Source organism: Liberiplasma polymorphum, from assembly GCF_043951795.1.
Taxonomy (GTDB): Bacteria; Bacillota_I; Bacilli_A; order Izemoplasmatales; family Izemoplasmataceae; genus Liberiplasma; species Liberiplasma polymorphum.
Map to the genome: position 1 here is coordinate 1 of NZ_JBIOAG010000004.1, position 57,671 is coordinate 57,671.

The following is a 57,671-nucleotide window of genomic DNA, read 5'->3' on the forward strand; positions in this document are numbered from 1 at the left end:
TATATTTATTTTAACACTTAACAGGCTATATATTAAGTGTTTACTGATTATTAAGTTCATTAATCTTTTCTCTCATTAAGCGCATTTTTTCTGGTAACTTGATTGTATCTTTAACGGTCAAATAGTCTAAGAATGCTTTCTTTAAGCCATCTTCCATCGGTGTTTCATTAGGTGAAAATTGCTTAATTTTTTCAACAGATAATACATTGTCATAGTCAAAAAATGGAAAGTAGTAGCGTAGTTCAAACCGAGTATCTTTAGGATCAACAAACACAATATTTGGAGATTTATCCATTACCTTTGCACATAACTCTACCCAGTGTTTAAAAGAGTGTGGATGTTTATTTCCAACATTATATAAGCCTACTGGAATAATATTTTCAATCAACCGTTTAATATCTTGAGCTAAATCTTTAACATAGACAAAAGAAACCAAGTTGTTTGAACTAGGAATATAAATCGGTAAATCATTATCTAATAGGTAAAAAATTAATCGTTCTCTTAAAATGTAGTTATCTTCACCATAAACAAGTGGCGGTCTTAAAATAATGAGTTTATCATTATCTATCGTATTTAATAAGTAAGCTTCTGCTTCAAGTTTATTTTTTGCATAATCTTTAAATGGAGAATCACCCCCTGTTAAGTCGCCTTCTTTAAAAGGCGGTGTGAGCACTTGAATGTTATAAGCAGCACTTGTGCTAATGTAAATGAATTTTTCAAGTTGACATAAATCAAGTGCATTAAGTAAAAGTGCAGATTGGTGTTTAGTAAAACCAGATATATCAATGACATAATTAAACATGTAAGGGGATAAGACCTCTTTTAATAACCCTTCATCGTTTCTATCACACACAAGTTCATGGACTAAGGAATCATTAAAAGGTTTATTACCACGGTTAAGTACTGTGACTTCATAATCCTTTTTTAAGCTATTTACAATATGTTTACCAATAAAGTATGACCCACCCATAACAAGGACTTTTTTCATTAAATCACCTTCTAAATTTTATAGTCTTATATAATTCAATTATAGTGAATCGTTTATTATTTTCCAGTTAATATACAATTAAAGTCTAAATTCCAGCCATATTCCCTTAAATAGTGATTAAATTGAAAGCCTAAACATACATATATATGTAAATTTATGCTAATATGATAGTAACAGATTCAATCAATTGTATTCAATAGAATTAGTGGAGGTTAATATGTTAAAAGAAAAATCAGATATTGCTTTAATTGGAATTGCCGTAATGGGTGAGAATTTAGCATTAAATATGGAGAGCAAGGGATTTCAAGTTACGGTTTCATCACGTAAACAAGAAGTCGTTGATCAATTTCTATCCACACGTGCTAAGGGGAAAAATATCAGAGGAACAACTGATTTAAAAACCTTAGTTAATGATGTCAGTAAACCTCGTAAAATTATGTTGATGATTAAAGCAGGTGACCCTGTTGATCAAGTAATTGAGCAACTCATCCCGTTATTAGATAAAGGTGATGTGATTATTGATGGTGGGAATTCTAATTATCAAGATACAACACGTCGCCAAAAATATTTAGAGGAAAAAGGTCTTCTTTTTGTCGGAACTGGCGTTTCAGGTGGAGAAGAAGGTGCATTAATTGGCCCTTCAATTATGCCAGGTGGTAGTCCTGAGGCATGGCCATTAATCAAAGTGATTTTCCAATCGATTGCAGCTAAAGTCGAAAACGGTGAAGTATGTTGTGATTGGGTTGGTAAAGAAGGGGCTGGTCATTACGTAAAAATGGTTCATAACGGAATCGAATATGGAGATATGCAGTTAATTAGCGAAAGCTATCATGTGCTTAAAACATTACTTGATATGAACGCAGATGAACTCGGTGATATTTATGAGGCATGGAATAAAACTGAACTAGATAGTTATTTAATTGAAATTACCGCAGATATTTTAAAATTTAAAGATGAATCAGGCGAAGTTGTTGTTGATAAAATATTAGATGCTGCAGGACAAAAAGGAACTGGGAAATGGACTGTGAACTCATCACTAGATTTAGGGGTCCCATTGACCTTGATTGCTGAATCTGTTTATGCTAGAATCATCTCTTCTTTAAAGGAAGAACGTGTTCAAGCAAGTAAGTTATTTAAAGCAACTAACGTGACACTTGAAAAAGATAAAAAGACCTTTATAGAAGATGTTAGAAAAGCCCTATATGCAGCTAAAATACTTTCTTATACACAAGGATTTGTGTTAATGCAAGAAGCGTCAAAAGAATATAATTGGAACTTGAATTATGGGAACATTGCTTTAATGTGGCGCGGAGGATGTATTATCAGATCTAGATTTTTAAGTGACATAAAAGCTGCGTTTGAAGCAAATGCTAACCTTAAAAATTTATTGCTTGATCCACACTTTACAAAAACCATGGAAGCGTGTGTTCAAAGTTTAAGAAATGTCGTAGCTAAAGCAGTGTTAAACGGTGTTCCAACCCCAGGAATGAGTGCAGCGATAAATTATTTTGATTCTTATAAAGCGAACCGATTACCAGCGAATTTATTACAAGCGCAACGTGATTATTTTGGTGCGCATACATATGAACGCACCGATAAAGCAAGAGGTGAGTTCTTCCATACAAACTGGACAGGTCGTGGGGGAAAAACCGCTTCAACAACTTATAACGTATAACTAATAAAAAAGCTTTATAGATGTTCTATAAGGCTTTTATCTTTTTAACTTTATATAAGTTATATTAAATAATGAGGATGTGATTATATGAAATGTTTTTTTAATAAACAACATTATCATGTGTTATTTCTCTTAGGAGTTCTTCCAGTTTTATGGATGTATTCTAGACATTTAACGGGAGTACTTCCCATAGTAAATCTTCCAATATTATGGGGGTTTTGGGCATCAATTATTTTTGTGATTTTACATCAAATGAAAGTTTGGTTTGTGTTTAGAAGTGAACTCTGCTTTGGGTTTGTAAGTAAACTTTTTAAAGATAAAGCTTTATTTTTATGGGCAATTATTTTTTTAATATTTCTTTTCCTTAGACCAGTACTATTAATTATTGTTGCAATTGCTTCAAAAAACACATTGCCAGGGCCAACCTATATTTACCAAATAATTGCCTTGATTAGCGTTTTCCCTGCAATTTATACTTTATACTCAGTCTTTAGATATTTTGGTATTTACCGCGCAATTGGTGGCGATCATTTTGATGTTAAATACCGAAAGATGCCTTTAGTTAAAGAAGGCGCATTTAAGTATTCAAGTAATGCCATGTATACATTTGCATTTTTAATCTTGTGGTCGATTGCTTTACTTAATCAATCAGTCCCTGCATTAGTTTTAGCAGCCTTCCAACACAGTTATATATGGATACACTACTTCACAGTAGAAAAGCCTGATATGGAAAAATTATATCCTAAAAATATTAATTAAAAGTGAGGAAGCTCATGATTGAGATTTATCAAGATGGCTACATTGAAAAAGATGAGCCATTTAAAGCTGCAGTAAGGGCCATTATTATTGAAGAAGGTAATCTGTTTTTAATGCATTTAAAATCATCTAATATATATGTATTACCAGGTGGTAGTGTAGAAGAGGGTGAAACCTTACTACAAGCATTAAAGCGAGAAGTATTAGAAGAGACCGGCTATGAAACTTTAAGTATTGAAAAAACAGTTGTTATTCGTGAATATTACATAGATATGAAACGGGAACATACGATTTATAAAGTGAAGGTTTCAAAAAAAATTCAAGAAGTTAAGTTAACTGAAGAAGAAAAAGATTTAGGCCTTAGATTAATTAAGATTCCATTGATGGAAGCTTTACAACTTTTAACGCATATTGAAAGTAAAAAAACACTATTTGAATGTATTCAGTTAAGAGAGTATCTTGCGCTTATTCACAGTATTAAATAAAAATAGTCTTTAGGCTAGCCTAAAGACTGTTTCTTTGAAATGATTTTGATTGATATTTGTCATAAGCACGTTTAATTTTAAGACTTACATAAATAACAAATAGAGCGATATAAGGTAATCCAGTCGGTTTTACATCAATAAAATAAAAATTATTTCTTATAATAATGTTAAATGATAAGTGAAAGTAAATCATAAAATAGACTATATAAGCTAAGTAATGAACTTTATACCATGTACTTGGATGCATTTTTTTACGTACCCTTGGCAATGAAGTCAAAACCAATGGAATCATCAAAATAAATGCAATCAGTCCTGTAAAATTATAACCACTTAATGCTAAGTTCATTCTAAATATCGCATGGGGTAACAACGCAATAAAGCCTAAAATAGCTAATTCTCTGCGTATACGCATAAACAATATTTTAAGTTTAGATTTATGCTTAAATATTCCCGGACCCATAAGCAAAGTAAATAAAGCAAAACTAAGATGACCAGAATAAAATAAATCATATATAAAAGGCCATGATCTAACATTAAATCCTAGCATGATTAAACTAATCAAAAATAAACTTATAATTAAAGTTATAAGATAAAAACTAAACTCATGTTTGTGAATCATAGGGCCAAACTTGATGAATACGAGTGCTATTGGAAGTATTAAAAGCAGTCCAAAATATTCAAATAAAATCACTTTATCCACATCCTTTTATTCATCTTCATCAACTAAAATACCAATTCTTGGAATATTATTTAAAACAGATTTTCCATGAGGAGATTGTAAAATAGATTCAGATAAATCTTGACCAGCTTGAGACCCACTATAATGGGTACCTCCTTGCCAATGAGGCGAGTTTGATACATCATAAACATACCCATCTACTGCAATATAAGAAGGTCGACCATCAATGCCATCATTTTCAGCTAAAGTTGTTAAGGTGAAAACAATTAAGTCATCATCATTGTTGTTATTGCTTTGATCAGTTTCATTAGTACCACCAGCACAAGCAGAAAGGATAAAAACGAATAACAATATTGAGGTAAGGATAATTCTTTTTAACATATAAACGCCTCCTTAGTATCATCATTATAAATCAGTCTTTCTAAAAATAGTGAAATAGTGCTTTTTAAAATTTTAAAGAAAAAAAAGAGGCGGTTTACTTAATAATGTTATAATTTAAATGTCTTTAGGAGGGAAAACATGAAAAAAATAAATCAAAAAGTTGCAATTATTACAGGCGCTTCACAAGGTATAGGGGCTGCTTGCGCAAAGTTATTTATTGAAGAAGGCGCAAAAGTGGTGCTTTCTGATATAAACGAAGAAAAAGGGTTGTTACTTGCAAAAACATTAGGAGAAAATGCTTTATTTATAAAACATGATGTTTCAAAAAGAGAAGACTGGGAAGCTGTTTTACTTAAAACAAATCAAGTATTTGGTCAAGTGGATATCTTAGTAAATAATGCAGGTATTGTTATTCAAAAACCATTTGAACAGGCTACTGATGAAGATTTTCATAAAACTTATATGGTCAATCAATTTGGTGTTTATCTTGGAATGAATGTGTGCTACCCGTCAATGAAACTAGCAGGTGGGGGTTCAATCATTAATGTCTCATCAACATCAGGGTTCAGAGGAAAAGCTGGATTAATGGCGTATAATGCATCTAAGTTTGCAGTACGTGGGATGACTAAAAGTGCTGCTTTAGAATTTGCAAAAGATAATATTCGTGTTAATTCTGTTCATCCCGGGTTTATCAATACCCCAATGACAATGGATAATATAAGTGAAGAATATAAACAAAAAGCGATTAATGATACACCATTAAAACGTGGTGGTGAAGCATTAGAAGTGGCTAAAATGATTTTGTTTTTAGCTTGTGACGATTCAAGTTTTTCAACAGGTAGTGAATTTATAACCGATGGTGGAAGACTCGCTTAAATGGAAAACTTTTTAGATTTAGTAGTTATTAGACAAGGTACAATTGCAGAAATGAAACAGTTGTGGATTAGACCAAATACTACAGAATTTTTCGAGAAAAACTTATGCACTAATAACGCTTTATTTTGGACAGTGAGTTTAGGCAAGGATTTAATCGCAGAATTATATGTTTTTAAAAAGTTAGATGATTTGGACTTTGCAAATGGAACAGATACCGTTTATTTATGTGCTTTTAGAGTTAATAAAATTTTTAGAGGAAAAGGCTTAGGACAAAAATTAATGCATCATGTGTTTGAGGATTTAAAAAATAACGGTTATAAACAGGTCACAATTGGTGTAGAACCAAATGAAAAATTAACCATCACATTATATGAAAAACTAGGGTTTAAGCAGTTTGTAAAAGTTGTTAATTACGATCCTTGTGATGTAGATCAATTGTTTGAACCTGTTCAATGCGAAGCCTATTATTTACTAAAAAAATAGCTATAATAATAAAAAACACCGACAATTCACAATCGAATTGTCGGTGTTTTATTAATGTTTTGTATTTACAAAGACATCATTAAACTGTCTATGGACTTTTATAAATGTGGTACATTTTGATAGATGTTTTAAATGGGATGCACCAACATATGTACAAGTAGATCGTAGTCCTCCTAATATATCTAATACAGAGGCCTCAACATCTCCGCGGTATGGAATTTTAACCGTGCGACCTTCTGAACTTCTATAATCAGCAATTTCTCCGTGATGTTTAATCATTGCAGTTGTTGAACTCATGCCATAAAATTGCACATATTTTTTCTCAATATAAATGGGTTCAAAAGAGTCTTTTGTTCTTTGTAATGAATTGTGATGTTCTGTGATGATGTTTCCGCCACCTTGATCGTGTCCAGCAAGCATCCCACCTAACATGACAAAATCTGCACCAGCTCCGAAAGCTTTAGCAACATCACCAGGACTTGTACAGCCACCATCACTTATAATGTGTGCACCTAGTCCATGGGCTGCATCTGCGCATTCAATAATTGCAGATAGTTGTGGATACCCAACCCCTGTTTGAATACGTGTTGTACAAACACTACCAGGACCAATCCCTACTTTAACAATATCTGCTCCACGTAAAATAAGTTCTTGTGTCATATCTGCTGTAACAACGTTTCCTGCAATAATGATATGCTTCGGATACGATTTACGTACCTTTTCAACATAATCACCAAAATGTTCAGAATAGCCATTCGCGACATCAATACAAATAAACTTAATATTAGGATTATCAGAGATAATTTGCTTTAAATTTTCAAAATCAGCACTGCTTGTGCCAGTGCTTACTGCCATATGATTTGGGTCAAGTTTATGCATATGTTCATGAATAACTTTAGCATTATAAGATTTAACTAAACAAGTAAACATAAGATGTTCTTGTAGTGCAAGAGCCATATCGATTGTGCCTACACCATCCATATTTGCAGCCATTATTGGAATACCTTTCCAATTTTGTTTGCTGTGTTTAAATGTGTATTCTCTAGTTAAGTCAACTTGTTTTCTGCTAGATAATGTTGATCTTTTTGGTCTTATCAGTACATCACTAAAATCTAACTTATCATCAAATTCTATTCGCATATTAGCACCTCTTCATTTTAAAATACGTCCTTATTATAAACGAAATTGTAAAAATTAAAACAATTAAAATTGATTTTTTTAAAGAGCAGTTAGACACTTATAAATATGTTATAATTTTTATGGACAATCATAATAAAGTTAATCCCTTGAAAGGTGGATTCTATGGAAAAAATTACATTAGATAATCTATTGTCATTTAAGTTTTTAGGAAAGTTAACCGCTTCATTTGATCAAAAGATGGTTGCGTTTGTGGTGTCAAAACCGATGCTTGAGAAAAACGAGTACCATCACACTTTATATTTAGGTAATAGTGATTCTATAACAAAATTGCGACAACTTAAGAAAAACAATGATTTTAAATTTTTAACCAATGAAAAATTATTGATTGCATTACAAAAAAATAAAAAAGAAGAAAAAGCATTAAAAGAATCATTTAACCAAAGCTTTTACCTTTATGATTTTAATACTAAAGATTTATCACTTGACTTTACCTTACCATTTGTAGGGACACTAGAAGCAGTACTTAATGAGCACACACTACTCATTTCAGCTTCACTTAAAGTAAGTGACCACATTTTGTATGAAGGCACACTAGATCAAAGAAAAGCTTATTTAAAGGATAAGAAAAAAAGTGCTTTGTATGAAGATATCGATCAATTACCTTATCAGTTTAATGCACAAGGTTTTACCACTGACATAAGAAAACAGTTATTTCTTTATGATAGAAACACGCATACGGTAAAACGACTATTTGATAAAGATTTTTCTTTTGAAAATTACGCATTATCTAAAGATAAAAAAACATTATATTATACTGGAAAACTAAAAGAAAAAGTCTCAACATTCACTTCTAAACTTTATGCTTATCATATTTTAGAAGATACGCATGAAACCCTTTATGATCAATTAGATTATAATTTTAGTAAAATTATTATTATGGATGAAAAAATTGTTGTTGCTGCAAGAACAATGAAAAACTATGGATTAAATGAAAATCCAGATTTTTACCTCTTAAAAGATAATCAACTTAGGTTACTTGCCAAACATGGTGAAGCATTTGGAAACTCAATGGGCTCAGATGTAAGACTTTTAGGAAGTGAACAATCATTTGTTAAAGATAATGACTTTTATTTTGTAACGACTATTGATGATCACACAGAACTAAAAAAATTAAGTCTAGATGGCAATCTTGAAACAGCCTTTGTCATGAATGGTTCTATCGATGGATTAGCGCTTTTAAAAGATTCTGTTTTTATGATAGGGTTGAAAGAACAAGCATTACAAGAAGCCTACCAGCTTGACTTAAAGCATAAAAAATTAACACGATTGTCACGTTTTAACCAAACAATACTTAATAATAAGTATGTAGCCAAACCAAAAACGGTTACGGTTAATTTTAATTCCCATGATGTAAAAGGATTTGTTCTAAAACCTATTAATTATGATGCCTCAAAAAAATATCCTGCCATTTTTAATATTCACGGGGGACCTAAAACTATTTATGGTCAAGTGTTCTACCATGAAATGCAGTACTGGGCAAGTGAAGGGTATTTTGTGTTTTTCGCAAACCCTAGAGGTTCAGATGGTAAAGGGAATGAGTTCGCAGATATTAGAGGCAAGTATGGAACCATAGATTATGAAGATTTAATGGCATTTAAACACAAAGTGTTAAAGCAATATTTTTCTATAGATGAAAACCAAGTGTTTGTAACGGGTGGTTCTTATGGTGGTTTTATGACAAACTGGATTGTTGGTCATACACATGAGTTTAAAGCAGCGGTTACTCAGCGTTGTATTTCAAATTGGCTCTCATTTTATGGGACTAGTGATATTGGGTATTTCTTTGCGGCTGATCAAACTGATGGTCATCCATTAAAAGATATGGATAAATTATATGAACAATCACCAATTAAGTATGCACAAAACATGAAAACACCGCTATTATTTATTCATTCAGATAAAGATCATCGTTGTCCAATTGAGCAAGCACAACAACTTTATGCTATTTTAAAAACACAAAGTGTTGATACTAAACTAATTTGGATTAAAGATGAAAATCACGATTTATCAAGAAATGGTAAACCACAAGCCCGTGTTAAAAGGCTAACTGAAATTACAGAATGGTTCAATAAATATCGAAAAAATTAATTAACGAAAACGTTTTTGTAAAAAGTCATTCTTTATGTTAAAATGCTAAAGTGTAAATCAACCGAAAGGATGATTCATTCCATAAGGATGAGTTTGTGATATTATGAAAAAAATACTTTTACTACTTATAATAGGCACTATAGGCCTACTAAATGCTTGTGATTTTACAGCACCAATCGATGAAAATAATACCGTCCCACAGATATTAGGAGTCAGTGATGTAACCATTTTATATGGCAGTTATTTTGATCCATTTGAAGGCATTACTGCAGTTGATGACATCGATGGTGACATCATATATTTAATTACGGTACACGGTCTTGAAAGCTTAGAACTAAATGAAGGCATTGTCACAAGTCCAGGCACATATACCCTCAATTATCGGGTGATGAATTCACTTGGGCGTAGTGCGCTTGCTGCACGCGTTGTAACGGTATTACATCCCGGTACAGATATTGATCCAGATCCAAATGATGATTTAACCCCACCAGATTTAGAAAATTGTGGGAACCCAGTAATTGGTGACTATATTATTACTTGGTGTGATGAATTTGATGGTAGTGGAACTAACCTAAATGCTCATGGTGTTGATTTAGATAAATGGGCTTTCCAAACAGGGACTGGAACTCAGTATGGTCTAACTGGATGGGGAAATAATGAAGCACAATATTACCTTGAAAGTAATGCCCGAGTAGAAGAGGGGCGTTTAATCATTGAAGCCAAAAGAGAAAATCACGGCAATATGAACTATACCTCTGCAAGATTATGGACTAAACCAACATTTTATCAACTTTATGGACGTTTTGAAGCGAAAATTAAACTCCCAGTTGGTGAAGGGTTATGGCCAGCATTTTGGATGATGCCACAATTTGATGTGTATGGTGGATGGGCCGCTAGTGGTGAGATAGATATTATGGAAGCACGTGGACGTTTCCCAGACCGTTCTATTGCAGCCCTTCATTTTGGTGGGGCTTGGCCTCATAATACGCATACCCATCAAGTATACTATTTCCCAACAGGAAGAACGATTGCAGACTTCAATGTCTATGCAGTTGAATGGGAAGAAGGTATCATTCGTTGGTATGTCAATGACGTACTCATTAAAACCGCAACCAATTGGCACACAGATGGACATACTTTCCCAGCGCCATTTGATCAAGAATTTTATCTATTATTAAATTTAGCTATTGGAGGAAGTTTTGATGGTGGGATGTTACCACCAGATAGTTTGTTTGATGAACCTGTATTAATGGAAATTGAATATGTTAGGGTTTATCAAAAAAATCAAGATTAGCAAAAACGTTGCCTAGGCAACGTTTTTTTATGGTCTTTAAACAAACTAAGTATTGTATATAGAATTTGGATACTATAAAATAATACTTGGGATAAGGCACAAATAAGGGGATATATATGAAAATGCTCGCACATTTATTTAACCAAGATGCCAAAGCTTATCATGAGGCAAGACCAAGTTATCCAGATGAAGTTATTGAATGGGTAGTAACGGTTACCGAAGTTAAAAACGAAGATACAATCATTGAAGTTGGTGCTGGTACTGGAAAAGCGACCAAAAAATTTTTAGAACGTGGGTTAAAAATTCACGCCATTGAACCAGGTAGTGAAATGGCTAAACACTTACTACTTTTTTGTAAAGGGAATATTAGTGTTGATGTAACAACATTTGAGGATTGGTCTAGTGATGACTTATTTCAAAGCGCTATGGTTTTATCAGCCACAGCGTTTCACTGGGTAGATCCTGCTATTCGTTATAAAAAAGCCCATCTTTGTTTAAAGGGTGATGGTCATTTAGTGCTGCTTTGGAACATGGCTCTACCAACATCCATTAAAGAAGAAAAAGAAGCCTTTGAGTATTTGTTTAGTTTTCATAATAAAAAAAGTAATGGTGAGTATAGTGTTGAAGAAGTTTTCTTAGATAGGTACAATGAGATATTAGCCTCTAATTTATTTGAAATTGTTGATACCATTCAATATGAATGGTCAGTTAAAAATACACAAGAATCTTTAATTAAAGGCTTTTTATCACAGTCATCATACTTATCTTTAAGCAAAACAGATCAATTAAATGTAAAAAATAAAATCACTAGTCTTTATCATCAGATAGAAGAACCTATCTTAACACCATTTTTGACTATGGGGTTTATAGCTAAAAAGAAATAACTTAGAAACTCGATATTTTTTAAAATATATTCTATAAAAACATTGGATATCAAATTGTACTTTTATTTACTTTGTAATTTGTTATAATTTAGATTGGAATTTAGTACAGTATAAGTAAATTATTAATATAGAAGTTGTGCGCAATGAATACTAATCATTTTAATCTAATGAAAGAAAAACTGCTTAAAGAATACAATTTAGATCTAATTTCTGATGTGGTTTTGAGTCCTAAAAATCAAATCATTTTATTTTCAGATGTTAAGGATAGAAAAAACATTAAACTAGAATTAATTTCAGGATCTTTAGAAATTATTGGACTAGACGCTGCTTCTGAACTGTGTTTAAATGATTTATTAGCTACATTTGACTACAATAATTCATATGCACTAGTGTCTGGCGAAATTGAATATTTTAAAGCAGTCAAAGATGAAATTTTGGAGTTTGATAGTGAACCTAATGTAACTTTTCCCATCATAACTAAAAAGGGTAAACATTGGATACGCTTCACTGTCATCCCATTAGTAAATCACCCTAATTTAATTACGGTGTTTATTACAGACGTTTCTAAATACTTAATAGAGGATGAAAGTTTATTTCATAAAACCCATCATGATTCTTTAACCAATCTTTTTAATAAGTATACACTCGATTATCATTATGGTGAGCGGTATCAATTTGATAACTTCCATGTATTGTTCTTAGATTTAGATAATTTTAAGGAAGTAAATGATGTTATGGGTCACCAAATAGGGGATAGATATTTGAAAGATTTTTCAGATATTTTAAAACAATACGAATCAAACTATAGTCGTTTTTACCGTATAGGTGGCGATGAGTTTGTGGGCCTTTTTTTTCAAGAAACAAAGAATATATTATCTATCACAAATGAGATTTTAGTTAAAACAAATGAATTATCCATTAAATATAAAACAACCAAACTATCAGTGTCAATCGGGGTTGTGAAAGCTGATTCGCGTGATGATGTGATTAGAAAAGCGGATAAACTTTTATATAAAGCAAAAGAACTCGGTAAAAATCAGTTTGTGTTTGAAGAAGAGAAGAATATTAAATCCTAAACAAAGCCTAATAGCTTTGTTTTTTTATGGGAAAGAATACTTAATACATGATACAATAAATATGAAAACACGATAGATTTGAGGAGATATTATGAAGAAAAAACCTTATATGAAAAACGGTAAACTAGTTAGTACACTAGGATTTGGTGCCTGGCCTTTAGGTAACACAGCACATGGTAAAACCATGTCGATTAGTGAAGGCGTCAGTTTGGTTAAAAAAGCACTTGATTTTGGTATTAATTTCTTTGATACTGCCCCAAACTATGCCCTAGGTAGAAGTGAAATTATTTTAGGGAAAGCTTTAGTTGATTGCCGTGAAAAAGTTGTTATCAATACAAAATTCGGCCATCACGAAGATGACACGATTGACTTTGATGAAAATAAATTACATGCCTCTATTGAAGGTAGTCTAACCAGGCTTCAAACAACGTATATTGATTCAGTTATTTTACATAATCCCTCTCGCGATATACTTCAAGGAAAATCAAACCATTTTAAAAAACTAGATCACCTTAAAAAAGAAGGCATTATTAAAGGATACGGTGTAAGCATTGATACCATTGATGAGTTAGAGGATACATTAAATTATCTTAATGTAGATGTGATTGAGTTATTATTTAATGTATTTGCCCAATCCACTAGAAAGTATTTAGACGAAATAAAAAAACGTGAAATTGCACTTATTATAAAAGTCCCACTAGATTCTGGTTGGTTAAGCGGTAGTTATGCTAAAGATACAGTTTTCCAGGGCATTAAAGCCAGATGGACACCTGAAGATAAGTTACGAAGAGACTGGTTATGTAATCAGTTGAAATCGATAATTAAAAATGAGGCTATTACGCCTTATGCTTTAGGGTTTTTATGGAGTTATGATGCGATTACAACCGTGATTCCTGGTATTAGAACCATGGATCAACTACATGAGCATGTAGAAGCATCTAAGTTTGTATTCCCAAACCATTTAAAGAAAGCGTTTGAACAGTTTTATGATGATTTTATTAAAGATAATCCATTACCTTGGTAAGGGTTACTAGTGTAAATAGAAACAGGAGGTAGTTTTATGAAAGTAGGATTTTGTCAATTTGATATTAAGTATAAAGATGTAATTGCAAACTTAGAAACGATTGTCACGATGTTAAATGAAGTTGACCTAGACTTAGTCGTATTACCTGAACTCGCTTTAACAGGATATTACTTTGAGAATAAAGAACAACTCATGCAGTTATCGTCAGACACCATAAACGGAAATGTTATTGATAGATTAACACAAGTTGCAGCTTTAAAAAAAATGACAATTATTATAGGTTTAGCAGAAGTAAGTGGTAATGATCTTTATAATACAGCCTATATTATTAACAGAAACGGTGTTGTAGGTAAACATAGAAAAATGCATTTAACAAATAATGAAACGATATTTAAAGCAGGTAATCAAGTAGAAGTATTTGAAGTGGATGGGATGAAAATAGGGATTGCAATTTGTTTTGATACATGGTTTCCTGAGATTTTCAGAGTCCTTTCTAATAAAGGGGCAGATATTATTTGTTGTCCTGCTAATTTTGGTGGTCCTTGGACTTTAGATGTTGTGAAAGTACGGGCTTTAGAAAATTCTATTCCTGTTATATTATCTAACCGATTAGGCAGTGAGATAATAAAAGGAGAAAAAGACTATTTTAGAGGAGAAAGCATGGTTATTGATGGGTTTGGGAATCTACTAATCAAAGCCGGTGATCAACCTTATGTTGGAACCGTGGACATAGATTTAAAAGCCTATTCAAGAAACAAATCCCTTATTTGTGATGAAATGATCAATGAAAAAAATAAATATGACAAGCTTTAAGTAGAAGAGGTTATATGAATACACTATTAACGAAACGATTAATTTTAAGATTGTTCAAAGAAGAAGATTTAGAAGACTTTTATGATTATGCCAAAGTAGAAGGTGTTGGCGAAAAAGCAGGATGGCCACATCACAAAAGCATTGATGAAACCCGTCAAGTTTTAAAAGCATTTTTAACAAATAAAGATGTTTACGCCATAGTGTTAAAAGAAAATAACAAAGTTATTGGCTCATTAGGCTTACATGACAGGCTAAATCAAGAAGGCGTTCGTGATGTAGGTTATGTGCTAAATAAAGACTATTGGGGTAAGGGCATCATGACTGAGGCGGTTAAACGCTTAATAAGTTATGCCTTTGATGAACTTCATATGACAAAGTTAACTTGTGGACACTTTAAAGAAAATATGGCTTCTTGTAGCATTATCAAGAAAATGAATTTTAGATTAATAGAAGAAGGCTTATACTATTCAGCGGCATTAAAACAATTTTTTCATGATTTTAAGTACGAATTAACGAAAGAACACTATCTTACTAATATAAATGCTTACAAGGAGTAATGAAATGATTGGTCTAAAAAATGGTGTTGTTAAACTGGAAAGTCATAATTCAGCTTGGATCAATGAAGCCAACCATATGATTCAATTATTAAGCAATATCTTTCAAGAAAACGCCTTAGATATACAACACATAGGAAGTACTTCAATCCCTTTAATTAAAGCTAAACCCATTATTGACTTAGCACTTAAAGTTGATGATTTTTCGTCTGTTAAAAACTATATTAGTGATTTAGAAGCATTGGGATTTATTTATAATCGTCATGCTAATTTACCAAATGCGATGTATTTTAATCGGAAAATCAACAATAAGACGGTTTCAACCCATCATCTTCACGTATTTCATAATGAATCACAAGAGTGGAGAAACCATATATATTTTAGAGATTACTTAAATCAAAACGCCGAAGTAGCAAAAGCTTACGAACAGTTAAAAGAAAAACTACTAATAGCATTTGAACATAACCGTCCTATGTATACTGAGTTAAAAGCAGATTTTATTAAGCAAACAATTAGAAAGGCTCAAGTTTATAACTTTTTAGGAAAAGTAGTAAAGATAAAGATTGACCGTCCTATAGGTGCTATTCACCCAAAACATCCTGAGATTATCTATCCGATAAATTATGGGTACATTGAAAATGAAATTGCGCCCGATGAGGAAGCTCTTGATGTTTATCTACTTGGGGTAGATGAAAAAGTTAGTTCTTATGAAGGGAAAATTATAGCCATTATTCATAGAAAGAATGATATTGAAGATAAGTTAGTTATGGCTCCAATCGGAGTGACTTTTACCGCAAAAGAAATTCAGTTACAAACATATTTCCAAGAACAGTTTTATATTTCTAAGATAGAAACAAAATAAAAAGCCTTAATTTTAGGCTTTTTTAACGATTTAAAAGTAGCGCACTTCGAAATTAGTAAATGATTTTGTGTAAGGAGATTCATGTTTAGTGATATTTTCAATAACACCAGGAGAACTAGATTTAAGTTTATCAAAAAATTCTTTAATAAGTTCTTCTTTTCCTTCAACAACACATTCAACACTGCCATCACTGAGATTTTTTACATAACCTTTTAGTTCATATTTATGTGCAAGGTGAGAAATAAAATAGCGCATTCCAACCCCTTGGACTCTACCAGTTAGTTTAAGATAAAGATTAATCATCTTGTAACTTCCTTTATAGGATTATAGGTATAGTTTACGAAAATTAAGAAAACTAATCAAGTAATCACTATTTTAATAGACGGTTATTTATTTATGATATAATACGGCTGAGGTGAATAAAATGGTAGGACATTTAAAAGATTTACAAAGTACTGTAATTACCCATCCAAGTGCTCAAAATGCATCAATGAAAGTCTTAGTGGGAAATTTTGAAGGTTGGGAAGATCATGTTATGCGTGTGGTTGAAGTAGATGAGGATGGTTTTACGCCAAAACATCAACACCCATGGCCACATATTAATTATATGATTGAAGGTAATGGTGTTTTAATGATTGATGGTAAAGATTATCCAGTCGAACAAGGTTCGTACGCGTTTGTACCAGAAAACACGCTACATCAATTTAAAAACGTAGGTAAAACGCCGTTTAAGTTTATATGCATCGTTCCTAAGGTTGGTCATCAATAAAACTAAATAGCGTTAAAAGAAATTGATTACGTGTTATTAATAACAATAGAAATAGGATAATGATCAGATAAATATTGGTTATTTACTTTTTCTTTATAAATAGTAACCGTATCTATAATGATTGATTTATCCACCCATATATAATCAATTGGGTCGCCTTTAGTTAAATCGCTAAACCCATGAAAGGTCAAATTATCGTCAAAATAATGATTCCAACACGAATCAAGGTGAGGCGATAATATTTCATTAACCTGTTGTGTTGGATGGGCATTAAAATCACCCATTAGAATAAATGGTAGCTTTGTTTTACGTGTAATATAGTAATCTACAATAGTTTTTAAACTATTAACACGAGCAATGTGAGAAATGTGTGAAAAATGTGTATTCACAAACTCATAATTTGTCTTATTTATGGTAAGGGTGAGTGTTGTAAATATTCTAGGGAAGTAAGCATCTGGATGCTTGCTTCCTTTTATATTTGGGGTATTGCCAAACCAAAAAGTTTGTGTGTGTTTTTTAGTATAATTTTTTTTATAGAAAATCGGATTATATTCATCATTTAACGCTCTTGGTTCTCCTACATAAGCATAATTATGTAACATTTTAATTAAGCTTTCTAGCATATTTGGTCTAACTTCTTGAAATCCAATCACATCAGGGTTTTCTTTATTTAAAAATGCGGTTATTGCATTTAAACGGTTTGAAAATGCGTTAACACCATCTTCTAAAACATCAACACGTAAATTAAAAGACATTATTTTCATAGTTTTCCTCCTAGTAAAATTTATAGATTGCGCCAATTATAGCCACATAAAAACACTTCCATATAAGTTATTATAATATGGAAGTGTCTTTTACACGTATCTAATTAGTAAAAACGTTAGTTTAGTTCCATCTTCTTGGATCACCTTTAATGTTTTCTAGCATTTTCATATCTTCATCAGCTATTTCAAAATCTACTTGTGAATTTTCAATGATTCTACCTTCGTGTGTAGATTTTGGTAATGGTGCTGTATCTTTTTGGATACAATATCTAATGCAGATTTGTGCAGGAGATACATTATACTTCTTAGCCATTGATTGAATTTGATCATTTGATAAAGCATAACCAATTGCAAGTGGTGAGTAAGCTTCAATAAAAATATTTTTTTCTTTACAATAAGCGTCTATTTCATCATTGTCTAATCCAATAAAGTAAGCGATTTGGTTAACGTGTGGCGTAATCTCACAGTGCTTGAGTATATTATCGATATCTTTTGGTGAAAAATTAGAAACACCGATGGCTTTAATACGACCTTCTTTGTATAGTTTTTCCATTGCTTTATAAACTGCGACATTACCCTCATCACAATTTTTACCCATTTCACTCCATGGCCAAGGCGCGTGAATCAAATAAAGATCAAGATAATCAAAACCAAGCGCCTCCATAGTTTGTTCAAAGGCTTCAAGCGCTTCTTCATAGCTTTTAATGTGACTTTCAAGTTTACTAGTTACAAAAATTTCTTCTCTTGGTATACCAGAATCTCTAATGGCTTTGCCAACACTTTCTTCATTTCGATACCCAGCAGCTGTATCAATGTGACGATACCCGTTTTTAAGTGCGATAGTTACTGAATTATAACAAGAGTCTCCGTTATCAATTTGCCAAGTACCAAGGCCAATCTTAGGGATATTAGTTCCATTACTAAGTGTATATGTTTGATTTAACGTTTTCATATTTACCTCCTTAATTATGTATATTATATCATGTAATGTAGTTGTAAACAGAATAAAAAAGGTATAAAAAAGTGATTTGTTCGTTATAATGAGGTTAAGGATAAGGAATAGGAAAAGAGGGGTTTTATGAGAGATGAGAGAATTTTAAATGCAATAGCACCATGTTCACTATCATGCATCACTTGCCCAGCTATGAAGGGCGGGCAAATAGAAAAATATTCAAAACAACTTAAAAACATGTTTGAAGGCTACTATGAGTTTCAAAACAAGTATCTTCCCGAAGAACATAAGGATCATGCTGAAACATTTAAAGCGTTTTATAATCATCTAAACAAATATACTCAGGGAAATTGTAACGGATGTCGAGAAGGAAGAAGTGAAAATAGTTGCATAAAAAACTGTTTTATACTAGAATGCACCCTTGATCATGGCGTAGATTTTTGTGGAGAGTGCAATGAGTTTCCATGCGACAAGTTAACTACAGATATTTTCAAGCCCGAAATCATTGATGAATGGATAGAAAACAATTATAAAATAAAAGAACATGGTATAGAAATTTTCTATGAAGAAGCAATTTTACGTTCTCATTACAAGGTTTACAAGCAAAAATAAAAACATTTTATCATATCATATATGATATAACAGTTTAAATAAACAAAGCCAATTTAATGGTTAAATGAATTAGATTTGTTATAATAAATTAAAATCAAGTTGATTAATTTCAATTTAATCACTGTTTATACATTTCCTTTTATCAACATACTTGCTCTTTTAAAAGTTCTCGAATTGTTCTACATTAAAAATAAATAACCTAAAAAAGCATATTAAGGGCGTAACAAAGGGTAAAATCATCGTTTTAAAAAACACGAAATTCGGGGTGGATTTATGGGTAAAGCAACAGTTTTTTTAAGAGAACTAAAAGAAACAAGAACAGTTGACATTTCAGAATCCGATTTAAGACTGGATGATAACACTCAAATTAGATGGCAAAAGATGTTAGACATTTGCGCAGAAATTTTGGAAGTGCCTGCAGCACTGATTATGAGACTTAATGAAAATGATATTGAAGTTTTCATGAAGAGTAAGAACGAAGAAAATCCTTACGAAACTTATAGTAAGGAAAAATATGGACACGGATTATATTGTGAAACTGTCATTGGAAACGATAAAGAATTACTTGTTGAGAATGCACTAGAGGATGAAGTTTGGAAAGATAATCCGGATGTCTCTTTGAATATGATTTCATACTACGGAATGCCTATAAAATGGAAAAATGGTAAAATGTTTGGAACAATTTGTATTTTAGATAACAAAAAAAATACATTTAATAACAAGTATCGAACTTTACTTGAAACGTTTAAAGATAGTATTGAATCTGATCTTGAAAATTTTTTACTTGTTAAAGAGTTACATGCGTTAGCTCGTGTGGATACGTTAACGGGTATAGATAATCGTCGTAGTATTGTAGAGAAGCTTGAATCAATGTTCCACCTATATAATAGAAACAAAGATCCATTTTGTTGTGTTATGGTAGATATTAACGATTTTAAGAAAATAAATGATACATATGGCCATCATGCAGGTGACGAAGTACTTATTGCATTTGCTAACATTCTTAAGACGCGTTTAAGAGTTAGTGATTCAGTTGGAAGAATTGGCGGCGATGAATTTTTACTAATACTTAGAAATACTACTTTAGAAGGTGCTAAGGCTGCATTAAGAGAATTAGAGAAATTGTTCCCTAAAGATAAAATACTTGATCAGTATAAAATATCATTTTCATACGGGGTTGCAGAGATGAATACTGAGTTCAAATCGATTGAGGATATGGTCAAACTAGCAGACAAAAAAATGCTACAACGTAAAAACAAAGTTCTACAGTTTTAAATTATCAAATGATTTTTAATTAGTGGTTACATTTTTTCAATATAAAGGTTATAATTTAACTATAATGTAATCGCTTTTATCATTGAAGTTTGAAAAAATCGTATAAATTGCGAATCTAGGAGGACTTTATTATGGAAGAGTTGTTAGGCACAGAAGTACAGGTAGTTGTCGATCGCCCACTGGGTTGCAAAAGCCCTAATCACGGGAGTGTATATCCGATAAATTTCGGGTATTTACCAAAGTATTTTACTAGAGAAAAACCAATTAAAGCCTACGTAATTGGAGAATTTGATCCAATCGAAGAGTTTACAGGTTATGTGGTTGCGATCGTCAAACGCATTAACGAACCAGGTTGTAAAGTAGTCGTCGCAAAAGAACAAGATAAGTATACGAAAGAGCAAATCGAAGCATTAATTGAATTTAGAGAACGTCATCACCAATCAAAGCTTATTACAGAAAAAAGTTAACTTTAAATTTAGCTCGCAACTCAGTTGCGAGCTTTTTTTGTAATAAATTGTTATAGATTATAGATTATTTAAAATATGGTATGATAAGGGTAAGTATTCGTTTAGTTTAATGTGATAGGAGACTACTAATGGCAGGTTTAACAATCAAAGAATTAATTAAACACGAAAAATTACAAGGGGTTAGGCTTGTAACTGGTAAGTTAAAAGAGAAAAATGAGATTCATAATGTAAATATTATTGATAATCCACACTCGTATGAATGGTTTACAGCGGGTGATTTCTTAATGACAACAGGGTATATTTTTAAAGATGACATTGATAGTCAAAAGACTTTGGTCAAGGAACTAGCAGATTTAAATTGCTCAGGACTAGGAATTAAAATCAAACGATATTGGGATGAGATTCCTAAAACAATTCTTGATGAAGGAAAAAAATACAACTTTCCTATTGTTGAAATTCCTTTTACTTACAGTTTAGCTCAAGTATCTAACATCATTAATGACGAAATATTTCAGCGAGAAAGTTCAGAACTAAAAAAATATAAATATATCACAAAAACATTTAATCAATGTGCATTAGATGGTGGCGATATATGGGAAATCGTTGATATTGCAAAGACATTGATTACAAATCCAGTTATTATGCTTGATAGTAGTTTTAATTTGCTTAGTTATGCAGAACATCATGACAATCCGTTTCCGTTAAAAGATTATTTACCACTAGTTGTAAGAAGTAAATGTTTTCCTTATGAGTTCACAGAAAACATTCCTAAAGATATTAAAGCATTCCCAATAAGCATTAAAGAGGATTTTGTGACTCCGCACGGTTCAATTACATGTAGAATTAAACCGATTATCCACTCAAATACGATTTATGGTTATTTAATTATTTGGGAAACCATTAGAAAAATGGAACGCATTGATTATGTTGCAGTTGAAACTGCATCCATGAGTCTAGCCTTAGAACGGATTAAAACTAGACAAATAGAAGAATCGCGAAACAAGTTAAGACAAGACTTCTTTGATGATTTGTTACACGGTAAAATTATGTCTATTAATGCTTTGAAAAGTTTAGCACAAGTCCATGGAATTAACCCCGATATGCAGCATGTCGTAATGGTTGTCAAAATAGAAGATAGTAAATCTGATGTCGTTAAAACCGTGATTGATTTGATTGCAGATACGGCTTTAAAACATAAAAAAATGGTACATTCATTCTCAAGACAAGGCAATGTAGTATGTTTCATAGAGCTAGCTGAAGATGAATTGAAAGATTTGCCTAAAACAAATATTCGTTTATTTATGAAATCATTGGATGATTCATTAGTGAATAGAATTCCAAAAAATAAATTCGTAATTGGAGTTAGTAATGTTTGCAAAGAGTTTATAAATATTGGTAGATCAACGTTAATCGCATTTGATGTCATTAAAATCTCACCTATGTTAAAAACAGGGAAACGAATTTACTATTTCAGTGATTTAATTAGTTATCATCTAATCGATTCAACGATAGATACAGATCATTTATTAGATTTTTTTCATAATACCTTAGGAGAATTACCCGAATATGATTATAACCACAATAGTGATTTACTTAGAACCCTAGAAATGTATTATGAATGTAATGGTAATATTAGTGAAGCTTCAAAGCAATTATTTGTCCACAGAAATACTGTGATTTACCGATTAGATAAAATTAAACAAATTTTATCTTCAGACTTAAACAATGCTGAGCAAAACTTTAATTTTCAACTCGCTATAAAAGTTTATAAAATCCTTCAATTACAACATAAAAAAGGTGATAGTGCATAATAAAACAGGGGTAAGCAACTGCTATACCTCTGTTTTTTTGTGCATAGTGCACAACGGGTATTTTAATTTTTGGTATGATTTAACCATTGTTAATGGTGTAAATATATGTGAAAATGTAAGCGTTTAATTTATGTGTTCTATCAAATCTATCCTTTAAAATATAGACAACATAGACACTTAACAAAAAAAAAAAAAAAAGGAGAAATACAATGTTTAAAAAGATTAGTTTCTTGTTTTTACTAGCTTTAACTTTGGGATTATTAACTGCGTGTAATACCATGTCCGAAGGTGAATTTGGACGCGCAGATGTTTCATTTGCAACAAGTGGTCAAGGTGGAACATTCTACGTTGCAGGAAGTGGAATTGCAGCACTTACATCAAGAGAAATTCAAGGGTTAAGTGTTACAGCTGAAGTATCTTTAGGTGTTGTTGAAAATGCACGCTTAATGGCTTCAGGAGAAACCGAAATGGGATTCTTATACGGATCAACAGCTTATAATATTTTCCGTGGTGAAGGTGAGTTTGAAGATCAAAATTATACTGGACTACGCGCAGTAGCTAATATTCATGATGGTGCTTTAAATGTTGTTACTTTACAAAGAGATGGATATACTTCAATCAATGATTTAATTGGTAAAACCATTTCAATTGGACCACGTGGATCAGGGTCAGCATCAGTAGCGGAAGAGTTCTTAGGGGCTATTGGCTTATTAGATCAAATTACCATTCAGTATTTAGGATTTAACGATTCAGCTTCATCATTACGTGATGGACATATTGATGGCTTCATTATTGGTGGAACTTCACCAGTACCAGCTTTAATCGAACTTGAAGCTTCCCATGCATTAAACATTTTAGAAATTGAACAAGAATATGTAGATACTTTCTTAGCAGCATATCCTTACCATATTGAATACACCATTCCAGCTAGTGCTTATACTAGTTTAACTGAAGATGTAAGAACTGTTGGATATACAGTTATTTGGGCAGCAAGAGACGATGTACCAAATTGGGTTATTCGTGAAATGTTACGTGTAATGTTCTCAGAAGAAGGTAGAGAATATTTAGTAACTGTACAAGCAGCATTCTCAGAATTATCACCAGGAATCAGTCGTTTTAACTTTATCGATTTACCACTACATGAAGGTGCAATTGAATACTATACTGAAGCAGGATTAATCGATTAATTATAAGAATATAAAACACATTTGAGCCAATATGGCTCATCTGTTGTTTTATAGATTTAATTACTTTAAGATTATTTATTTGGAGGACAAATCATGATTAAAAGACCCAAACTTAGAAAAGTGGACATAGAAGAAATTACAGAGGCTCAAGTTGAACCCAAAACGGTTCGAGGGCTTGTTGTTAAGATCGTTGCAGCAGTATTTGCAGCTGTCTTCTTATATCAAGCAGCGTTTGGTGTATGGCAAGTTCAATTTGCAAGAGGATTATATATCTTTTTTGCATTATTCTTAACGTTCTTATCAAACCCTAGACGTAAAAAAGAAGACCGAAGTAATATTGTTTATAACATCATAGATTTCGTTTTAATTGGGTTAACATTTATTGTTATCGGGTATTTCATTATTTACTTTGTAGATTTTACTATGAGTGCAGGAATCCCTTTAACATCATTACAGTTAACACTTGGAATCATCACAATAGGACTTGTACTTGAGGCAAGTCGTCGTACTGTAGGATTACCACTAGTTATTATTGCTGGGTTATTTTTACTGTATGCACATTTTGGAAATTATATGCCTGGTGCGCTTTATCACCGTGGATATAGTTTAAACCGTATTATTAGTGTTATGTACACTTCAACTGAAGGTATTTTTGGTTCAGTCGTTTATACATTCTCAACTTTTATTTTCTTATTCATTATATTTGGAGCCTTTTTATCAGCTTCTGGTGCGGGTCAGTTCTTCATAGAACTTGCAAAAGCAGCAGTAGGTAGATTTACAGGTGGAGCAGCTCAATCAGCAGTATTTTCTAGTTGGATGATTGGATCAGTTATTGGTTCATCAACAGCAAATACAGCGATTACAGGATCAATCACAATACCAATGATGATTAATCGTGGATATCGTAAGCACGTTGCAGCGGCGGTTGAAGCAGTTGTTTCAATCGGAGGGCAGTTCATGCCACCAATTATGGGTGCTGCAGCCTTCTTAATGGCGGCATTCATTGGTGTTCCATATTTAGAAATTGCACGTGCGGCATTAATTCCTGCCCTACTCTTCTTCTTAAGTATGGTATTCATGGTTTATCTTGAGGCAAGAAGATTTAATTTACGTGGCATTCCTAAAGAAGAATTACCACCACTTAAAGGTGTATTACTAAAAGGATGGTACTACTTTGTACCGATTACGATAATCATCGTAGTTATGGCAAGAGGTTATTCACCGGCATTAGCAGGATTTTGGTCAATTGTAGCATCGTTTGTAATTTCATGGTTCAGACGTGAAACACGTATGACACCTAGAAAATTATTTGATGCATTATCAGCCGGTGGTAAAAACTCACTTTCAATGGCAACAACAGCCGGAACAGTTGGGATTTTAATTGCAGCCATTGCTTTACCAGGATTAGGAATGAAGGTAAGTAGTATTATTATCGAAGTTTCAGGTGGAAGTTTACCTATTGCATTACTTTTAGTTATGGCAGCTAGTTTCGTCTTAGGTATGGGTATGAACGTAACAAGTGCTTACTTAATTTTAGTTACGATGACAGCACCTGCACTTGTACAATTAGGTATTCCTCTAATTACAGCCCATTTCTTTGTATTCTGGACAAGCCAATTATCAGTTATTACACCACCAGTTGCATTATCTAGTTATGTTGCTGCGGCCATAGCCAAAGCCGATGTATGGAAAACTGGTTGGTATTCACTCCGTATGGGGTTAGCCATTTACTATATTCCAATTATGTTCGTATTTATTCCTTCATTACTATGGATGGGAACAACAGGAGAAATCGTATGGGCATTCGCAACCACACTCATTGGTGTACTGGCCTTCTCCTCCGTTATGCAAGGATACTTGTTTGTTAGAAATCGATGGTATGACAATGTCTTGTTAGGGATTGCGTCCTTAACGCTTGTTTTAATACCGCTTTGGACAGACTTTATTGGTGTAGCGGTATTAGTAGGAATCATCATTTGGCAAAAACAAAGAGAAAAACAAAAAGAAAAACAAAAAGCTAAAAATCTTTCAACAAACACACAAAGCGCTTAAACGATAGTGATTAGTAAGGAGGGATCATATGATTAGTAGTATCCCAAGACATCTATTTGAAATCGAGGATGTAAAAATTTATAAAAGACATTCTGATTTCAAACATACTGTGAACTTTGCTTGTGATGATGATATCATTGCTTTGCATGATCATTCAAGAGAAGCCTCACCTATGGGAATTATCTTAGAAATTGATGAACAAACATTTGTATCCTTAACACAACCTATTCAATCATTAATCTTATCTAAAGATAGACTACTCATAGAAGATGTTGAGTTTAATAAAGTGAATTTATCATTTACACATCATAACTTAATCAGACATATAGATATATTTGGATTTTTAGATGACTCACACATTCATGACTTAACAGAAACTATTTATGATGAGCTTAAACCACTTGATTTCTTTGGTCCTTCTCTTACTTCTCAATCACTTAATAATAGAATTCACGACTTAAAAAACGCACTAAATCATGAAAAAGACTGCTTTGAAGCAATCTATCATCTTATTGGATTTGGAGAGGGGTTAACGCCTTCTGGGGATGACATTGTGAGTGGGTTACTCGCAGGGTTATTACTAAGTAACCAGTTCAATAAATTTCATGAAATAAAACAACATGTACTTAAAATATTAGAAAATAAAAATGCGACAAGCATTATTAGTAGAAACTTTATTAACTATGCATGCAAGGGAATCTTCATTGAAAGTATCCTGAGTTTACATAGTGCATTGTCCAATCAATTACCTGTTAAACCAATCGTTACACAAATTGGACAAATGGGACAAACCTCGGGTAGAGATTATTTAATGGGGTTGTCTATTGGAATAACATCAGGAGGGAAAAATTATGATTCATAATATTATAAAAGCAAATAGTTATTTTGATTCTGTAACCTTAATGCTTTTTTCAAGCAAGTTAAATGGTGTAGCTGGTGTAAAACAAGCTGCAGTCATGATGGGAACAGATCATAATAAATCATTAATGTTAGCTTCGGGTATTTTAGAAGAAAAACATTTAGATTCAATTACAGCCAATGATTTAGTTATTGGAATAGATGCTGAAACTCAAGTTGCAGTAGATGAGGCAGTATCTGTTTTAAATGCGCAATTTGAAAACAAAAAAACAACTAGTGATACAGGAAAATCTAAACGTGTTAAAAATTTAGATGCAGCCATAAAAGAAGTTCCAGATATTAATATTTCTGTTATTTCTTTGCCAGGTAGATATGCAAAAGCTGAAGCAATGAAATGCCTTAAAAAAGGGATTCATGTCATGCTTTTTAGTGATAATGTTAGCATTCAAGATGAGATCGAATTAAAAGATTATGCGATTGAAAATGGTCTTTTAATGATGGGTCCTGATTGTGGGACCGCTATTATCAACGGCGTTGCATTAGGATTTGCGAATGTGATTCGTCGTGGAAATATTGGATTAACCGCAGCGAGTGGAACCGGTCTTCAAGAAGTTAGTGTCATTATTGATAAACTCGGTGGCGGTATTTCACAAGCACTTGGTACAGGCGGAAGAGATCTTAAAAAAGATATCGGTGGTCGTATGATGTTATTAACCCTTGATGCATTAGCACAAGATGATATGACTGAAGTCATTGGTATTGTATCAAAACCACCTGCACAAGAAGTTATGAAGAAAATCGTAGAAAAAGCTAAAACAATTAATAAACCAATCGTTGCGTGTTTCTTAGGTGGGGATTTAGATGTTTTTAAAGGCACAAACATTATTGGTACAAGCACTTTAGAAGAAGCCGCTTATGCTTTAGTTAAAGTTGCTAATAATGACACTGTTGATTCAGTAACTAATAGTCCACTTTATTTAAATAGTGATGCTTTAGCAAATACAGTGCCAGCATCAAACGCACCTTATATTCGTGCACTTTATACAGGTGGAACACTTGCTTATGAAAGTTTACTGATGTTAAGTAAAGAATTAAGTGATGTGTATTCAAACATTGCTGTAGACAAAAAATATATCATTGAAAACCCAGAAGTATCAACAAAACATACAGTACTTGATATGGGAGAAGATTACTTCACAGATGGTAAACCGCATCCAATGATTGACCCAGACGCGCGTGCTAATCGTATCATTAAAGAAGGACTTGAAACAGATACAGGTGTTATCTTACTTGATTGTGTTTTAGGATACGGAAGTAATGAAGACCCATCAGCTTCAATCATTAAAGCGGTAAATAAAGTTAAAGAAACAAGATCTGATATAGTCTTCGTAGCTTCGGTGACAGGTACGAAAAATGACCCTCAATCTTTAGAACGTAATGAGCAAAACTTAAAAGATGCAGGTATTTATGTATTACCTACAAATGCTCAAGCTGCGCAATTTGCGATTAAAGTTCTAAAGAAAAGAGGCGTTATTAATGGGTAGAGCAACCGATTTATTTAATCAACCATTGAAAGTCACCAATTTAGGGATTGAAACATTTGAAGATACCCTAACTAAACAAAATATTCAAACAGTACACATTGATTGGAGACCCCCTGCAAACGGGAACCATGAAATGGCTAAAATATTAGAAAAATTAAATGATGAACGTATCGAAAAAGCAAATATAGAAGCGTTTAACCGCATTAATGAAAGTGAGCCTTTATTAGTAGATGTAGTATATGCAAAAGATGTATTACCTAACATGACAAAAAACACCATTGGACATTCAGGTCCACCTCTAGCATGGCATGATATGTGCGGACCACTTCAAGGGGCTATTTTAGGCGCAATAGTCTATGAATCATTGGCACCAAGTCTAGAAGAAGCTGAAAAACTTGTTTTAGAGGGTGGCATTAACTTTGTTAGTAACCATGCACTTGGTGCAGTAGGACCAATGACTGGGATGATTACCTACTCTATGCCGTTATGGAAAGTAGAAAACCGTCGTTTTGGTAACGTGGCTTATTGTACATTTAATGAAGGGTTAGGAAAAGTTATGCGCTTTGGTGCAAACGGAGAAGATGTCATTAACCGTTTAAAGTGGTTAGAAAAAGAACTAGCACCAGCAATGAAAACAACCCTTGAATCAAGTGGCCCAATTGCATTAAAAGTTATCATGGCTAAAGCATTAGCTATGGGTGATGAAATGCATCAAAGAAATAATGGGGCTACAAGTTTAATCATTCGTGATTTAATGCCACATTTAGTTAAAACCCAACAAAATAATCCTGAATTACCTGCAATTACTACGTTTATGACAGGTAATGATCAGTTTTTCTTAAATATTGCAATGGTAGCCGCAAAAGCAATGATGGATCCTGTTAAAAATATTCCTTATTCAACCGTTGTAACTGCAATGAGTAGAAATGGAACTAACTTCGGGATTAAAATTAGTGCATTAGGAGATACATGGTTTGAAGCTCCAGTTAACCAACCAGAAGGATTATACTTTCCAGGTTATACTGCAGAGGATGCAAATCCGGATATTGGAGATTCAACGATTGTTGAAACCATCGGTGTTGGAGGCTTTTCAATGGGTGCAAGCCCTGCAGTTGTAAGATTTGTTGGCGCATCTAGTGTTCAAGAAGCAATACAATACTCACTAGACATGCAATTAATTACAGTTGGTTTAAGTCCAAGTTTAATTATTCCAACGATGGACTTTCAAGGAACAGCAACAGGAATCGATGCACGTAAAGTTGTTGAAACTGGAATATTACCAGTTATCAATACCGGAATGGCACATAAGCAACCAGGTATTGGACAAGTCGGTGCAGGGATTGTTAAAGCACCATATCAATGTTTTGAAAAAGCAGTTAATGCTTTATTTAAACAACTTGATTAACTTACAGATAGAAAGATGTTGATGATATGAATATTCCAGTTAATATAGGGATGTGGTTTTTAGCCGCATTACCGATTATTGTATTATTATATTTAATGGCAGGAAAGCAATGGGGGGCTAATAAAGCCGCTCCCCTTGGTTTGCTGATTGCTTTATTTAACGCATTTGTATTTTATCGTGCAGATTTCACGTTAATTTCCTTTGAGATTTTTAAAGGATTTTGGAGTGCGTTTGCCGTATTACTCGTTGTTTGGCCAGCTATTTTGTTATACGAAGTAGTTAGTGAGGCAAAAGCGTTTACGGTATTTAGAAACGGGTTAAAAAAAGTTACCCCAAATGAACTAATTCAAGTGATTGCAATTGGTTGGGTGTTTACTAGTTTCTTACAAGGGATTACAGGATTTGGTGTACCAGTAGCCGTTGGCGCACCCTTATTACTTGGTCTTGGTGTAAAACCAATCTATGCTGTGGTTATTCCATTAATTGGACATGCATGGGCAAATACGTTTGGAACGTTATCTGTTGCTTGGGATGCACTGGTTTTACAAACCAATTTAAGCGAAAATCCAGAATTATTACTACAAACAGCACTTTGGGCTGCAATCTTTATTTGGATCTTTAACTTTATAACTGGAATTGCTATTTCTTGGTTATATGGTAAAAAAGAAGGCGTTAAAAAAGGATTTGTTGCAGTACTTATAATTTCTTTGATTCATGGTGGAGGACAAATTATCCTAACACAAATTAACCAAACACTTGCGGCGTTTATTCCGGCTTCAATTGCCTTAATTGTCGTATTTGCATTAAGTAAAACAAAGCGTTACGGAAAAACATGGAAGTTAGATGAAAGTCCAATCATGAACCGTGATAAATTAGAAGAAAACTTAGAAGACTACCCTAAAGATATGGGCGTTCACCAAGCATTCTTCCCGTACTATGTTTTAACATTTATTACATTATTTGTGTTACTTGTTATGCCTGTAAGAAATTTCTTAGGACAATTTCGCATTGGGTTTTCCTTCCCAGAAACTGTAACAGGTTATGGATATATTAATCCTGGTGTTCAAATGTTTTCACCAATTGCATTACTCATTCATGCCGGGATTTTCCTAATTTTATCATCTGCAATTGGATTCTTCTTTTATTATAAAAATGGATGGATTAAAAAAGCAGGTGGAAAAGAAGTTTGGCGACGTTCTTGGCAAAAAACGATACCATCATCTATTGCGGTAATTGGCTTTATCGTAATGAGTAGAGTTATGGGTGGAACAGGACAAACACTAGTTTTAGCACAAGGAATTGCCGTAACACTTGGTGTTTCTTATGTAGTATTTAGCCCACTTGTTGGATTATTAGGCTCGTTTATGACAAGTTCAAATATGGCTTCAAATATCTTGTTTGGTGAATTCCAATTAACAACCGCACAAATTTTAAATGTTAATGTAGCACCAGTTTTAGGGGCGCAAACTGCAGGTGGTGCGATTGGGAATACACTTAGTCCAGGAAACATTATTTTAGGGACAACAACGGCAGGTATTTTAGGTCAAGAAGGTATTATTTTAAAGAAAATTATTCCGATTGCAGTTAGTGCAGCAATCATTGTCGGTGCAATATTATTTGTAACGATTATACTATGACAACGAAAGAAAGCGTGGTGATTTTATGAAGTCCTTAAATTCATTATTTAAAGCAAAAGTGAAAGTCGCAAACATTGGAATTGAAATGTTTCATGAGGCACTAAATGATCAAGCAACGCCTAGTTGTCAAGTCGATTGGCAACCAGTAGCAGGGGGCGATCAAGCCCTTATTGACATGATTAATTTTATACAATCAGATGAACGTGTAGAAAAAGCCAACTTAGAAGCTGTAAATCGCTTAAAAGATGCACAACCTATATGGGTCGATGTCCAAATCGCTTCTGATGTATTAGGTTTAGATAAACACACACTCCTTCATGCAGGTCCACCGATTCAGTGGGAAGCGATGAGCGAACCGATGAAAGGGGCTGTATATGCAGCCTTAAAATATGAAGGGTTAGCCCATACAGATGAAGAAGCTTATGAATTAGCAGGTTCAGGTAAAATTACTTTTGAACCATGTCATCACCGCCAAGCGGTGGGTCCAATGACAGGGATTATTAGTCACTCTATGCCGTTAATCTGTGTTAAAAATGATAAACATGGTAATTATGCTTATTCAACCTTTAATGAAGGTGCCGGTGATGTAGCAAGGTTTGGTGCATTTAGTGAAAATACAGTTAAAAGACTTAAATGGATTGAAACTGTACTAGCACCAGCGATGAAAAAAGCGTTAACTGTAGGCGATCCAATTAACTTAAAAGTACTCATTGCTCAAGCATTAAATATGGGTGATGAACTTCATATGAGAAACAATGCCTCATCAACGATATTTATTAAAGCAATTATTGAAAGATTAGTAAGAACAAGTGATGACTTAGAAACCCTCACAACGATTACAAAATTCTTAACCACAAATAACGATCAATTCTTCTTGAATTTCGCTATGGCAGCATCTAAAGCCTCATCAGATGCAGCACATAATATTCCTTACTCTACAATGGTTACAGCTATGGCTAGAAACGGCGTAGAAATCGGAATTAGAGTGAGTGGATTAGAAGATTTATGGTTTACAGCGGATGCGGCTGAGGTTGATGGATTATATTTTCCTGGATACACTAAAGATGATGCCAATAAAGACATTGGGGATAGTGCTATTATGGAAACAGCTGGTTTAGGTGGATTTGCGATGGTTGCAGGTCCTGCGATTGTTAAAATATTAGGGGCTGGTACCTATCAAGATGCCTTAAATTATACAAGCGAAATGTATGATATTACTTTATCAGAAAGTCGTGATTTTACGATTCCAAACTTAGAATTTAGAGGCACCCCGACCGGAATCGATATTGTAAAAGTTGTTGAAACTGGATCATGTCCAGTCATTAATACTGCGATTGCAAGTAAAAAAGCTGGTGTTGGTATGATTGGAGCGGGTGTAGCTCGCGCGCCAATGCCAATGTTTAAAGAAGCGTTAGTTACAATGAATAAAACAATAAAAGGAGCGTAAAAAAATGAAAAATGTAGGTGTTTATAGACTACCAATGAACGGACCAGATGATGTAAGTGAACTAAAAAAGTTAATCGATAACAAAACCATCAACCCAGAAGAAATTGTAGCCATTATTGCTCAAACTGAAGGGGATGGATATGCACGTGGATATGCGAACTTAAACTTCGAACTATTATTATCAGAAGCATTAAATACCACACGCGAAGCTGTAACCGAAAAAATCCCAATGTTAATGATTGGATTAACTGGTGGATTAATGAGTCCTCACTATACTGTCTTTACACGTAGTGAAGAACAAACTCAAGAAACAGATGAAAAACGTTTAGCAATTGGGATTGCTAAAACACGTATTTTAAAACCTGAAGAATATGGAACTAAAACCCATGTTTTACTTGTTGCCGAAGCCGTTAAACAAGCAATGAAAGATGCACAAATTGAAGATATTAGTGATGTTCATTTAGTAGAAGTTAAGTGTCCAAACTTAACAGCAGCACGCGTTGCAGATGCTGAGAGTAGAGGACAAAAAGTAGTCAGTAAAAACTTTGCTGAAGCAGGGGCGAAATCTAAAGGGGCATCAGCTTTAGGGGTAGCCGTAGCACTTGGTGAGGTAAGAGAAGATCAAATTACAGATCAAGTTATTTGTAATGATTGGAGCTTAAACTCAAAAGTAGCTTCAACTTCCGCAGGAAATGAACAAGTGGCAAGTAAAGTTGTTTTATTTGGAAATTCGACTAAAGCAAATAGTAAATTTACTATTGCCTCAGGTGTTATGAAAGATACCATTGATGTTCAAAGTGCAGTTAAAACGTTTGAATCATTAGGATTAACATTTGAAAACGGTGCATTAATTGAAAAAGACCAAAAACGTATTGCAGCAGCATTCATTAATGCAGGTGCTGATGCAACAGGTAGTATTCGTGGACGTAGAACAACATTAAAATCAGATTTCTTAGCAGGTTATCAAGGAATTATTGCTAAAGCTGTTATTAACTCAATTGTTGGTGCAATGATTCAAGATACAATGATTTTAGCTTCAGCAGGATTTGAACACCAAGGACCACTGGGTTCAAACTTACTAGCGGTTATTGCTGAGACAGAATAATGGCTAAAATTTTAATAAAAAATGCATTGTTAGATGGAAGTATCGTAGATATTTCCATCAACAACAACCTTATTGAAGAAATTGGTAAAAATTTATCAATCGAAGCCACAAAAATCATTGATGCTGAAGGCAACTTAGTTATTCCTGGATTTGTTGATGCACACTCACATCTAGATAAATGTTTACTTAATCCACGTGTAGCCTATATTGATGGGACTGGACCTGAAAAAGGAAAACTTACCCGTGAACAAAAAGCCCTATTTACGTTCGATGATATTTATGAACGTGCACATTCTATGATAAAGCGTGCAATTGCATCAGGGACACTTGTTTTACGTACAAATGCTGATGTTGATGCAAGTGTAGGATTAAAAGGTGTTGAAGCCTTGCTTAAACTGAAAGAAGAATATAAAGATATTATACATATTCAAGTTGCAGCTTTAGCACAAGAAGGTATTTATTTTGATGATCAAACACAAAATTTACTTGAAGAAGCTATTAAACTAGGCGTTGACGCAATTGGTGGACATACGATTATTAACAATGAAGGGAAACCTCATGTTGATTTCATATTAAATTTAGCGAAGAAATATAATATTATTGCAGAATTTCATTTAGATGAATCAGGTCAAAGACAACATTATTTACTACCATATGTTTCTGATAAAATTGTTGAACTTGGTTTACAAGGCAAAGTAAATGGAATTCATTTATGTACTATGTCTGCTTTAAATGAGGATGAATTAAAAGAAGCGTTAGATTATGTTAAACAAAGTGGTATGACTGTAACCATCGCACCAACTGCAATCAGTACCCGTCAGTTAGCACCCGTTAAAGCGCTACTTAATATTGGAACTCTTTGCGCAATAGGCTCAGACAATGCACGAGATTTCTTTAATCCACTAGGATCATTAGATGTTCGTCATCCAGCTTTAGTCCTTAGTTACGTTCACCGTTTCTTTACGAAAGAAGAAAACGAAGCTATCCTAAGCATGATTACAGATCAAGGCGCAAAAGTACTAGGTTATGAAGCTTATGGTATTAAGGTAGGAAACCGCGCAGATTTAACGATATTACCAGCTAAAAACGCTGCAGAAGTACTATCATATATTGACAAACCATTAAGTATCATTCGTAATGGAAACGTGATAAATTAACACAAAGAAAGGAAGAAGTGTATGAAAATTGTAATTGCACTAGGTGGAAATGCTTTAGGCGATACACCTGAGGAACAACTAAAATTAGTTAAAGAAACGGCACTACCCCTAGTAGATTTAATAGAAGAAGGACATCAACTAATCATTGCACATGGAAATGGACCGCAAGTAGGGATGATTAACAAAGCTATGGAATCAGCTAATCAATATGCGAACACCCCTTTAATGCCGTTTCCTGAGTGCGGAGCAATGAGCCAAGGCTATATTGGATATCACCTTCAAAACGCAATACGTGAAGAATTAAACAAGCGTAACGTTAAAAAAGAGGTCGTCTCACTCGTGACACAAGTTGTTGTTGATGAAAATGACCCAGGATTTAAAAATCCCTCAAAACCGATAGGGGCATTTTATTCTAAAGAAGAAGCCGAAACACTAACTAAGACTAAAAATTATGTCATGGTAGAAGATTCAGGGAGAGGTTACCGCCGTGTAGTCCCTAGTCCTAAACCGGTTGATGTTGTAGAAAAAAACATTGTTCAAACCTTATCTGATCAAGGCGTTATTGTCATTACCGTAGGTGGTGGCGGAATTCCTGTAATCAAAAAAGATCATGGTTATGAAGGTGTGGCTGCTGTAATTGACAAAGATTTTGCTTCCGCAAAAGTAGCTGAACTTTTAAATGCAGATTATTTATTTATCTTAACAGCAATTGATCGTGTCATGATTAATTTTAATCAACCAAATCAAAAAGCGTTAGAGTCGATGACGGTTAAAGAAGCTATGCAATATATTGAAGAAGGACATTTTGCACCAGGTAGTATGTTACCTAAAGTAGAAGCTGCAATATCTTTTGTTGAAAATAACCCTGGTAGAACCAGTGTTATTGCCTCACTAGATAAAGCAAAAGATGCGATTTTAGGTAAAACTGGTACAAAAATCGTTCAGTAAAGATTTTTTAATGCAAACAAATACATTTGTAATGCTTAAACCTGATGCACTAGAACGCAATCTCGTAGATGAGATTATTGATTATATAAAAAGTTTTGGTTTTTCAATTAATCGTTTAAAAGAAGTTATTGTAAATGAAGACAACATTATAAAACATTATGATGATGTTATTAGACGTATCGGTAGAAATACATTTAAAAAACTCGTATTAGATGAGTTTGAGAATAGAAAAGTCATTATCATTGAACTCATTAAAGAGGGTGAAGATGTGGTAAGATTTATGAGAGATTTAATCGGAGCCACAGACCCAGTTTTAGCTAGAAAAGAAACCATTAGAGGCAAATACGGTATTGATTCACTTGCCATCGCTAGAGATGAAAACCGTATGCTAAGAAATCTTATTCACGCATCAGAATCATATGAAGATGTAAAGCGTGAAATAGATATTTGGTTTAATCATCATTTATAAAAAATGGAATTTCTTCTATTTTCTTCCTAAGTGAACCGCTTGTGCGGTTCATTTTTTTTATCATCAACTTGTAAGTATAGTGTTATAATTAATTAATCAGAAGTAATTTGATTACTATTATATTTAGTTAAGAGGTGTAGCATGAAAAATTATCAAAACATTAATTCAGCAGTCATAGACCGATGGGTTGAAGAGGGCTGGGAGTGGGGAAAACCCATTACTAAAGAAATATATCAAGCCGCATTAAATGGCGACTGGGATGTTGTCTTAACGCCAACAGTTAAAGTCCCAAAAAATTGGTTTCCTGATGTAAAAGGACTTAAAATACTAGGGCTTGCATCGGGTGGCGGCCAACAAATGCCAATATTTAAAGCACTAGGTGCGGACTGTACAGTATTAGATTATTCAACAAAACAATTAGAAAGTGAACGCATCATCGCACAAAGAGAAGGTTACCATATTAATATTGTTCATGCAGATATGACCAAACCACTACCATTTAATGATGAAAGTTTTGATTTAATCTTTCATCCGGTTTCTAATTGTTATATTAAAGATGTTAAAAGTGTCTTTAAAGAGTGTTATCGCGTATTAAAAAAAGGTGGTTTATTATTATCAGGCTTAGATAATTCAATCAATTACATTGTTGATGAACAAGAAACGATGATTATTCAAAAACTTCCATTTAATCCACTTGAAGATGAAGCACTTTATCAAAAATGTTTAGACAATGATTGGGGGATTCAATTTTCTCATACATTAGAAGAACAAATTGGAGGGCAACTCCAAGCAGGGTTTAGACTTCTAGATTTGTATGAAGATACCAATGGGCAAGGTAGATTACATGAATTAAATATCAAATGTTTTTTTGCTACAAAAAGTATAAAGGAGTAATTTATGAAGCTTAATCAAACTAAAATTATTTATTATTCTATGGCTTATGTAACAAATATTAATTATTTAATTATTTTAGTATTATTAACTTATAACCGAGTTGAACCATTAGAGTACCCACTTATCCCAATGCTTTATTTCATAATCCCTGCAAGTATTTCGATGCTGATTTCTACTTTTATCATAAGAAATAGTTTGGAAAATAACATAGATATAACTAAAACCATAATTCGTTTAGCAATTATCCACAGTATTGCATTAGGTGGACTTGTTTTTAGCTTTCTTTCCATATTTTAATAACTTTTACCGCATATTATTTTTAAATTAGTCAACAAAGCCATATACTTAAACTAAATAAACTTAATTAAGTCTTTATGTAACCTCACTAGTTTAATGCTAGAAATGATTATGCGTAATTAATATAAACTGTTAATTACGGAAATCATTTAGGAGGGTTTAAAATGAAGAAATTTTTAAGTTTGTTTTTATTTTTTAGTTTTACGTTCATATTAGCTGCTTGTAATGGGTTAGAAGAACCGTTAGCTTCACTAACTATTACCTTTGAATCAAACAGCGAAATACGACTCCATCCATTGACTTATAGACGTGGGGAATCTATAGATTTACCTGCATTAACATCGGTTGGAGGGTTAATTTTTGGCGGATGGTTTTTTGATGAGGACTTAACCTTTCCAGCAACGGATTTAGAAACCCGTGAAGAAAGTTTTACTTTGTATGCAAAATGGGATTATGAAACCTACGATATGATTATTGATATGTATCATTCATTAACACCTAAGCAAATATTTATGAATGATATTGCCTTATTTATTATCGATGATTTAGGCGATTTGCATATTCAATCTAATCAAGAAAATCCGCTTGCACTTGATGAAATGGGTTGGGTAGAAAATACTATGCAAAAAGGTTTTGTTGATCCAGATGAAGACAAAGATAATAGTGTTTTCACTTGGTCATATAATGCCTTTATGGTTCAATCCAACGGGAATGTATATGCCTGGGGTGATAATAGATATGGGCAACTAGGCACGGCCGATAAAGTAAGCAGTAATCGTTTTATAGATATTACGAGTTATTTTGATTTAGACGTTGATGAAACCATTATTAAGTTTATAGGCAATGAAAGAACAACTTTCGCTTTAACTAGTCATGGAAATGTTTATGCTTGGGGAACGAATACGTATAATATGATTAGTGAAACAGAATCGACTAATGCACTAATCAGCCCAACAAATGTTAAAGATTTTTGGTGTGATCAAACTGATCACTTCCTTAAAGATAATGGTCTTTGTGGAGAAACAGAGCATTTTATTATAGATATTGTAGTAACAGATACAAATGTAATGATTCTTACTAACTTCCATAACGTATTCTTATGGGGAGATGATGCAAATCATTGGTTTACTGAAATAGAACTAATGAACGAAAATATTTCAGAAGCCGTTTATATGTATTTTGAAGGCCATATTACGCATATGGCAGCTTCATTTAACACCATCGTTTTAGTAAGTGAAAATAACGAATTGTTAATTTTAGGCGATAAAAAATTAGGAACAGGAAAAGACCACGCTTGGGGTGGTGGGCCAGTTAAAATGGTTTTACCTGATTATTTAGATGACGATGTTGATGGTGATGGCATCCCTACCGTATATGAACTTTATCTTGTAGGTGATACGCTTTTAATCCGATTATCCGATAATACCTTATGGGGAATTGGTGACAATTCAACCCGTCTTTTGGGTGGAAAAAAAGGCTATGATTATTATAAAAGCCTCTCAGAAGTTCATTTGAATTTTGATTTAGATAGTGTAGCCCATTCAAGCCAAGAAGTATGTGCTTTAGATAATGAACCAACATTATGGTGTTGGGGCAAAGGCAGCAGTAAAAGCCTAAGTTTAAACAATGAAATGGTATTAGATACCACCTATAAATCTGTTAATTATCTTGGGGATGAAACAAATTGGCAAGGGACGCTAGAAACAGAAGAAAATTTACAAGCTTATGCTGGTCCAATTAAATGGATGGCGCCAGAATCCTTAATTGAGGCACCATTTGCGCAGTCATATCAATTAGTCACCGTCGCACGATACTACATAAGCGCGATTCCACCTAAAATTCACGGATTAGAAATTACTGCTAGAGAAATTGTTGAAAGTCTATGCAACGCTTACTATGATGATTGTGATGACTCAAACACTACAGTCCATCCGGATGCTTATGATATTTACCTTGCTAGTAATGGAAACGTACGTTGGACAAAAGAAACGCGTGAAAATCAAATGCTTAGAAGTGATGAATAGAAGCTAAATCCTAAGGCATTGGCCTTAGGATTTTTTTATAATGGATATGAAATGCTTTATTTTACGGGATGTAATATAATAAATCGTGTAGCAAAATGACATAGAGGAGGATTTATTGTGATAATAGGAATTCCTAAAGAACAAACGTCTCACGAGACACGTGTTGCGCTAGTCCCAATGCATGTGCCCTTATTAACAAAAAAAGGGTTTGAAGTCATACTAGAAAAAGGCGCTGGTGTAAGCGCAGGCTATTTGGATGATGAATACACTGATAAAGGGGCAAAAATTGTTAATGATATAGAAACACTTACTAAAAAAGCCCAAATCATATTAACAGTAAGAAGCGCTGCGGCTGCATCAAATGGTGAAGCACTAGCTAAACTACTTTCAAAAGATCATATTTTAGTGGGGATGTTAGAACCTTACGCGCCACATGCTAGTTTTGATGCTTTATTAGAACAAAAAGTTACCAGTTTTTCAATGGAATTGATACCAAGGACTACCCGTGCTCAAAGTATGGATGTTTTATCTTCAATGGCAAACTTAGCTGGTTATAAATCGGTTATCATTGGCGCTGAGGCTAGTCCGAAAATGTTTCCAATGATGATGACTGCAGCCGGGACAATTGTTCCTGCAAAAGTTTTTGTATTAGGTGTTGGGGTTGCGGGCCTTCAAGCCATAGCAACCGCGAAACGTTTAGGCGCTGTTACAAGTGCTTATGACGTAAGACCTGTTGTAAAAGAACAAGTATTATCACTTGGTGCTAAGTTCATTGAATTTGATTTAGAAACCGGTGAAGGTGAAGGCGGTTACGCAAAAGTCATGGATGATGCCTTCTATAAAAAGCAACGTGAAATGATGAAAGATGTTTTAAAAAATATGGATGTCGTAATTACAACAGCGAATATTCCTGGTAAAAAAGCACCAATTTTATTAACTAAAGAAATGGTGCATGCTATGCCTAAGGGAAGCGTTATTGTTGATTTAGCTGCTGAACGTGGTGGAAACTGCGAACTAACAAAGTTAGGAAAAGTCGTTAATGAAGTAGGCGTTAAAATTATAGGACCAGAAAATATTCCTTCAACACTTGCATTTAATGCGAGTGCTTTATATTCAAAAAATATTCAATCATTTATTGATAACATGTTTACAAAAGAACTAACGATTAATTTTGAGGATGATATCGTTTCGGCAACACTTGTTACTAAAGAAGGCGCGATTGTTCATCCCAATGCAAAAGAATGGATCGGAGGCAAAACCGCATGACAATTATCTATTTAATTACCATTTTTGCAATGGCGATTTTCTTAGGATTTGAATTAATTACTAAAGTTCCTGCAACACTTCATACACCTTTAATGAGCGGATCAAATGCCATTTCAGGGATTACAATTGTAGGGGCTGTTGGCGTACTCTTAACCCAAATAGCGATGCAAGATGTAGGACCATTACCGTTTATATTAGGCGCAATAGCAATTTTCTTCGCAACCATCAATGTCGTTGGAGGGTTTGTCGTTACAAACCGAATGCTCCAAAAGTTTAAGGGGAGAAAATAGTTATGGATTATCAAGTATTGTATGATGTTAAACAAACGGTAGTTGCGTCGTTTTATTTACTCAGTGCGATTTTCTTTATTATAGGAATCAAACGTTTAGCACATCCTAAACATGCACCACAAGGAAATTTATTAGGGGCTTTAGGGATGTTAATTGCATTCTTAACAGCGTTTGTTGATTTTGGTGTCTTAGTAGATGTTGCAGGTGAAAATATTGTATTTACCTTTGGCTATTGGTATATTATTTTAATTGCCCTTGTTTTAGGAAGTATCATTGGTATATGGTCAGCTGTTAATGTAAAAATGACTGGTATGCCACAAATGGTTGCAATTTTCAATGGATTTGGTGGGGGAGCTAGTTTACTTGTTGCTGGGGTTTATTATCAGTTTAAGTTAGTTACAGAATCTGCTGCGTCATTTGAATTATCCGTTTTAATTGCCACCGTTTTATCAGGACTTATTGGAGCTATAACATTTTCTGGAAGTTTTATTGCCTATTCTAAACTTCAAGGCTTAAAAATAATTCCAGATAAACCCGTTACTTATAAAGGGGATTTAGCTGTAAAACTATTACTACTTGCTGTATTACTTGCATTAGGAGTTTTACTTATTATAAATCCAGCTAATTTATCATGGTACTGGATTATCGTTGCAGGCGGAATTATCTTAGGTATTTTACTCGTTATCGGTATTGGTGGCGCAGATATGCCAGTAGTTATTTCACTCCTAAATTCTTATTCAGGACTTGCTGCAACTGCTACAGGATTTGTTTTAAATAATATTGTTTTAATCATATCAGGTTCGCTTGTTGGTGCATCAGGAATTATACTTTCTGCAATCATGTGTAAAGCGATGAACCGTTCTTTAATTAATGTATTGTTTGGGGGCTTTGGTGGAACAGTTAGCGGACCAAGTGATGACGATGTTTATCAAGGTAAAGTAAAATCAACCTCAGCTGATGAGGTCGCAATGATCTTAAAAACAGCGCAACGTGTTGTGATTGTTCCAGGTTATGGAATGGCTGTTGCCCGTGCGGCTACGCCGGTTCGTTTATTAACTGAAGCGCTTGAAGCCGATGGGATAGAAATTGAGTTTGGGATTCATCCAGTTGCTGGGCGTATGCCAGGGCATATGAATGTATTACTTGCAGAAGAAAGCATTGCTTATGAAAAATTACTCGATTTAGATACCATTAACCCAACATTCGCTAAAACGGATGTCGTTATTGTCCTTGGGGCAAATGATGTTGTTAATCCACTCGCAAGAGATCCAAAGTCTGCGATTGCAGGGATGCCTATATTAGATGTTGATCAAGCACAAACAGTGGTTGTAATTAAACGTTCACTGAGTTCAGGGTTTGCAGGACTTGCTAATCCACTATTTGCCAATGAAAATACTTTAATGTTATTTGGCGATGGTAAAAAAGCAATGGACGATTTAGTAAAAGCCTATAAAGAAGCATAATTTTTATAAAAATATAACGGATAATCGCGAACATTGATTATCCGTTTATTATTTTCTCATGAATTAGTCGATTTAAATCAATAGTATTAAACTCGAATATATCAACTAAAAGCCTACCTTCTAGTTGGCTATCACACGCAATAATTTTACCACCAATTGCCTTGTAATAATTGTTAGATGGTGCGTATTTATGATTGTATATAATTACTCTATGTTTATTAAAATTTAAGTAAACAGGTAGAATTTCAGCTAAAAGTTTAAGAGATATTTGTTGACCTCTATAATCTTTACTTACCCATAACCCATTAATTTCTAATGCATCACTTCCAAACGCATCTTCTGCAAAACTGGCAAAAATAACACCAGTTAAAACAGTTTTATCAAACGCACCGAGTAAGGTTCTTACGTCATTGTGTTCTTTAGCAGTATCCATCCAATTTGACCAAAAGGTAAATTCTTCATCATAATTTAAATGATGAACAAAACAACCGTTAATTTCTTCTTGCCAACACTCGACTTTTAACCTAATCGCATCTTTTAATGTTTGTTTATCTAGTTTACGAATGACCATAACTATACCTCCAACATTATGTTAATTCCATTTTACCTTTCAACATTAGAAAAATACAATAAAAAAAACGTTCGTTATTCTATAAAACGAACGTTTTTTAAAATTAATAGTGGTTTGAACTAAGAAAAGTTGACTTTAACCGCTTCTCTTTGAGTCGCATCTTCAATTTGGAAGAATGGTTCTTGTTTAAAGCCAAACATCCCTGCAACAATATTAGTTGGGAACATTTCAACTTTGGTATTAAGTTTCATAACGGTATCATTATAAAATTGACGGCTGTATGAAATCTTATCTTCAGTATCTTTTAATTGTCCCATAAGTTCTTCAAAGTTTTCGTTTGCTTTAAGTTCAGGATATTGTTCTTGAACCATAATTAAACGACTTAATGCACCTGCTAAACCTTGTTCTGCCTTAGCAGCTTGTGCAACATCTCCAGTTTGTGCTGATTTTGTATACATTTTACGTGCATCTGCGAAAGCTGAGAAAATGTCTGATTCATGTTTAGCATAACCTTTAACAGTTTCTACTAAGTTTGGGATCATATCAAAACGGCGTTTTAATTGCACATCAATTTGACTCCAACTGTTACGAACCTTATTTCTTAATGTAACTAAAATATTATAGTTCTTAATTAAGAAAGCAATGATTAAAATGAATAATAATACGATAGCCCCTAAAATACTATAAACAACAACATTTAAAGCATAAAAATTTACAAATGACATATGAGTTCTCCTCTCAAAATTATCTTATTTTTTTAAAAACTAACGGCTACGACCGCCACCGCCACCGCCACCGCGTGAAGATCCGCCACCGAATCCGCCACCACGACCACCACTAGATTGTCGTGATTGTGTAATTTTACGGGCTGCGTTTGCTCTAGCTGAACGAACCGATTGATTAAAGGTTCTAAATCCTGCACCATAGTAGAATCCTCGTCTACCATAGCCTACACCCATGAATGTACTTTGTCTTGCCATTTCTTCATTCATAGGAAGTTTCACTGTTAATTGCTCCATCACTTTATCCGCAACTTTTAAACTTACCGCAAACACTAAGTAGTGTTCCCAAACGATAATACCTGGCATTGGATAATCTTGGAAGTTTCCAAATTCTGTTAAAAAGCGTTTAAATGCGTCCCACTTTACGAAATGTTCTTGGGCTTCTTTACTACGTCTTTTTTGGACATTAACGAATAAAACGTATAAAACAATATTAGCGATTAATAATATAAAACTATAAGTATTATTAAGTGGGATTGACGAAAGACTTTCATAAATTACGCCACTTAAGAATATAAATGCTAGTAAAATGATTGGGATAATGATCCACATCATCGCTTTGCGTTTTGCAAGGGCTAAGCTAGGATCATTTAAGGTCATTTTTTTAATGACGGTTCTCACTGCGTTTTTAAAGATACGGCCTTCATTTTCAAATCGTTGAGCATTAGCTAAATTAAGTCCTGCAAATCGTTCGATATCTTTTGTACGTACGCGCTTAGTGTCTCCAATTATATTAAAGAACCAATTAATGATTTGTTTTTCATGTGCGAGTAAATCATCAATGTTTTTTGAGTCATCTAAGATGAGTAAGAAATCTGCATCCTTAGAGGTAAGTTCTTGACCTTCATACGACATTGAAATATATTTTCTACGAATTAAATCCAATAGCGTTGCGGTCACATCTTCATCAGAAGATTTACCGAAATGATAATAATAACTCATCTCTGCAGGCGTTTCTTCAGTTGGTAATTCACGTAAATAGTCGCCTTGGAATTGTGTTTCGTGTGACATAAAATATTTTTTCTTATTACGGTACATTGTAACTATAGTTAATAGTGTAACTAAGATAGAAGCGCCTAAAAACACTTGTGTTAACGTGATACCAAGATTACTATAGGTTGCTAAGTTAGCCTGATAATCCATTATGATTGCTTTATTAATTCCATCATCAATAAAGACATTTCTAGGATGAATATTTGCTTCAAATAACTCATTTGGCATAAGCAATCTAAACTCTAAAAATTCACTTGGTCTAACGTTTTCTATATGCATACGGATGTGTGTGTTTGAAACGATTTCAATAGACCCATCAGAGATTCCATGACCCCAAATATATAAATCCTCAGTTGTAAAAGTATTTGGAGGTAAAAATATATTTACGGTCCCTTCAGTGATACGCCCTTCCATATATTCAAACAATACCCAGTTAAGTTCTGAGATATCTGAATACTGAGTCACGGCCCCTAATATAGTATACTCATATTGGAAAGTGAAATTACCATATAGCCCACCATCAGTTTGTGTATCGACAAAAATCGATTCACAGTTACTTCTAACAGGTTCACAAGCAACAGGATAACCCAGTTCATCTAGTGCCCCTGTCCAAGAATAGGCAATGCGCATGTTTGAAGTGACTTCTGTATTATCTTTCCACACACGTACGCTAGCACTACTTGTATCAAATATAGCGGTATTGGTTTGACTATAAGGAAAATTATAGTCATCAGGAAATTTACCATAATCAATATCCCTAAACCTAACCCGTTTTTGGTCACCATAGTACATTTCCCAGCGTTCAATCACTTGCATATCACCTTCTTGGGTGATTGTTATGTTCGCCTCATAATTGTTAATTTTTATTCCGCCCCAATCAAAAATGATTGAGGATAAAAAGATAATGCCGAATACAAGAATAAAGCCTCCAATTATGAAGACATCTTGCTTTTTAAGGTTGTTGCGGTGCCTTGTTGAAAAAGCCATTTAGTTTCCCCCTCTTTAGGTAAATTAGAGATACTCACCTTGATTATACAATAATTTACTTAAGAAAAATGAAAGATTTGTGAATACAGATAAAATTTTTGTAAAAAAGGTTAGATTTTGACAAAAATGCATTTTATTTTATAATAAATACCTAATTATATATTATAATGAGATAAATATAAAAATGTGTAAAGACATATATGGCTTCATTTATCCACCAGATAGTTAATAAAAAACAGGTTTTAAGGAGGTACCATGATGAAAAACTTCAACCATTACTATCCTTATGTTTTATTAATTAGTACCTTTATCTTAATCACCGCTTTTAGCATGTTTTTTTTTTCAGAGGGGACACGTTTATTTGTTGAATCTGGTGAGAACTTGAATGAAGGGTGGACTTATTTAGGCGAACCGATTGAGTCATTTCCCACACGTGTGGATGTTGAAAAAAATGACATCTATACTGTTTCTATTACTTTAGATGAATCATTTGCATTAGAGCGCTATATTTTACTTAGATCGTCATTATCAAATATCAGCGTCACCTTAGATGGTATCATGCTATATGATATGAATTTTGAAGCGTTGAGCACATATGCTAGTATGTGGCATATTGTCCGTATTCCAGAATCGTCAGATGGGTTAATACTAGAGATTAGTTATCAATCCCCTTATCGTGCTATGAGCGGGGTGTTAAATGAGGTTCATGTTGGAACAGATAGCAGTTTAGTTAGATTGATCGCTTCTGAATTTGGATTTAGATTATTTACAGGTATTATTACTTTAATGGTTGGGTTATTACTCATGACTAGTACTTTAATTATTTATAGAAACCAACAAAAAGGTTTTAGTACAATTGGCCTATTTTCTATCTTTTTCGGTATTTGGTTAATAAGTGAATCTAGAATGTTACAATTTTTTACTAGTAATGTCTTTATTTTAGGGTCGATTTCTTATTTTATGGTGGCGTTGTTTCCTATCCCTATCAACCGATTTATCATGCAACATGTAATTAAACATTATGTATTACCTTATAAAATCTTACATGGACTTTTTCACATAAATCTTGTCGTTATTATTTTATTATATCTATTTAATATCTTAGATTTCTTTCAAAGTGCCGTCATCACATTAACACTGCTTGCAATCGCTATCGTTTTGAATATTATCTTTTTAATATTAGAAAAACTGAATCATTCGAGTAAAAATATTGATGATGCGATAAAAGTCTTTTCATTAGTGAGCTTTTTTGTAGTTCTTGAGTTAATTGTATTTGCATTTGGGCTATTTGATTTAACGAGTTTATTCGCGGTTATTGGAGTTATTATTATCATGGGTTATATTGTTTATAATTATATTCGTTTCATTATCGAAAGATTTAAACTTAGTTATGAAAAAGAGTTTTTTGAAAATTTAGCCTATTATGATCCACTAACAGGGGCTAAAAATCGCTTAGCATTTGAACAGGATTTTGAAGCGTTATTTGCGAATGAAACCCTTAAGAACACGTTACGCTTAATTTATTGTGATGTTGATAATTTAAAAGCGATTAATGATACATTTGGTCACTTAGAAGGCGACATTGCCATTAAAAAAGCTTTTACTTTATTAACCGAAATCTTTGGTGAGGATGGAGAGTGTTACCGTTTAGGTGGCGATGAGTTTGCGTGTGTAAGTACAAGCATAGATGATGATTTGTTCAATGTTAAGTTTAATCAATTTATAGCATTTACTGATGCTTATGATGAAGAAACAGAGTTTATCTTTAATTTATCAATCGGAACAGCACTTTATGATGACGCCACTGATTTAAAACCAAGTGATATGTTAAAAAGAGCAGATGATGCAATGTATATAAATAAACAAAGCAAGAAAAAATGAAGCCATTTGATTTAGGCTTCATTTTTTTGATTATACCGTTTGAAGATGTTATAATTTTCACAGTTTGTGTTTAAAGGGGGATAAAGATGAAAAAAATATTAGCAATTAACACACTCTTATTTGTAACACTATTACTAACAGGTTGTGGTTTATTTAGTAAATATACCATCGATTTTGAAACAGGTGAATTAAACGAAACGATTGAATCACTTGAAAATTTAAGTAGAAACACCATTGTTGAATTACCTACTTTAGAAAAAGAAGGCTATATTTTTGTCGGGTGGGAAAGTGATGATGTTGTCTATCAACGTACACTTGAAGTTTCAAAGGATTTAACATTAACACCTGTGTTTGAAAGTGTAACAGAAGCGTTTGAAATTATTGAAATTGATGAAGATTACGCCCGTATTGTAAATTATAATGGGACGGCGAAATATTTGAAGATTCCATATGAAATAAACGGGTATATTATTTCAAGGATCGAGGGTTTTGCTTTTGAAGATTCTAACATTATTGAAGTATTAATTCCTAATAGTGTTTTAAGTGTTCAATCAAATGCGTTTAAAAATGCGGTTAATTTAGAAGTTGTTGAATATTACGGTGATTACGTAGGAACAAGTATACGTTTAATTTCAAGTGATCTTTATGAAGAATTGCTTGAGGCACACAATTGTATAATAGTAGACGATACTTTTACACCATCAAAAGAAACACCGTGGATCTTTGAAGAAGGCTGTGCGATTAAAGAGGTCTATCATATAACAGAAAGCGTGATTGGTCCTGACAATAAGGAATATTTTTCTTATGAAGCATTAATTGATCATAAATACTATAGTCATATGATTATGCAACTTATACATTTTCCCGCTTTTGAAGGGGCAACCAGTTTAAGACGTGTTGTATTACCGAAACAATTAAGGTTTTTTGATACATTAACCACAACAATAGAAGAAATTATTATTCATGAGGATAATCCTTATTTACAATCAGTTGATAACGTGATTTATTCTGCGGATTTAACGATTCTATATTTTTATCCTGGTGGGTTAAAAGCAAAAACATTTGAAATACCAGAACATGTCACGAAAGTTAACATTTCAGCGTTTGGAGATGGCAGTCATTTAGAAAAGGTAATTATTCCTTGTACACTTGACCATATTTCAGGCTCGGCCTTTGCGAATGCCTCTAGTATTAAAAGTTTTGAAGTGTGTGATGAACATACAACGTTAAAGTCAATTAACGGTGTTTTGTTTGAAGATACTAGTGATTTAACATTAATTGCCTACCCTAAAAATAAAGCTGAAAGTCATTACGTGGTCCCAGAAGGAACCACTGTTATTGGTGAAGGGGCTTTTGCAGGTGTAACACGTTTACAAACAATTGAATTTCCAGATGGATTAAGAAGAATTAGCCATAGTGCATTTTTTGGATTTGAAAATATCAAGATAATCGATTTACCCTCTAGTGTAACAAGCGTAGAACATAGCGCATTCTTTTCAAGAACACACTTTTTAGAAACATTGATTGTTAGAAGAGGTGTTGATGATGGTAAGGTTACATTTATTGCAGAATCTGTTTCAAATAATCCTAACTTAGTTGTTTATGTTCCAGATAATAGTTTATCTGCTTATGCCAAGGTAGACTTGATTTATTATTTTTCTGGCGAATTAAAGCCATTAAGTGAACTTAACGAGTAAAGAAGTCTTCGGACTTCTTTTTTTGTGGTTTTAGCGTTTTTTATCGTATACAATAAAGATATAGTTCTTAAGGGGTGATTAGGTGAAGCAATTTGAGGCTAACTTTGGTATCATAACAAAAACTGATTTTGAGTTAATTAAAACACGTAAAATTATCATTATAGGGTTAGGTGGACTAGGTGGGATGATTGCAAATGGTCTTATCCGCATGGGATTTCACCATTTAACACTCATTGACTTTGATCGATTTGAAGAAAGTAATTTAAATCGACAGTTATTTTCTAACTTCGAAACAATTGGATCTTATAAAGTTGATGTTGTAAAAAAGGAATTATTAAAAATTAATCCAAACGCGATGATTCATCTAATAAAAGAATCTGTCTATGATGTGAATAAAGATGTGTTTAGTGATGGGGATTTAATCATTGATGCAGTTGATAAGATTCAAACAAAAGTTTATCTTGAGGCTTTGGCATCTTTACTAAACTGTCCGTTATTACACGGGGCAATTGGTGGTTGGTATGGACAACTTGGTATTGTTTTACCAAAAACTTATCTTTTAAAAGCACTATACCATAACAATATAAAAGGGTTAGAAGATACTTTAAAAAACCCTGCATTTACACCGGGTGTTATTGCAAATATGATGGTATTAGAATGTGTAAAGTTTTTTATAAAACCAGAAGATGCATTAATCAATCAGATATTATCGGTTGACTTACTTAATCATGACTATCATGTATTGATAAAAAGAGGTGACACCAATGGTTAAAGTAACTTTTTATAATTTGCTACGTAGTAAATACCGTATTAATGAAGTAAACGTTAATGCAGGGACTGTAAAAGAAATCATCAATCAAATTATTGAGACTTATCCGCAAATAGCCCGTGATGATTTAATGCAATCAGTCTTATTTATTAATCAAGAAAAAGTCATGCATCTCAATCGTTTAGATGAAATAGTTGAAGAGGGTGACGATATTGTCTTTACAAACTTTGTTGGTGGTGGATAAAGCGCTGAAATTCAGCGCTTTTTTTAAAAAAGTGAAAAGCGTGTTTGTAATGTTTTATAATTCATGATAATATTTTATTAAGAAATGAAAGGAGAAAAAGTATGGATTTGTTTATTGCATTACTACCAGCATTACTTATGATTACACTTGTAATTCTTACTCGAAAGGTTTTACTATCTTTAGGGCTCGGGGTAATATTAGCTGCACTTATTTATGAAAGTTTTTCTATTTTTGGTGCAGTAGGATATTTAGCTTCTAGCTTATGGGGAATTTTAACAGACTTCGAATGGTATATGCCAATTGTAGGGTTCGTTTTACTAATTGGTGCAATTACCGCTGTTATTTCATTAACAGGGGGAATCAGAGCGTTTGCAGATTGGGCAGTTGAAAAAGTCACCAATCCTGTAGCAGCTAAGATGCTTACTTGGGTTTTAGGGATCATTATATTTATCGATGATTATTTTAATGCGTTAGTTATTGGTGAGATATCTAAACCAATCACGGATAAATATAAAGTATCACGTGCAAAACTCGCATATATTATTGACTCAACAAGTGCACCTGTAGTTATCTTGATGCCTATTTCAACTTGGGGTGCATACATAATCTTACTTATTGGCGATGCTTTCAATGATTCAGGGTACACAGCTCACACTGGATTCACAGGATTCTTATCAGCTATTCCGTTTCAGTTTTATCCAATTATTGCTGTATTAATGGTTTTCTTAACCATTAAATACGGGATTAATATTGGACCAATGAAAGAGTTTGAAGAAAAGTCTTTAACAGGCGATGATGTTTCTCGTGTAATGGATGCAGAAGTTGTTCAAGAAAGCGATATTGAAGGAACTAAAGCAACCCATTGGACTTTAATCATTCCGATTGGACTTTTAGTATTTGTTACCATTTTCTGGATGTTCTTAAATGCAGGATTTGTACCGAGTGCATTTATGGATCAAGATATTACCATTCCGCTATTTTTAGGGGGATTATCAGCTTATATCGCAGCACTTGTCTTTGCATTTATTGATAAAGATGTTAAACCTAAAAGTGTTGCAATTGTCAGTGCTAAAGGAACTTGGGGTATGGCAAAAGGCGCTGTGGCTATTTTAATCTTAGCTTGGATGGTGTCTGGCGCGATTCAAGATTTAGAAGTTGGCGGTATGCTTGCAACTATTATTGCAGATTCTAATTTAGCTGCATCATTCTTACCGCTTATTTTATTCATTATTGCAGCGGGTATTGCTTTTGCTACCGGAACAAGTTGGGGTTCATTTGGGATTTTAATTCCGATTGCAGTTCCAATTGCAGTTGCAACAAACCCACTCTTTATGCCTGCGATTTTAGCAGCTGTATTAGGTGGCGCAGTTGTTGGTGACCATTCATCACCAGTTTCTGATACGACTGTATTATCTGCAACAGGTGCACGTTGTACCTTGCATGCACACTTTATCTCACAGTTACCATATGTAGCGATTGCTACAGGTATTGCGGCTATTGGGTATTTAGTCTTTGGTGTTACACAGTTATTAATTGTTTCATATATTGTTATGGCACCACTTGTATTCTTATACGTATACATTACGCGTAAAAAGGATTTACACGTAGACGAAGAAGTCTAAATAAGTTTTCATTCAAAAGGTTGCTAGCTAATTGCTAGTAACCTTTTTTATTTTTATCTAATTAAATTGTATAAATTAGATAACTATCTAATAAAAGTGTTGACATTAGATAAAATGTTGATTATAATAGGGTTATAAAATGAAAAGGAGGGTTTTATATGAAATTAAAACTCTTAAAAAATAAAAACTATAGTTTGTTAATTGCTGGTAAGTTTATCTCTATGATTGGTAGTAACATGCAACAATTTGCTTTATCCTTATATGTCTATAGTGTGACAGGTTCAGCAGCGATATTTGCATCGATGGTATCAATTGCCATATTACCTAGAATTTTACTCTCACCTATTGCTGGTGTATTTGGAGATTGGTTTGACCGTAAAAAAATGATTGTCTTACTCGATTTTATAAATGGAATGAGTTTAGCAGTTTTTGCTTATATATTTATGATGAATCAATCCTTAAACCTAGGCCTTATTTATGCATTAATTATTATATTAGAAGCGGGTGAAATTTTTTACGAATCTTCCTCTGCAGGCATCATTCCTAGTATCGTAGAAAAAGATGATTTACTAGAAGCAAAATCTTTATCTGTGTTAATAATCAGTATTGGTAGATTATTATCACCAATGCTTGCAGCCGTTATCTATGGATTATATGGATTATTGTTTATTTTAATACTTAACTCAATTAGTTTTTTAGTATCAAGTTTTAGTGAACTATTTATAACCGTCCCTAAAAATCATAAAAAACCTGATCAAATTAATGTAAAATCATTTTTTGTAGATTTAAAAGAAGGCTTTAAAATTATTAAAGAAAATAAATTTATATCAACGATTATTTATTTAGGAACCATATGTAATTTTGTTGTTGCCCCATTTTTCACAGTAGGGTTCATTGTAATTATTAAAAATGTTTTACAAGCAAGTGATTTACAATTTGGAATCTATCAAACTGTTATAGGATTATCCATGATTTCAGCACCCATTCTTGTATCTGGTTATATCAAACGATTTGATATCGCAAAAGTTTGTTATTTAGCATTTACTACAATGGGATTATTAATCATTATCATGGCATTTATCGCATCAAATGTATTTTTAACTCAATTCAGTTCAAATCTAGTTCCATATGTTATTTTAATGGTATTATCATTTATTGTTGGGATGGTTGTTGGGGTTATAAATATTACCATTGGAACCTTGTTTGCAACGGTTGTCCCACTACATGCAATGGGAAGAACTTCTTCTGTTATGAATTTAATGGTTGTCTTATTCATTCCAGTAGGACAGTTACTATTTGGATTTATGTATGATTTTATTAGTGTAAGCTATGTTATAATAATGAGTGGAAGTATTTTATTAATTGGTGTATTTATCTTTAAAAATACCCTATTAGCCTCTACAAAAGAAACAGAAGAAAAACTTCCTAAGAAAGGAGCATTAGTCCATGAAGTTTAAATATTATGAGCATGAAAGTAAATTGTTAGATCTTATGCAATTGCCAAGACTAATGTCTATTGATTCACAGAATAATTCTAAAGAAGAACACTTAGAAAAAGAAGAAGTGTTTAGTAAGCTAAATCAACCGTTGTATGAATCAATGAAATCATTACAAAACAAACTTGAAAATTATAAAAATGAAATTGAAATGTTTTATGCGAGTGAGTTTTTAAGTAACTATGATTTTTTTAACTTAATCACAAAAATGTATCCAATTAAAGGCTTTAAATCAATAAGTGATTATTGTGATGAACTATTAAAAGTAGATAAAAACGTATTGAAAGAAGCAATTATATATGCCATATTATCAATTGAAGATGAAGATGAAGCTATCAACAACGCGCAAAAAAACGAAGCTGCAAACTTAGTCAAACATCAAGAAACACTTTTAACATTTGTAAAAGAACTCCCAACAACGCACAATTATAAATGGCAACTATTAATTATGCTAGAAGATCCGTTAAATCATGTTATGAAGTTTAAAGCGCTTATGGAAAAGTTAGAACCTTTATACATTTCTACATTTGAAAAACATTATCCCTATTTAGAAGACGTTAAAAATTCAGTAATTAAGCGTTTAGAACAAAACACAGCAGAATCTTTTGAAGCACTTACGTATCATTTGATTAGTAGTGACATGTTAAATAAAGAAGAAAATAGACTGCTTATTTCACTTGTATTTCCGTTATCATTTATGATGAAATCAGATCTTCAAGATGATTACATCATTTGGGGGATTGAGATGGAAGCAGGATTTAAACAAGTAAGCATGAACCATGAAAACAGAATTCAAAAACAAACCCAGGTTTTTAAAAACTTATCTGATAAAACACGTTATGAAGTTTTAAGACTTATTGCAAGTGGCATTACTAGTACAAAAGATATCGCAGAACGTTTAGGCGTATCAAGTGCGACGATTTCTTATCATATTAATGCATTTTTAACCACTAGTATTCTCAAACTAGGTAAATCAAAACATAAACGTTATGAAGTAGATTATGATAAATTAGATGAATATTGGAAAAATTTTATAAATGATTTAACAGGTAAAAATCCTAGAGCTATTCATTAAATCTGAGGCAACTCAGATTTTTTGTAGAGAAAGAAGGCTGTTATGTTTAAGAAATTAATTGAGCGTTACACCCCTAAATGCGAACAAGAAGTAGTTGATAAAGCATTAATCTTATCATTTATCGAACGCAACCCCGATTGTATGTACCGTGAAAACTTAGTTGCTCATATCACCTCAAGCGCGTTTGTGGTGAATCCTGAAATGACAAAAATGCTTTTTGCACACCACAATCTATATAATTCTTGGGGTTGGGTCGGGGGTCATAATGATGGAGACGAAGACTTGCTTCATGTTGCAATTAAAGAAACGATGGAAGAAACCGGTTTAATAAACGTTACACCATTTAGTGAAGAGGTTTTCACTATTGATGTGATTTATGTAGAAAATCATATCAAACATGGAAAGTATGTCCCTGATCATTTACATTTAAATGTTGCATTCTTACTGCTTGCTGATGAAAGACAAACTTTAAGTATAAGTGTGTTAGAAAACTCTGCAGTTAAGTGGTTTGAAATAGAATCGATATTAGATTTTGTTAGTGAACCAAGAATGATACCTGTTTATCAAAAAGCACTAGATTCAATTAAAAATATAAGAAAAGGGGCTAAATTTTAGCCCCTTTATTTTATGAGTTTGAAATTGTTTGAAATTATAAAATCAACTGTTGCATTTTTCTTAATGGTTTCAACCGATAAGTTAAATAAACTAACATCAAATTCTTTCAATAGTTTTGCTTCTTTAAACATGTAGTAATCACCGCCACCACTAGCGCGGTAGTTATTAATGACTAGAGTAAATTTATCGCTATCGGTGATAGTTTTACCCTCAAAAGTTAACTCTATAAGTCGGTTATATTTTGGTTTTTTTAAATCAGCCGTATAAGTAATCCCATCATAAATGTCATAATTATAATGTTCTATTTTTGGATAAACAAAACTTTTATCAACAACGATATCATCATTTTCGATGGCGAAGTATGTCAGGGTTTTTTCTAAAGCTTCTCTAAGTATTTTTCCTGTGACTTCCAGTAATGAGAGAGTATTAGGGTAAATAAAGTTTGCAGCGATATCTCTTAAACAAATGACATCTTTAAATCCCGGGGCTTCATTAGGAAGTGATGCAGCAGAAATCTGTGCGCCACTGAGTTCAAGTTGCATACGGTTAATCCATTCAAAGAGTGGGTGTTTGGTTTTTCTAGCATCTAGTTGATTCTTTATTTCCATATTTAAAGCAGTTTTTCCAACGGGTGTATCAAGCCATGATTGTGTTTTGTCTTCAAGAAGTTTTAGTTGGTCTAATAAATCGGTATCTTCTTCGTGATTTAGCTTAAATAGTTCTGCTTCATGCTTAAAAGAACTATCAGAATTAAAGGTAATGGTCAACCGACCAGCATCTTTTGCATTCGCTGAGGTTTGTAGTATCCAAGTCTTATCATTAAATAAATGAGTAGTTGGAACATGTTGGTGTCCAGTTAATAAAGCATCAATTCCATCAAGTGAAGCAATAGCATACCCAAGATTTTCTTTGGTATCCCTACCAATCGCTTCTCCTGTAGATAAATCTTTCTCAAAACCACCATGATAAAGAACGATTAAATAATCAACCGCAGCTCTTACTTTAGGAATGAGTGCTTTAACCGTATCATAGGCATTTAAAAACTGAAGGTCTAAAATGTGATCTGGCTTTTCCCAGTTAGGAATATATTGAGTTACAACCCCTATGAGTCCTATTTTTATATTACCTAGTTCAACGATTTTATAGGGTGTATAAATAGGCATTAAATTATGATCAACAACATTCGCACAAATAATTTCTGCATTTAAGTTATTGCTCACACTTTTTAAAAAATCAAATCCGTAATTAAAATCATGATTCCCAAGATTTATGAAATCATACTTTAAATGGTTAAAAGCTGTGACGATTGGATTTTGTTCATTTGGTGCAAATTGTCTATGGTAATCAAGCAAGACATTTCCTTGTAAAAAGTCACCATTGTCAAGAAGTAAATAAGGTGCATCAAGTGTTTTTAAGTAACTTGATAACCGAGTTAACCCAAGAGATTCTTTTTGATTGGCAGCGTAATTTGTGCCTGTGATTTGACCATGAACATCAGAAGTATATAAGATATGTAGTTTCATTGTTTCACCTCTAGTTTGTATGCGATACTTCATTTTAACATGTTAAGTGGTCAAATGATGAAAATTGAATTAACAATTTTCATAAATTCTTTATTTCAAAACTAATTTTCGGTGATATAATCATATTGTAAGAAAAAATAAAATAACCACAAATTTAGGAGGAAATATGAAGAAGTTATTTTTAGTTTTAACCGTTTTTATGGTAGTTTTTTCACTAGCAGCATGTAGAAGAGATCAAGATGACATGAAAATTGACACATTAACAGTATTCTTTGTTCCATCTAGGGACGCTCAGTATATCTTAGATACTACTGAACCTCTAAAAGCACTTCTAAAAGCAGAATTAGAAGCAATGGGTTATGAAATTGGTGAAGTTGTTATTCAAGTAGGAACTTCATACGAAGCAGTAGGTGAAGGTATGATTGCCGGAACTGTAGATGTTGGGTTCTTACCTGGTGGGACTTACGCGCTTTATTCAAGAGATGGTGAAATTGATGTTATCTTAGCAGCAACACGTGCTGGTTTAACTAAAGATTCTCCTGATGCAAAAGATTGGAATGATGGATTACCTACAGAAGGTGACAATGACAATCAAGTTACTTATT

55 protein-coding genes (1 of these 55 running past the window's edge) are annotated in these 57,671 nt (G+C 33.2%); 44 read left to right on the plus strand and 11 right to left on the minus strand.

Annotated elements, in window-relative coordinates:
* Positions 1 to 40: 40 nt before the first annotated feature.
* Positions 41 to 988 (minus strand): NAD-dependent epimerase/dehydratase family protein, encoded by a 948-nt coding sequence (locus ACHAJD_RS01490; RefSeq protein ID WP_435584079.1) that lies wholly within the window; start codon positions 986 to 988, stop codon positions 41 to 43.
* Positions 989 to 1,205: 217 nt separating this feature from the next.
* On the opposite strand from ACHAJD_RS01490, the gene gnd reads away from it, so the two are divergent.
* The 3 genes from gnd (at position 1,206) to ACHAJD_RS01505 (ending at position 3,904) form a co-directional block, all read left to right on the plus strand.
* On the plus strand, positions 1,206 to 2,663 hold the full coding sequence (gene gnd, locus ACHAJD_RS01495; protein ID WP_435584080.1) for a decarboxylating NADP(+)-dependent phosphogluconate dehydrogenase: 1,458 nt from the start codon (positions 1,206 to 1,208) through the stop codon (positions 2,661 to 2,663).
* Positions 2,664 to 2,750: 87 nt separating this feature from the next.
* Entirely contained in the window at positions 2,751 to 3,422 is a 672-nt protein-coding gene (locus ACHAJD_RS01500; RefSeq protein ID WP_435584081.1) for a methyltransferase, read from the plus strand.
* 14 nt (positions 3,423 to 3,436) lie between these two features.
* Positions 3,437 to 3,904, plus strand: coding sequence for an NUDIX domain-containing protein (locus ACHAJD_RS01505; RefSeq protein ID WP_435584082.1), 468 nt, complete (start codon positions 3,437 to 3,439; stop codon positions 3,902 to 3,904).
* A gap of 19 nt (positions 3,905 to 3,923) precedes the next feature.
* Here ACHAJD_RS01505 and ACHAJD_RS01510 read toward each other — a convergent pair whose 3' ends face one another.
* Positions 3,924 to 4,595 (minus strand): ferric reductase-like transmembrane domain-containing protein, encoded by a 672-nt coding sequence (locus tag ACHAJD_RS01510; RefSeq protein WP_435584083.1) that lies wholly within the window; start codon positions 4,593 to 4,595, stop codon positions 3,924 to 3,926.
* A gap of 15 nt (positions 4,596 to 4,610) precedes the next feature.
* On the minus strand, positions 4,611 to 4,964 hold the full coding sequence (locus ACHAJD_RS01515) for a cytochrome b5 domain-containing protein (protein WP_435584084.1): 354 nt from the start codon (positions 4,962 to 4,964) through the stop codon (positions 4,611 to 4,613).
* A gap of 138 nt (positions 4,965 to 5,102) precedes the next feature.
* On the opposite strand from ACHAJD_RS01515, the gene ACHAJD_RS01520 reads away from it, so the two are divergent.
* Positions 5,103 to 5,840 (plus strand): SDR family NAD(P)-dependent oxidoreductase, encoded by a 738-nt coding sequence (locus ACHAJD_RS01520; protein WP_435584085.1) that lies wholly within the window; start codon positions 5,103 to 5,105, stop codon positions 5,838 to 5,840.
* A complete protein-coding gene (locus ACHAJD_RS01525; RefSeq protein WP_435584086.1) occupies positions 5,841 to 6,323 on the plus strand; it encodes a GNAT family N-acetyltransferase in 483 nt (160 codons plus the stop codon).
* Positions 6,324 to 6,374: 51 nt separating this feature from the next.
* Here ACHAJD_RS01525 and ACHAJD_RS01530 read toward each other — a convergent pair whose 3' ends face one another.
* Positions 6,375 to 7,463 carry a GMP reductase gene (locus tag ACHAJD_RS01530; RefSeq protein ID WP_435584087.1) on the minus strand — a complete coding sequence of 363 codons (1,089 nt, stop codon included), beginning with the start codon at positions 7,461 to 7,463 and terminating at the stop codon, positions 6,375 to 6,377.
* Between the two features lie 162 nt (positions 7,464 to 7,625).
* Between ACHAJD_RS01530 and ACHAJD_RS01535 the strand changes: the two genes are divergently transcribed.
* The 8 genes from ACHAJD_RS01535 to ACHAJD_RS01570 all read left to right on the plus strand — a co-directional run bounded on the left by ACHAJD_RS01535 (position 7,626) and on the right by ACHAJD_RS01570 (position 16,118).
* Positions 7,626 to 9,611 carry an alpha/beta hydrolase family protein gene (locus tag ACHAJD_RS01535; protein WP_435584088.1) on the plus strand — a complete coding sequence of 662 codons (1,986 nt, stop codon included), beginning with the start codon at positions 7,626 to 7,628 and terminating at the stop codon, positions 9,609 to 9,611.
* 103 nt (positions 9,612 to 9,714) lie between these two features.
* On the plus strand, positions 9,715 to 10,905 hold the full coding sequence (locus tag ACHAJD_RS01540; RefSeq protein ID WP_435584089.1) for a family 16 glycosylhydrolase: 1,191 nt from the start codon (positions 9,715 to 9,717) through the stop codon (positions 10,903 to 10,905).
* A gap of 116 nt (positions 10,906 to 11,021) precedes the next feature.
* Positions 11,022 to 11,789: a class I SAM-dependent methyltransferase gene (locus ACHAJD_RS01545; RefSeq protein ID WP_435584090.1), complete on the plus strand. Its 768-nt coding sequence runs from the start codon at positions 11,022 to 11,024 to the stop codon at positions 11,787 to 11,789.
* A 143-nt stretch (positions 11,790 to 11,932) separates the two neighbouring features.
* Positions 11,933 to 12,865: a GGDEF domain-containing protein gene (locus tag ACHAJD_RS01550; RefSeq protein WP_435584091.1), complete on the plus strand. Its 933-nt coding sequence runs from the start codon at positions 11,933 to 11,935 to the stop codon at positions 12,863 to 12,865.
* A gap of 91 nt (positions 12,866 to 12,956) precedes the next feature.
* Positions 12,957 to 13,889, plus strand: coding sequence for an aldo/keto reductase (locus ACHAJD_RS01555; protein WP_435584092.1), 933 nt, complete (start codon positions 12,957 to 12,959; stop codon positions 13,887 to 13,889).
* Positions 13,890 to 13,925: 36 nt separating this feature from the next.
* A complete protein-coding gene (locus ACHAJD_RS01560; RefSeq protein WP_435584093.1) occupies positions 13,926 to 14,702 on the plus strand; it encodes a carbon-nitrogen hydrolase family protein in 777 nt (258 codons plus the stop codon).
* 14 nt (positions 14,703 to 14,716) lie between these two features.
* Positions 14,717 to 15,259: a GNAT family N-acetyltransferase gene (locus tag ACHAJD_RS01565; protein WP_435584094.1), complete on the plus strand. Its 543-nt coding sequence runs from the start codon at positions 14,717 to 14,719 to the stop codon at positions 15,257 to 15,259.
* A gap of 4 nt (positions 15,260 to 15,263) precedes the next feature.
* A complete protein-coding gene (locus tag ACHAJD_RS01570) occupies positions 15,264 to 16,118 on the plus strand; it encodes a GrpB family protein (RefSeq protein WP_435584095.1) in 855 nt (284 codons plus the stop codon).
* 30 nt (positions 16,119 to 16,148) lie between these two features.
* Here the strand turns inward: ACHAJD_RS01570 and ACHAJD_RS01575 are convergent, their stop codons facing one another.
* Positions 16,149 to 16,421, minus strand: coding sequence for an acylphosphatase (locus tag ACHAJD_RS01575; RefSeq protein WP_435584096.1), 273 nt, complete (start codon positions 16,419 to 16,421; stop codon positions 16,149 to 16,151).
* 121 nt (positions 16,422 to 16,542) lie between these two features.
* Between ACHAJD_RS01575 and ACHAJD_RS01580 the strand changes: the two genes are divergently transcribed.
* Positions 16,543 to 16,887, plus strand: coding sequence for a cupin domain-containing protein (locus ACHAJD_RS01580; RefSeq protein ID WP_435584097.1), 345 nt, complete (start codon positions 16,543 to 16,545; stop codon positions 16,885 to 16,887).
* Positions 16,888 to 16,913: 26 nt separating this feature from the next.
* On the opposite strand, the gene ACHAJD_RS01585 is transcribed toward ACHAJD_RS01580, so the two are convergent.
* Positions 16,914 to 17,651: an endonuclease/exonuclease/phosphatase family protein gene (locus tag ACHAJD_RS01585; RefSeq protein WP_435584098.1), complete on the minus strand. Its 738-nt coding sequence runs from the start codon at positions 17,649 to 17,651 to the stop codon at positions 16,914 to 16,916.
* 121 nt (positions 17,652 to 17,772) lie between these two features.
* Positions 17,773 to 18,603, minus strand: coding sequence for an aldo/keto reductase (locus ACHAJD_RS01590; RefSeq protein ID WP_435584099.1), 831 nt, complete (start codon positions 18,601 to 18,603; stop codon positions 17,773 to 17,775).
* Between the two features lie 126 nt (positions 18,604 to 18,729).
* Between ACHAJD_RS01590 and ACHAJD_RS01595 the strand changes: the two genes are divergently transcribed.
* The 21 genes from ACHAJD_RS01595 to ACHAJD_RS01695 all read left to right on the plus strand — a co-directional run bounded on the left by ACHAJD_RS01595 (position 18,730) and on the right by ACHAJD_RS01695 (position 42,811).
* On the plus strand, positions 18,730 to 19,215 hold the full coding sequence (locus tag ACHAJD_RS01595) for a DUF3795 domain-containing protein (RefSeq protein ID WP_435584100.1): 486 nt from the start codon (positions 18,730 to 18,732) through the stop codon (positions 19,213 to 19,215).
* Between the two features lie 273 nt (positions 19,216 to 19,488).
* Positions 19,489 to 20,490, plus strand: a complete 1,002-nt coding sequence (locus tag ACHAJD_RS01600; protein ID WP_435584101.1) for a sensor domain-containing diguanylate cyclase — start codon at positions 19,489 to 19,491, stop codon at positions 20,488 to 20,490.
* 131 nt (positions 20,491 to 20,621) lie between these two features.
* The gene (locus tag ACHAJD_RS01605; protein WP_435584102.1) at positions 20,622 to 20,957 is read left to right on the plus strand and encodes an inorganic pyrophosphatase; all 336 of its coding nucleotides are present in this window, start codon (positions 20,622 to 20,624) and stop codon (positions 20,955 to 20,957) included.
* A gap of 128 nt (positions 20,958 to 21,085) precedes the next feature.
* Positions 21,086 to 22,768 (plus strand): PucR family transcriptional regulator, encoded by a 1,683-nt coding sequence (locus ACHAJD_RS01610; RefSeq protein ID WP_435584103.1) that lies wholly within the window; start codon positions 21,086 to 21,088, stop codon positions 22,766 to 22,768.
* Positions 22,769 to 22,977: 209 nt separating this feature from the next.
* Positions 22,978 to 23,955 (plus strand): TAXI family TRAP transporter solute-binding subunit, encoded by a 978-nt coding sequence (locus tag ACHAJD_RS01615; protein WP_435584104.1) that lies wholly within the window; start codon positions 22,978 to 22,980, stop codon positions 23,953 to 23,955.
* 93 nt (positions 23,956 to 24,048) lie between these two features.
* Complete coding sequence (locus ACHAJD_RS01620) at positions 24,049 to 26,007, plus strand: TRAP transporter permease (RefSeq protein WP_435584105.1); 1,959 nt, start codon at positions 24,049 to 24,051, stop codon at positions 26,005 to 26,007.
* A gap of 28 nt (positions 26,008 to 26,035) precedes the next feature.
* Positions 26,036 to 26,869 carry an oxamate carbamoyltransferase subunit AllH family protein gene (locus tag ACHAJD_RS01625; protein WP_435584106.1) on the plus strand — a complete coding sequence of 278 codons (834 nt, stop codon included), beginning with the start codon at positions 26,036 to 26,038 and terminating at the stop codon, positions 26,867 to 26,869.
* A complete protein-coding gene (fdrA, locus tag ACHAJD_RS01630; RefSeq protein ID WP_435584107.1) occupies positions 26,859 to 28,409 on the plus strand; it encodes an acyl-CoA synthetase FdrA in 1,551 nt (516 codons plus the stop codon). The genes ACHAJD_RS01625 and fdrA overlap by 11 nt, the downstream gene beginning before the upstream one ends.
* Complete coding sequence (locus ACHAJD_RS01635; RefSeq protein ID WP_435584108.1) at positions 28,402 to 29,814, plus strand: YlbE family protein; 1,413 nt, start codon at positions 28,402 to 28,404, stop codon at positions 29,812 to 29,814. The genes fdrA and ACHAJD_RS01635 overlap by 8 nt, the downstream gene beginning before the upstream one ends.
* 26 nt (positions 29,815 to 29,840) lie before the next feature.
* Positions 29,841 to 31,451, plus strand: a complete 1,611-nt coding sequence (locus tag ACHAJD_RS01640; RefSeq protein WP_435584109.1) for an L-lactate permease — start codon at positions 29,841 to 29,843, stop codon at positions 31,449 to 31,451.
* Between the two features lie 25 nt (positions 31,452 to 31,476).
* Positions 31,477 to 32,898, plus strand: coding sequence for a YlbE family protein (locus ACHAJD_RS01645; RefSeq protein WP_435584110.1), 1,422 nt, complete (start codon positions 31,477 to 31,479; stop codon positions 32,896 to 32,898).
* A gap of 4 nt (positions 32,899 to 32,902) precedes the next feature.
* Positions 32,903 to 34,003, plus strand: coding sequence for a ring-opening amidohydrolase (locus ACHAJD_RS01650; RefSeq protein WP_435584111.1), 1,101 nt, complete (start codon positions 32,903 to 32,905; stop codon positions 34,001 to 34,003).
* Positions 34,003 to 35,160 carry an amidohydrolase family protein gene (locus ACHAJD_RS01655; RefSeq protein WP_435584112.1) on the plus strand — a complete coding sequence of 386 codons (1,158 nt, stop codon included), beginning with the start codon at positions 34,003 to 34,005 and terminating at the stop codon, positions 35,158 to 35,160. The genes ACHAJD_RS01650 and ACHAJD_RS01655 overlap by 1 nt, the downstream gene beginning before the upstream one ends.
* Before the next feature lie 21 nt (positions 35,161 to 35,181).
* Entirely contained in the window at positions 35,182 to 36,108 is a 927-nt protein-coding gene (arcC, locus tag ACHAJD_RS01660) for a carbamate kinase (RefSeq protein ID WP_435584113.1), read from the plus strand.
* 10 nt (positions 36,109 to 36,118) lie between these two features.
* Positions 36,119 to 36,577 (plus strand): nucleoside-diphosphate kinase, encoded by a 459-nt coding sequence (locus tag ACHAJD_RS01665; protein WP_435584114.1) that lies wholly within the window; start codon positions 36,119 to 36,121, stop codon positions 36,575 to 36,577.
* 141 nt (positions 36,578 to 36,718) lie between these two features.
* Positions 36,719 to 37,471, plus strand: coding sequence for a class I SAM-dependent methyltransferase (locus ACHAJD_RS01670; protein WP_435584115.1), 753 nt, complete (start codon positions 36,719 to 36,721; stop codon positions 37,469 to 37,471).
* Between the two features lie 3 nt (positions 37,472 to 37,474).
* On the plus strand, positions 37,475 to 37,768 hold the full coding sequence (locus tag ACHAJD_RS01675; RefSeq protein WP_435584116.1) for a hypothetical protein: 294 nt from the start codon (positions 37,475 to 37,477) through the stop codon (positions 37,766 to 37,768).
* Between the two features lie 164 nt (positions 37,769 to 37,932).
* A complete protein-coding gene (locus ACHAJD_RS01680; protein WP_435584117.1) occupies positions 37,933 to 39,792 on the plus strand; it encodes an InlB B-repeat-containing protein in 1,860 nt (619 codons plus the stop codon).
* A gap of 117 nt (positions 39,793 to 39,909) precedes the next feature.
* The gene (locus ACHAJD_RS01685) at positions 39,910 to 41,058 is read left to right on the plus strand and encodes a Re/Si-specific NAD(P)(+) transhydrogenase subunit alpha (RefSeq protein WP_435584118.1); all 1,149 of its coding nucleotides are present in this window, start codon (positions 39,910 to 39,912) and stop codon (positions 41,056 to 41,058) included.
* Entirely contained in the window at positions 41,055 to 41,348 is a 294-nt protein-coding gene (locus ACHAJD_RS01690; RefSeq protein WP_435584119.1) for an NAD(P) transhydrogenase subunit alpha part 2, read from the plus strand. Before ACHAJD_RS01685 ends, ACHAJD_RS01690 begins: the two co-directional genes overlap by 4 nt.
* A 2-nt stretch (positions 41,349 to 41,350) precedes the next feature.
* Positions 41,351 to 42,811 carry an NAD(P)(+) transhydrogenase (Re/Si-specific) subunit beta gene (locus tag ACHAJD_RS01695; RefSeq protein WP_435584120.1) on the plus strand — a complete coding sequence of 487 codons (1,461 nt, stop codon included), beginning with the start codon at positions 41,351 to 41,353 and terminating at the stop codon, positions 42,809 to 42,811.
* A 37-nt stretch (positions 42,812 to 42,848) separates the two neighbouring features.
* On the opposite strand, the gene ACHAJD_RS01700 is transcribed toward ACHAJD_RS01695, so the two are convergent.
* The 3 genes from ACHAJD_RS01700 to ACHAJD_RS01710 all read right to left on the minus strand — a co-directional run bounded on the left by ACHAJD_RS01700 (position 42,849) and on the right by ACHAJD_RS01710 (position 46,144).
* Positions 42,849 to 43,382 carry a GNAT family N-acetyltransferase gene (locus ACHAJD_RS01700; RefSeq protein WP_435584121.1) on the minus strand — a complete coding sequence of 178 codons (534 nt, stop codon included), beginning with the start codon at positions 43,380 to 43,382 and terminating at the stop codon, positions 42,849 to 42,851.
* A gap of 119 nt (positions 43,383 to 43,501) precedes the next feature.
* Positions 43,502 to 44,107, minus strand: a complete 606-nt coding sequence (locus ACHAJD_RS01705; protein WP_435584122.1) for a LemA family protein — start codon at positions 44,105 to 44,107, stop codon at positions 43,502 to 43,504.
* Positions 44,108 to 44,146: 39 nt separating this feature from the next.
* Positions 44,147 to 46,144 carry a DUF2207 family protein gene (locus ACHAJD_RS01710; protein WP_435584123.1) on the minus strand — a complete coding sequence of 666 codons (1,998 nt, stop codon included), beginning with the start codon at positions 46,142 to 46,144 and terminating at the stop codon, positions 44,147 to 44,149.
* Between the two features lie 258 nt (positions 46,145 to 46,402).
* On the opposite strand from ACHAJD_RS01710, the gene ACHAJD_RS01715 reads away from it, so the two are divergent.
* The 8 genes from ACHAJD_RS01715 to ACHAJD_RS01750 all read left to right on the plus strand — a co-directional run bounded on the left by ACHAJD_RS01715 (position 46,403) and on the right by ACHAJD_RS01750 (position 55,543).
* Positions 46,403 to 48,025: a GGDEF domain-containing protein gene (locus ACHAJD_RS01715; protein WP_435584124.1), complete on the plus strand. Its 1,623-nt coding sequence runs from the start codon at positions 46,403 to 46,405 to the stop codon at positions 48,023 to 48,025.
* A gap of 86 nt (positions 48,026 to 48,111) precedes the next feature.
* The gene (locus ACHAJD_RS01720; protein ID WP_435584125.1) at positions 48,112 to 49,722 is read left to right on the plus strand and encodes a leucine-rich repeat protein; all 1,611 of its coding nucleotides are present in this window, start codon (positions 48,112 to 48,114) and stop codon (positions 49,720 to 49,722) included.
* Positions 49,723 to 49,804: 82 nt separating this feature from the next.
* Entirely contained in the window at positions 49,805 to 50,494 is a 690-nt protein-coding gene (locus ACHAJD_RS01725) for a HesA/MoeB/ThiF family protein (RefSeq protein WP_435584126.1), read from the plus strand.
* Positions 50,487 to 50,735, plus strand: coding sequence for a MoaD/ThiS family protein (locus ACHAJD_RS01730; RefSeq protein ID WP_435584127.1), 249 nt, complete (start codon positions 50,487 to 50,489; stop codon positions 50,733 to 50,735). The genes ACHAJD_RS01725 and ACHAJD_RS01730 overlap by 8 nt, the downstream gene beginning before the upstream one ends.
* A gap of 101 nt (positions 50,736 to 50,836) precedes the next feature.
* Positions 50,837 to 52,357, plus strand: a complete 1,521-nt coding sequence (locus ACHAJD_RS01735) for a Na+/H+ antiporter NhaC family protein (protein WP_435584128.1) — start codon at positions 50,837 to 50,839, stop codon at positions 52,355 to 52,357.
* 158 nt (positions 52,358 to 52,515) lie between these two features.
* The gene (locus ACHAJD_RS01740; RefSeq protein WP_435584129.1) at positions 52,516 to 53,814 is read left to right on the plus strand and encodes an MFS transporter; all 1,299 of its coding nucleotides are present in this window, start codon (positions 52,516 to 52,518) and stop codon (positions 53,812 to 53,814) included.
* A complete protein-coding gene (locus ACHAJD_RS01745) occupies positions 53,804 to 54,928 on the plus strand; it encodes an ArsR/SmtB family transcription factor (RefSeq protein ID WP_435584130.1) in 1,125 nt (374 codons plus the stop codon). Before ACHAJD_RS01740 ends, ACHAJD_RS01745 begins: the two co-directional genes overlap by 11 nt.
* A 42-nt stretch (positions 54,929 to 54,970) precedes the next feature.
* On the plus strand, positions 54,971 to 55,543 hold the full coding sequence (locus ACHAJD_RS01750) for an NUDIX hydrolase (RefSeq protein ID WP_435584131.1): 573 nt from the start codon (positions 54,971 to 54,973) through the stop codon (positions 55,541 to 55,543).
* A gap of 5 nt (positions 55,544 to 55,548) precedes the next feature.
* Here ACHAJD_RS01750 and ACHAJD_RS01755 read toward each other — a convergent pair whose 3' ends face one another.
* A complete protein-coding gene (locus ACHAJD_RS01755) occupies positions 55,549 to 57,066 on the minus strand; it encodes a bifunctional metallophosphatase/5'-nucleotidase (RefSeq protein WP_435584132.1) in 1,518 nt (505 codons plus the stop codon).
* Positions 57,067 to 57,232: 166 nt separating this feature from the next.
* Between ACHAJD_RS01755 and ACHAJD_RS01760 the strand changes: the two genes are divergently transcribed.
* Positions 57,233 to 57,671, plus strand: partial view of a phosphate/phosphite/phosphonate ABC transporter substrate-binding protein gene (locus ACHAJD_RS01760; RefSeq protein ID WP_435584133.1) — the 5' end (the start) only. The gene runs 578 nt beyond the window's last position; only the first 439 of its 1,017 coding nucleotides appear in the window; the start codon lies at positions 57,233 to 57,235; its stop codon lies beyond the right edge, outside the window.

Bases quoted from the DNA above. Each gene is read 5' to 3' on its own strand.
- ACHAJD_RS01625 (WP_435584106.1), top strand. From the start codon at position 26,036: ATGATTAGTAGTATCCCAAGACATCTATTTGAAATCGAGGATGTAAAA.
- ACHAJD_RS01690 (WP_435584119.1), top strand. From the start codon at position 41,055: ATGACAATTATCTATTTAATTACCATTTTTGCAATGGCGATTTTCTTA.
- ACHAJD_RS01505 (WP_435584082.1), top strand. From the start codon at position 3,437: ATGATTGAGATTTATCAAGATGGCTACATTGAAAAAGATGAGCCATTT.
- ACHAJD_RS01720 (WP_435584125.1), top strand. From the start codon at position 48,112: ATGAAAAAAATATTAGCAATTAACACACTCTTATTTGTAACACTATTA.
- ACHAJD_RS01740 (WP_435584129.1), top strand. From the start codon at position 52,516: ATGAAATTAAAACTCTTAAAAAATAAAAACTATAGTTTGTTAATTGCT.
- ACHAJD_RS01635 (WP_435584108.1), top strand. From the start codon at position 28,402: ATGGGTAGAGCAACCGATTTATTTAATCAACCATTGAAAGTCACCAAT.
- ACHAJD_RS01560 (WP_435584093.1), top strand. From the start codon at position 13,926: ATGAAAGTAGGATTTTGTCAATTTGATATTAAGTATAAAGATGTAATT.
- ACHAJD_RS01670 (WP_435584115.1), top strand. From the start codon at position 36,719: ATGAAAAATTATCAAAACATTAATTCAGCAGTCATAGACCGATGGGTT.
- ACHAJD_RS01520 (WP_435584085.1), top strand. From the start codon at position 5,103: ATGAAAAAAATAAATCAAAAAGTTGCAATTATTACAGGCGCTTCACAA.
- ACHAJD_RS01665 (WP_435584114.1), top strand. From the start codon at position 36,119: ATGCAAACAAATACATTTGTAATGCTTAAACCTGATGCACTAGAACGC.
- ACHAJD_RS01585 (WP_435584098.1), bottom strand. From the start codon at position 17,651: ATGAAAATAATGTCTTTTAATTTACGTGTTGATGTTTTAGAAGATGGT.
- ACHAJD_RS01750 (WP_435584131.1), top strand. From the start codon at position 54,971: ATGTTTAAGAAATTAATTGAGCGTTACACCCCTAAATGCGAACAAGAA.
- ACHAJD_RS01580 (WP_435584097.1), top strand. From the start codon at position 16,543: ATGGTAGGACATTTAAAAGATTTACAAAGTACTGTAATTACCCATCCA.
- ACHAJD_RS01550 (WP_435584091.1), top strand. From the start codon at position 11,933: ATGAATACTAATCATTTTAATCTAATGAAAGAAAAACTGCTTAAAGAA.
- ACHAJD_RS01735 (WP_435584128.1), top strand. From the start codon at position 50,837: ATGGATTTGTTTATTGCATTACTACCAGCATTACTTATGATTACACTT.
- ACHAJD_RS01610 (WP_435584103.1), top strand. From the start codon at position 21,086: ATGGCAGGTTTAACAATCAAAGAATTAATTAAACACGAAAAATTACAA.
- ACHAJD_RS01515 (WP_435584084.1), bottom strand. From the start codon at position 4,964: ATGTTAAAAAGAATTATCCTTACCTCAATATTGTTATTCGTTTTTATC.
- ACHAJD_RS01535 (WP_435584088.1), top strand. From the start codon at position 7,626: ATGGAAAAAATTACATTAGATAATCTATTGTCATTTAAGTTTTTAGGA.
- fdrA (WP_435584107.1), top strand. From the start codon at position 26,859: ATGATTCATAATATTATAAAAGCAAATAGTTATTTTGATTCTGTAACC.
- ACHAJD_RS01545 (WP_435584090.1), top strand. From the start codon at position 11,022: ATGAAAATGCTCGCACATTTATTTAACCAAGATGCCAAAGCTTATCAT.
- ACHAJD_RS01555 (WP_435584092.1), top strand. From the start codon at position 12,957: ATGAAGAAAAAACCTTATATGAAAAACGGTAAACTAGTTAGTACACTA.
- ACHAJD_RS01530 (WP_435584087.1), bottom strand. From the start codon at position 7,463: ATGCGAATAGAATTTGATGATAAGTTAGATTTTAGTGATGTACTGATA.
- ACHAJD_RS01730 (WP_435584127.1), top strand. From the start codon at position 50,487: ATGGTTAAAGTAACTTTTTATAATTTGCTACGTAGTAAATACCGTATT.
- ACHAJD_RS01540 (WP_435584089.1), top strand. From the start codon at position 9,715: ATGAAAAAAATACTTTTACTACTTATAATAGGCACTATAGGCCTACTA.
- ACHAJD_RS01675 (WP_435584116.1), top strand. From the start codon at position 37,475: ATGAAGCTTAATCAAACTAAAATTATTTATTATTCTATGGCTTATGTA.
- ACHAJD_RS01570 (WP_435584095.1), top strand. From the start codon at position 15,264: ATGATTGGTCTAAAAAATGGTGTTGTTAAACTGGAAAGTCATAATTCA.
- ACHAJD_RS01695 (WP_435584120.1), top strand. From the start codon at position 41,351: ATGGATTATCAAGTATTGTATGATGTTAAACAAACGGTAGTTGCGTCG.
- ACHAJD_RS01710 (WP_435584123.1), bottom strand. From the start codon at position 46,144: ATGGCTTTTTCAACAAGGCACCGCAACAACCTTAAAAAGCAAGATGTC.
- ACHAJD_RS01715 (WP_435584124.1), top strand. From the start codon at position 46,403: ATGAAAAACTTCAACCATTACTATCCTTATGTTTTATTAATTAGTACC.
- ACHAJD_RS01640 (WP_435584109.1), top strand. From the start codon at position 29,841: ATGAATATTCCAGTTAATATAGGGATGTGGTTTTTAGCCGCATTACCG.
- ACHAJD_RS01650 (WP_435584111.1), top strand. From the start codon at position 32,903: ATGAAAAATGTAGGTGTTTATAGACTACCAATGAACGGACCAGATGAT.
- ACHAJD_RS01605 (WP_435584102.1), top strand. From the start codon at position 20,622: ATGGAAGAGTTGTTAGGCACAGAAGTACAGGTAGTTGTCGATCGCCCA.
- ACHAJD_RS01615 (WP_435584104.1), top strand. From the start codon at position 22,978: ATGTTTAAAAAGATTAGTTTCTTGTTTTTACTAGCTTTAACTTTGGGA.
- ACHAJD_RS01655 (WP_435584112.1), top strand. From the start codon at position 34,003: ATGGCTAAAATTTTAATAAAAAATGCATTGTTAGATGGAAGTATCGTA.
- ACHAJD_RS01745 (WP_435584130.1), top strand. From the start codon at position 53,804: ATGAAGTTTAAATATTATGAGCATGAAAGTAAATTGTTAGATCTTATG.
- ACHAJD_RS01700 (WP_435584121.1), bottom strand. From the start codon at position 43,382: ATGGTCATTCGTAAACTAGATAAACAAACATTAAAAGATGCGATTAGG.
- ACHAJD_RS01705 (WP_435584122.1), bottom strand. From the start codon at position 44,107: ATGTCATTTGTAAATTTTTATGCTTTAAATGTTGTTGTTTATAGTATT.
- ACHAJD_RS01600 (WP_435584101.1), top strand. From the start codon at position 19,489: ATGGGTAAAGCAACAGTTTTTTTAAGAGAACTAAAAGAAACAAGAACA.
- ACHAJD_RS01575 (WP_435584096.1), bottom strand. From the start codon at position 16,421: ATGATTAATCTTTATCTTAAACTAACTGGTAGAGTCCAAGGGGTTGGA.
- ACHAJD_RS01620 (WP_435584105.1), top strand. From the start codon at position 24,049: ATGATTAAAAGACCCAAACTTAGAAAAGTGGACATAGAAGAAATTACA.
- ACHAJD_RS01680 (WP_435584117.1), top strand. From the start codon at position 37,933: ATGAAGAAATTTTTAAGTTTGTTTTTATTTTTTAGTTTTACGTTCATA.
- ACHAJD_RS01565 (WP_435584094.1), top strand. From the start codon at position 14,717: ATGAATACACTATTAACGAAACGATTAATTTTAAGATTGTTCAAAGAA.
- ACHAJD_RS01525 (WP_435584086.1), top strand. From the start codon at position 5,841: ATGGAAAACTTTTTAGATTTAGTAGTTATTAGACAAGGTACAATTGCA.
- ACHAJD_RS01490 (WP_435584079.1), bottom strand. From the start codon at position 988: ATGAAAAAAGTCCTTGTTATGGGTGGGTCATACTTTATTGGTAAACAT.
- ACHAJD_RS01645 (WP_435584110.1), top strand. From the start codon at position 31,477: ATGAAGTCCTTAAATTCATTATTTAAAGCAAAAGTGAAAGTCGCAAAC.
- ACHAJD_RS01755 (WP_435584132.1), bottom strand. From the start codon at position 57,066: ATGAAACTACATATCTTATATACTTCTGATGTTCATGGTCAAATCACA.
- ACHAJD_RS01500 (WP_435584081.1), top strand. From the start codon at position 2,751: ATGAAATGTTTTTTTAATAAACAACATTATCATGTGTTATTTCTCTTA.
- gnd (WP_435584080.1), top strand. From the start codon at position 1,206: ATGTTAAAAGAAAAATCAGATATTGCTTTAATTGGAATTGCCGTAATG.
- arcC (WP_435584113.1), top strand. From the start codon at position 35,182: ATGAAAATTGTAATTGCACTAGGTGGAAATGCTTTAGGCGATACACCT.
- ACHAJD_RS01595 (WP_435584100.1), top strand. From the start codon at position 18,730: ATGAGAGATGAGAGAATTTTAAATGCAATAGCACCATGTTCACTATCA.
- ACHAJD_RS01590 (WP_435584099.1), bottom strand. From the start codon at position 18,603: ATGAAAACGTTAAATCAAACATATACACTTAGTAATGGAACTAATATC.